We start from the raw sequence: 55,257 nt of genomic DNA, 5'->3' as shown, positions 1-55,257 counted from the left end.
TAAATTTAAAAATATTATTATTGTAGAACTTGAAGATCATGATGTACGCGTAGTTGATCGCGAGACTTTAACTCTTGCGCCTGCTAAATACCATGATAATTTCGGCTCTCACAGCAAAATATGGTAATATAAAGCTTTATTTTAAAGTTCTTATTGGACTTGATAAATATAGGTTTTAAAAAATTCAAGCTATAAACTAACCAAAAAACTAACCAACCAACTAAATTGTGTGTAAATAAAAGTCATTCGGATATATTGGAATGACTTTTATTTTATATCTTTTATAAAGACCTAGGATTAGGATATTTTAACCTCTCTATATTTGGGAGGTAAAAAATTCTTATATCTTCTGCTTTGTAACCGATGAGTAGCTTGTTCTGATCAACTATAAGGGGGCTTCTTAAGATATTGGTATTTTCAAGAATATAATTTACACTTGTGTTAAATGTTGAAGTTTCAATGTATTTTATTTGATCTAGTTTTTTGAGGCTTAGCCTAGTTGTATATTTTAAAATATCAAGAAAGCCATTATTAGTTAAAGAAAGGATATAGACTACTGCATTTTTTGTTATTAATTCTATTCTCTTTTTCTTAATGTTAATATTATGCTTTCTAAACCATTTTATTGCCTGAACACATGAAGCATTTCCTATATCATAATAAAGTTATAATTTTATTTTCTATATAAACGCATTCTAAAAATCAATACTTAAATTTTTGATTTAATTTCTTTAGAAGTTTAGTATATCAGCTCATTCATGATTTGTAAAATGAACTATGAGGTGTTATAAAACTAGATTTTTTTCGAAAAAATATTGGTTTTGACATTTAGGACAAATGTATTTAATTTGTTATACTAATTATGGTAAATACTTTATGAATACAAGATTGGATAGAAATGAAAAACTTTTTTATTAAAAGGATGATTAAAAATTTAACAGATTTACAAATTATTTTTTTGAGTTTTCTTTTTGTAGTGCTGTTAGGAGGAGGGATACTAAGCCTTCCAATATCTTCAAAAGCTGGAGAATATACCAGCTTTGTAGATTCTCTTTTTACCGCAATATCGGCCACATGTGTCACTGGATTAGCTGTCCTAGATACAAGTACATACTGGTCTTTTTTTGGTCAAATTATTATTTTGATTTTAATACAGGTTGGAGGGCTCGGCTTTATGACCTTAGTTGCTAGTATTTTCCTATTATTGAACCAAAAAGTATCCATGAAATCAAGAACTGCCCTACAAAAAACATATTCTGTTTCTCATTTAGGTTTTAAAAAATCATTAGTATTAGGTATACTATTTATTTCATTAATTGCTGAATTTATAGGAGCGGTTTTGCTTTCATTTATTTTTATTCCAGAATATGGATGGGTAAAGGGGGGATGGTTTAGTATATTTCATTCAGTATCTGCCTATTGTAATGCAGGCTTTGATCTTTTTGGAAATTCTCTTATATCTTACGATCATTCTCCTTACATTATGCTTGTTATTTCATTACTTATAGTATGTGGAAGCTTGGGGTTTATTGTTATTATGGATTTGATAGGATATAAAAAAAGACATAAACTCTCTTTACATTCTAAATTGGCACTTATTGTAACAGGAATTTTAATATTAGTTGGGATATTACTCTTTTTTATCACTCGTTTTTCTTTTTATAAAAGTGATTTTTTAGTTTATTTTGTTCAGAGTCTATTTTTTGCGATTACACCAAGAACTGCTGGATTTGCTATACAAGATTATTCCTCTTTAAGTCAAGCAAGTCTATTTCTAACAATTATTTTGATGACAATTGGAGGAACTTCAGGCTCAACTGCAGGAGGAATAAAAACAACAACAATTGGAGTTTTTATTCTTAATATAAGAGCTGTCATACGAAGAGAGAAACATACAAGATTTGGGAATAGAACTATTCCTCAAAATTTGGTTAAACAATCTTATGAATCTATTTTTTTATACTTTTCTCTTGTAATTATCTCTACTTTTATTTTATTGGTACTGGAGCCTAATTTAAAACTCGATCAAGTTCTCTTTGAAGTAGTTTCTGCTTTGTCTACAGTAGGACTGAGTATGAATGTAACACCTGAATTAAGTTCTGCAAGCAAGGGATTAATTGGCTTACTTATGTTTATTGGTCGTGTTGGAATATTTACAATCATTTACTCTCTTAATACTAAAAATAGAGAAGAAGCTCTCTATAAATATCCTGAAGAAAATGTAATGGTCGGATAATCTGGAGTGATGACAGTTAAAATTTTTAAAAGAAGTATAAGGATGAATTATGAAAAATAATTATGAATTTACCCCGATAGAGTTTAGGGAAAAAATATTACAAGATTTAGAAATTAGAATTAGCGATTCAATAATATTAGTGTGTGCTATTTTAATTGCTTCAATTGGATTAAATATGAATTCTAATGCTGTAGTCATAGGAGCTATGTTAATTTCTCCTGTTATGACACCAATATTAGCTTTAGGATATGGTCTCTCTGTTTTAGACTCTTTTGTAGTAAGAAAGTCTGCTAAATTATTGCTCTTAGAAGTAGCGGTCAGCATAATCGTAGCCTCACTTTATTTTATGATATCACCCATCAGTTATCCGAGTAGCGAAATTATTTCAAGAACAAGTCCAACCATCTGGGATGTTATCATCGCTTTTGCAGGTGGAGTGGCAGGAATCATTGGTGCGAGAAAAAAACAAGCTAATAATATTGTTCCAGGAGTGGCAATAGCTACAGCTTTAATGCCACCTTTATGTACTATTGGATATTCAATTTCAGTATTAAAATGGGAATATTTTTTAGGGTCGTCTTATTTATTTGTTATCAATAGTGCTTTCATTATCATTGCGACAGTTATTGGTATCAGAGTGATGAAATTTCCAGTACATTATAAAGTGAGTATAAACAAAAATAGAATTAACCTTTTCTTGTTAATAATTTCTATATTAATCATGATCCCAAGTATTATTTCTGCTTCATCTTTAGTTCAGGATAGTGTTCGAAAATATACCATTAACAATTTTTTGAAAAATGAATTTAATGATTACGTTATTTTGGATCAGAATTATAAAAACTCGCAGAATAAGCTTGTTTTAACAGTATCTGGTAAAGAAATTAATGCCTCTAAAATGAATAATTTAAAAGAAAGGTTATCTAGTTACGGGCTAAAAAAAGTGACATTAGAGGTAATTCAAATACCAGAATTAGGAAATTTAAAGGGTGAGGAACTTTCTAAGTATCTAGATCAATATATACAAAACAAGTTAGATGAAAGCACCGACAAGAATATTGAAATTAAAAAAGAAAAAAGTGATAGTTCAAAATAGATTAACGAATAAGGCTCCAGTATTTTTTGTTTTATTTAAGTAATATCGCTTATACTTTAAGAAGTGTTGAACTTCTCGCATTACGCCGCGAGAAGTTTTTTATTTTAGAATGATATAAAAAAGCTTACTTAATATTTAAGTAAGTTTTTTTGAGGAAGATTATAGGCAGTTGATGTTTAGTGGTTTCATTTGAAGAAGAGATAAAGTGAAGTAGATATGGCAATCAAGCCTGCATAAAGTAATGCTGGAATAATTGTTTTTCTTAGAATTTCACCTTCTTTTCCAAAGAGACCAACGACCCCACTGACTGCTACAATATTAAACACACAAATCATATTTCCAGCCGCAGCACCAATAACTTGTCCAGCTAACACTGCATTGATGGGAAGCCCAGAATCATAGGCAATATCGGCTTGAATTGAGGCAAAAGTAAGATTAGATACAGTGGTACTTCCAGTAATAAAGGAACCTAATTCACCAATAAATGGAGCAATAAATATCCACACCCCTGATAAGTATCTTGAAAGTATTTCAGCAATATAGGAAGGCATTGATAGGTGATTCCCATTGTTCATACCTGAATTTGAAAAAATTTGGACCATAATTAAAGTTACTACTAGGGTGAGTCCAGTTCTCATAATAGTTGAAAAAACATCTTTAGCAATTGGCGTAAAAAGTTTTAGTGATTTAACTTGAACAGCCAAAGCAATTAAGGAAGCAATGGTTAATATTAATCCAGGAGAATAAAGGATAGCCCATTCCGAATTTATTTCTTTAAACCCTAGGATAGTATTCCAACTCAAATTAATTGTGTTATTTAAAAAAGTTTTTACTATGGGAATTGTCCGACTAATCAGAAGAAGTAGTACTACAATACCATAAGGTAACCAGGCCTTTATTAGAGACATATTTTCTACTTTTAAATTTTGTGGTTGAACAACTTGTTTTTTTTCTTCAAGTTTTCTCCAAGGATTTTGATTAGTACTTTTAGGTAATAAAAAATTGAATCTCAATAAAACTATTGTTAGAGCGAGCACTGTGAGTGGAGTGATAATAGATACAAATTCATAACCAATTATGCGAGAATATAACCACGCAAAACTGCTATAACATACTCCAATAAATAATGTCCAGGGGATAATTTCTAACCAATCACGGTGATTTTTCTTATTTTTATTTAACATTATTGTCATTAGTAAGACTAAAATAGTTGGCATAAATGCACCACCTAGGAGGTCCAGGGAAGTTATTGTCGAAGAGACTTGAGAGAAAATATGATTTCCTTGTTCTTGAGCAGCATTACTTAAGCCAACTGTAATTGGGGTACCTACTGCACCAAATGCGGCTGGTGTAGAATTAGCGACTAATGCCAATACAACAGCAGATAAAGGTGTAAAACCTAGTGCAATAAGGAGAGGAGCAGTTACCATTGCAGGAGTACCAAATCCTGAGACACCTTCAATGAGCGCCCCAAAAAGATAAGCAACCAAAATTCCTTGAACACGCATATCAAGTGAGAGTGACTTAAACCCGGCATTAATTGAAGTAATCGCTCCGGTTTTACGTAAAACATTCAGGAGCATTAAAGCTCCGAAAAGTATCCACAAAATAGGTAAAGTTTTATGCATACCTTGTAAGATAGAAGCAAAGAGTACATCGATTGGGATTTTCCAAAATAAATACCCTGTTAAAGCAACAATTATGGCACTAATTGTCATTCCTAATCGTGCAGACATATTTAGAATCCCCAATAAAAAAAGAGGAATTAGAACAGCTAATAGAGCAATTAAAATCATAGTTATTTCATTTCTATTTTAAAATATTTTTAATATAAGTAATATACTTACTTTACTAAATTATAACATGTTTGATATGTAGAACAAATTGTTTTCATTCGCTATGAAACTTTCAAAAATGTTAAAATATGTTTGGAGGAAGTGTAAAATGAAGGAATTTAATGCACTGGTTGTACGTGAAGAAAACGAAAACATAACATATAAGATAGAAGATAATATTACGAGTAAGCAATTGAATGAGGGCGATGTATTGGTAAAAGTACATTATTCCTCACTTAATTATAAGGACATGCTTGCGGTTCAGAAAAATGGGGGTGTAATAAGAAAATATCCAATGATACCCGGAATTGATTTGAGTGGCACAATAGTAGAGTCAAATGATCCTGCTTTTTACATTGGTCAAGAAGTGTTGGTAACGGGATACGAGATGGGGATGTCACATACAGGAGGTCTATCTGAATATGCACGTATACCATCTTCTTGGATAATTCCTCTACCTACAAATTTAAGCTTAAAAGAAGCTGGACTAATGTCAAATATTTAGACACAAAATGAGCTATATTTTCTTAAAATAGTTTTCTTCTTTCTGATTTGGAGTTAAACCATTGTTTGCGGAATGAGGATTATAGTTGTTATAAAACTGTTCGATGTATTCAAAGCAAGAGAGTTGAACTTCTTGAATGGAGTGATAAGTTCTTCTGTTTATTTCCCGTTGTTTGAGGTACTTGAAAAAGGCCTCAGTGACAGCATTATCATAAGGATATCCAGGTTTGGAGTAAGAAGCAAGCAATTGATGCTCATCTAATATTTTTCTAAAGGAAGCTGATTTAAATTGGCTACCTTGATCCGAATGAAAAATGATTGGTTCCTTAGGCTTCCTCTTATTTATAGCCATCCCTAATGTGTCACAGGCAAGTTTAGCATCAATCCTGTCACTTACTTTCCAAGCAATACATTTTCTAGAGTAGAGGTCAAGGATGGCGCAGAGATAAACATGCCGTCTATGTCCTATAGAAATATAAGTGAAATCAGTTGTCCATACTTGATTCGGGGACTTAGGATTAAATTCTTGTTTAAGGAGATTATCAGAAGAAAATGCAGGAGAGTGTTTTGATTTAACTCTAGGTTTAATCGTTGACATTTTAGGGAGTGTCATAGACTTTAGAAGTCTTAAGATACGCCCCTCAGAAATATTAACGCCATAATCACGCAGGAGAATAATTTTAAAAGCTCTCGTTCCAATTCTTTTCTTGGCTTTCATATAAATCTCAAGGAGTAATTTTCTCAAGCGTTGATTTTCTATTTCACGTTTTGAGGGCTTCTTGTTTATGAAGTTATAGTAGGTGGAACGATTGACATGTAAAACACGACAGAGCATAACTGTCGTGTGTTCAAATCGGAGTCTATAGACTGCTTTTAATCTCACTTGGAGTTTTGCATGAATATGGCACTTGCTTTTTTTAAGATAAGATTTTCTTCTTCGAGTTGGGCATTCCTTTTTTGTAATTCTTGAATCTGTTTAGCAGTCAAGACCGTATTATCTTCAAGACGAACTTGAGAGTACTGGTTGATCCATTTTGCAAGTGCAGAAGGGGAGACACCATAGTCTTTACAGAGTTCGGATTGAGTTTTACCTGTTTGGTAGAGATTAACGAGAGATTGCTTAAATTCCTCGTCGTAACGTTTAAAACCTGACATAAAAGTCCTTTCATTTTTGTGTCTTAATAGACAGATTATAACACACAATTTTCTGTCCACTTTTATAGTATAGCTCCAAGCTATAATAATGGCAATACAAGGGGCAAGTGGTACGAACTGCCAGTTGATATGGGTAGAGTTGAACGAGAATTGCAGCTTGATCCAGAGCATGGGGAAGAATATGCAATTCATGATTTCGAAAATTTTTATGGATTTTCAGTAGGCGAATATTCTTCCATTAGTGAACTTAATGATTATGCGGAAAAACTAGAAGAAATCTCAGATTTAGACCATATCAAAGAATTTCTGGAAATATATTCAATAGATGATATTATTTCTTGTAAAGATGACTTGGAATTTGTAGAAGCTGAAGATGATGAAGATTTAGCAGCAGAATTGGTTGCACAAATGGGAGGAGTAGAAACTCTAAACCAAGCAACTTTAGAACAGTATTTCAACTATGCAGCTTATGGTCGTGACTTAGCAATAAGTGATTATTCTCAAACATCACATGGCTATGTACGTAACATTTAAGAAATTAGTTTAGGCAGTGATAATTGCTGCCATGTAAAAATAAAATCGGTGAATATTAAGGACGAGAGAAATCTTGTCCTTCTTTTTTTGTATATAGGGGGAAGAATGAGCAGAACAGGGATAACCGTGGATAAGAAGATGATTGATGCTGAAGGTATTTCAAACTTTTATTCTATAAAGGTTTCTACCGCTAGAAATAAAATTTGCGAAATGAAAAAAGATAAACGATTCATGCAAGGGGATTATTTTAGAATGAGCGGACGTGTATGGTTTCCAGCATTTGATGAATTTTTAAAAATAAAAGACGAGGAAAAATACAGATAAAAATGATATAATAAGTATGATTTTTATTCTGCACTTTTCCCAAAAGAAAAGGTAGGAAATATGAAAGTTGAAGATATAAAAGTAGGAAGTTTATGGTCAGAAACTAGGAAAAACAAGTTCCTCTGGCGTATGAGATACTTTAATATAGTTACAAAATCTGAGGATAAAGTTTCTGTAACTTTGACATCTAATTCAAATCAAGCTAAAACAAAAGCTAGAAAAATATTGTTAACAAAGGCTAAGCGAAAAATTGAACAAAGTGAGTTAAATATATTAAATTCGAGATTAAATATTAATTCATTAACTTTTTCTTCTGTGGCTAATTTATGGTTAAATGACTGTAGCAGAAGGCTAAAGCCGTCAACCTTAAATAATAGGCGAAAACAAATAAAACGTTTTGCTGATGAATTTGGAGATCAGGAAATGTCACAATTTACAACTTTCCAAATTCAGGTGTTTTTTAATAGTTTGAATTTAAAATCAGGTACAGTAAAAGGTTATTTTTTAACTTGTAAATCTATTTTTGATTTTGCAAAGAGAATGGAGATTATTTCTAAAGATCCTACATTGAATGTGAAATTAAGTCTTTCCAAAAAAACTTTGGAAGATATAAAAAAGCAGAATCGAAAACTGTTTACAGTGGAAGATTTAGCTAAGGTATTAAATAGGATGAGAAGTTCTGAGAATTCTCGCACGTACTTTATAGCTCTAACTATTGAATTTCTGTTTTTAACTGGTTTAAGATACTGTGAATTAGCTGCGTTAAAAGAAGAAAATTATGACCGCACAAGACGTATAATTAAAGTGGAAACTAACTTAGATTATACTAAGGGTGTGACGAAACATACTCATACCACGACTAAAACATTATCTTCTTATAGGGAAGTTGATCTCAATGATAGAGCGATCGAAATTATCGAAGAGTATCTCAAAGCTAATCATGACAATACTTATGTAGGTTATAAAAATCATGGATACATTTTTTGTACTCGTTCAGGTCAACCACATAATATTGGCCATCTAAATCGATCTTTTAAGTATTATGGAAAAGCAACGGGGCTAGATAAGCAATTCTCTTGCCATTGTATGCGCCACTCTCATATTTCATTATTAGCAGAAATGGGAATAAACCAAAAAGTGGTGATGCAAAGAGTTGGTCACGCAACATCCACTATTACCAATAATATATATACCCATGTAACACCTAATATGTCTAAAGAATTAAACAAAAAAATGAATAGAATTAACAAAATTTCTTAAGCAAATTTGGTGGGCAAAAAAGTGGGCAGAAATGAATGAAAAATAGTGATAATTAATGATATTATTATCGAAAATAAAATAATAGTATCACTGAAAAATGCTATTAAATAGGGCTTTTAAGCCATTTTTATAAAGGGGAAAGAAAATTGGCACAATTGTACTTCAAATACGGCAGTATGAATTCAGGCAAAAGTATCGAAATCTTGAAAGTTGCTCATAATTATGAAGAACAGGGAAAACCTGTTTTGATTATGACTTCTAGTTTAGATACACGTGCCGGTGTTGGTATAGTCGCAAGTCGTATTGGTATGAGTAGCGAAGCTGTAGCGATTGACGATACCATGAATGTGTATGAATATATTGAAAGCTTGCCGATAAGACCTTTTTGTGTGTTGATTGATGAAGCTCAATTTCTTAATAAACAAAATATTTATGATTTGGCACTCGTGGTTGATGATTTAAATGTCCCTGTTATGGCTTTTGGCTTAAAAAATGATTTCAGAAATGAACTTTTTGAAGGCTCAAAATACTTATTGCTTCTGGCTGATAAAATCGAAGAAATTAAAACGATTTGCTGGTATTGCAGTAAAAAAGCAACGATGGTTTTACGCATGGTTGAAGGTGAACCTGTTTATGAAGGCGAGCAACTGCAGATTGGTGGCAATGAGAGCTATATTCCAGTGTGCCGTAAGCACTATTTTCATCCATTGAAAAAGATGGAGACTAATCGTATAAACGAAGAGATATAAAAAAAGAAGTAAGGAAAAATAAAAAATGTTTGATCAACTTGAAACGATGGTAGGACGATATGAGGAGCTGGGCGAATTACTCAGTGACCCACAGGTTGTCAATGATACAAAGCGCTTTATGGAACTTTCACGTGAAGAAGCGAGTCTGCGAGATACTGTAGCCACTTATAATGAACATAAAAAGGTGCTCGAAACCATTTCTGACAGTGAAGAAATGCTTGGTGAGGGTGGCCTTGATGAGGATATGAAAGAAATGCTCAAAGAAGAGCTTTCAGAAGCAAAATCAGCCAAAGAAGAACTGGAAGAAAAGATTAAAATTCTCTTGCTCCCTAAAGATCCAAATGATGATAAAAATATTATCTTGGAAATTCGTGGCGCAGCAGGTGGTGATGAAGCAGCCCTTTTTGCTGGTGATTTGTTAAATATGTACCAGCATTATGCAGAGTCACAAGGTTGGAAATTTGAAATCATGGAAGCCAGTGTGACGAGCATTGGGGGGTATAAAGAAGTTTCAGCCCTTGTTTCGGGAACTTCTGTTTACAGTAAACTAAAATACGAATCTGGTGCTCATCGCGTGCAACGTGTGCCATCAACAGAAACACAAGGACGTGTACACACTTCAACAGCAACGGTCCTTGTCATGCCTGAAGTTGAAGAATTCGAGATGAAAATTGAACAAAAAGATCTTCGTGTGGATATCTACCATGCCTCAGGTGCTGGTGGACAAAATGTCAACAAAGTTGCGACAGCTGTACGTATGGTTCACTTGCCTACAGGCATCAAAGTTGAAATGCAAGAAGAACGTACGCAACAAAAAAACCGTGACAAAGCCATAAAATTGCTTAATACGAAGGTATTTGACTACTATCAACAAATCGAGTTGGACAAGCAAAATGCTGAACGTAAGTCCACTGTCGGAACAGGTGACCGCTCAGAACGTATCCGTACTTATAATTTCCCCCAAAACCGCGTGACCGATCACCGTATCGGACTAACTTTACAAAAGTTAGATACCATCCTTTCTGGAAAAATGGATGAAGTCATTGATGCACTTGTGGTTTATGATCAAACGGAGAAGTTGGCGGAGCTTAACAAGTAATGATCGAATTTCAATTTGAAGGTTTTAACATTCGGCTGCGTTCAGAAGAGCAAAGACGTATGGAAACGGCAAAGAGAGTGAAGGACGTTGAGACAAAAGTTCTTGTCTTTGAGGTCAGTACCCAAGAGACGCACTTTGATTTGCTCTATTGCCAAGCAATCAATCAAGATTATTGGATTACCATTGAAAATGTTGAGAGTCCTTCAAAGCATCTTCAGAGATTGGATAGACGCGTACGGATGAGCATTGACTTTTATAAGGACAATGCTTATTGTCGTCTTTGGCAAGAGCTCAAAGAAGGGGATAATTGGAGCAAACGTAAAAAAGTTCTTTCACTTCCGGAGTTTAGCAAATACAGCAGTCAATCGGTGACGGAAATTATGAAAACCTTTGATGCTTTGGCTCTAGGAAGATTGGAAAATATTGTCAATGAGAAAAATAGGACACGAAATGAAAATGGTGTCCTTTTTGCAAAAGATAATCTGAAAATCCCCATCATCGTTTATTTATTGGGGCGTGTTTTTCCTCTCCTTTAAAAGGTGAGGAGAGTGAGGAAAGAAAAAATGTTATGGATTAAGGCTGTGCGCCAATTATCTCAAGATTTGGAAGAGCCTTTCGCTCTAGAATTTGTCTGGAGAAATTTACACGAGCTCACAAAATTACAGTGGTTAAATTTACAAAGAGAAGCGATTTCAGATACGGATTTAGCTGCACTTACATCTGTCGCGCAGCGTTTGAAAAATAATGAACCGCCACAATATATTGTAGGCTGGGCTGAATTCTGTGATTTAAAACTTGCCGTGGATGAGCGTGTCCTGATTCCACGGCCAGAAACAGAAGAGCTGGTGCAGATGATTCTCGATGAAAATGAGCAAGATAGACGTACGGTTTTAGATATTGGAACAGGATCCGGAGCTATTGCTCTAGCACTGGCGGAGAAAAGAAAAGAGTGGGAGATTACTGCATCGGATGTTTCAGAAAAAGCACTTGAACTTGCTCAATTGAATGCAAAAAGACATCAAATTTCTCTTAATTTCATTCTCTCTGATGTCTTTGAAAATATTCAAGGACAGTACGATATCATTGTGTCCAACCCACCCTATATTGCCTTTGATGAAACGTATGAAATGGATCAATCCGTCATTCGCTTTGAACCAGATAGCGCACTCTTTGCTGAAAAGCAAGGTCTAGCAATTTATCAGAACATTGCTGAAGCAGCTCATCAATTTTTAAACCCACAAGGGAAAATATATTTAGAAATTGGTTATAAGCAAGGTCCAGCAGTGAAAGATTTGTTTGAGAAGGCTTTTCCTACTAAAAAAGTCCGTGTGCACCGTGATATTTTTGAAAAAGATCGTATGATAAGTGTGACATAGATGAAAATAAAACATATAGAAGTAAAGAAAGATAGATATCTCCCTTTACTTCTTTTAGCTGATGATCATGAGCATATTATGACCTATCTTGCAAAAGGTGAACTTTTTGTACTGATGGATCAGTCTGAAATTAGGGCAGTGTGTGTAGTCAGTCCGACTCTCGAAATTGAAAACCTAGCTGTAGCGTCTGATGCACAAGGTCAAGGCTATGGCAGAGCCCTGATAAACTACCTTTTTAAAAAGTACAAGTGCCAAGGTGTCATGACCGTCGGCACCGACGATATATCGGGAAATGTCCTTTTCTATGAAGCTTGTGGTTTTGAATATACCCATAAGATAAAAAATTATTTTATTGACCATTATAGTTTTCCAATTTACGAAGATGGAAAACAACTTAAAGATAAATGCTACTTAAGAAAGGAGCTATAAAATGACAGTTGAAAAAGCAATAGCAGCTTTAAAAGCAGGAGAATTGGCAGTGTTGCCAACAGAAACAGTTTACGGCATTTTCGCGGATGCAACCAACGAGGCAGCGGTGCAAAAACTTTATGCTGTAAAAGGGCGTCCTGTTGAAAAAGCCTTGAATATGAACGTGGCGGATTATGACACAATTTTAAAATATTCAGTGCATCAACCTGCTTATCTTGAAAAACTCGTGCAAACTTTTCTGCCTGGACCGTTGACGATTATTTTAGAAGCAAGTCCTGAAGTTCCTGAGTGGATTCATGTGGGGAAAACTACTGTCGGATTCCGAATGCCTTCAATTCCAGCCACACAAGAAGTGATTAAAGCTTTAGGGGTTTTAGTTGGTCCCTCTGCTAATCTTACCGGCTCACCAAGCCCACGTTTCTATGATGATTTAACATCCGCTATCCTTGATAAAGCAGCTGTTGCACTTCAAGATGATAGTGTTTATGGTCTAGATACAACGATTTTGGATCTTTCTGGTGAAATGCCTAAGATTTTACGTCAAGGGGCTATTACAGCGCAAGAACTTCTTGATGCTGTTCCAGAATTATCTGAAATTGTCTGAACAAATAATTTGGTTCGGCACTTTGCTTTAGATATAATGGTAGATGTACAAAAGCTACCCACGCAAAAGGAAAAATGCTTGAGGTAAGCATCGTATAAGGCAAAGGAGACACACATGGAAATTTATAATTTTGAAGCGTTTGATCCAGAACTTTGGGCTGCTATACATGCCGAAGAAGTTCGACAACAAGAAACAATTGAGTTAATTGCCTCAGAAAATATCGTATCCCCAGCGGTACGTGCAGCTCAGGGATCTGTCTTAACAAATAAATACGCAGAAGGTTACCCGGAAAAGCGTTATTATGGTGGGACAGAAGCTGTAGATGTAGTGGAAAACTTGGCCATCGAACGTGCCAAAGAACTCTTCCATGCAGACTTTGCTAATGTGCAGCCACACTCTGGCTCACAAGCCAATGCAGCAGCTTACATGGCCTTGATTGAGCCTGGTGACACTGTATTAGGTATGGATTTGAACTCTGGTGGGCATTTGACTCATGGTTCTCAAGTCAACTTCTCAGGTAAGATGTATAACTTTGTGTCTTACGGTCTTAATTCAGAAACAGAGTTGCTTGATTTTGATGAGATTGCAGCACAAGCTGAAAAGCATCGCCCAGCACTTATCGTTGCTGGTGCATCGGCTTACTCTCGTATTATTGATTTTTCAAAATTCCGTGAGATTGCAGACAGTGTCGGTGCAAAATTGATGGTAGACATGGCTCATATCGCTGGTCTTGTGGCTACAGGTCATCATCCAAGTCCTTTTCCTTATGCAGATGTAGTAACCTCTACAACACATAAAACATTGCGTGGCCCACGTGGGGGGCTCATTTTGACCAATGATGCGGAGCTAGCTAAAAAAATCAATAGCGCTATTTTCCCTGGTTTACAAGGTGGTCCCTTGGAGCATGTTATTGCTGCTAAAGCAGTTGCCTTTAAAGAAGCTTTGTCACCAGACTTTTCAACTTATATTGATCAAGTAGTGAAAAATACAGCAGCCATGGCCGATGAATTTAGCAGAGCTGGTTTACATGTTATCTCAGATGGTACAGACAATCATCTCTTCCTCGTCAAAGTAACTGAGCTTGGAATTAATGGTAAAGAAGCACAAAATCTCCTTGATACAGTTAACATTACCCTCAATAAAAACTCTGTTCCTGGTGAGGAACTTAGTCCTTTTAAAACAAGCGGTGTGCGTATTGGTGCCGCAGCAATCACTAGCCGCGGCATGAAGGAAGAGGAAAGCCGTAAGATTGCACAAGCAATTATTAAAGCATTATCCAATAAAGATGACGAATTTGCTCTTCAAGAAGTTCGACAATTTGCATTAGATTTGACAAAAGGGTTTCCTTTAGTCTAGAATATAAGTACGACTTTTTTAACAAAATTTCCACCAACCGAATAAAAATGAACAGTGATAAGTAAATAAAGGTGGAAATGCTAGAGAAGTTTTTAACATGAGATGGCATATAATAACAACTGGAATTGAGACATGAGCCGTCGAAAAAATGATTAGGAATAGATAAATGTTGAAAATTTTGAAGCTATTCATCAAGCTTGCGCTACTGGCAGCAGTGGTCGGAGCAGGTTTTTACGTGCACCGAACTTATAGGAACGTAAAAAACGTGATGCAATATGAAAAATCGGTTGATGCAACCCTAAAAGCTCAAGGCTTAGAGGGGGATACAAAGCTTGCATTAGCTATTATTTATACAGAGACAAAAGGGAATGCTGTTGATGTTATGCAGTCGAGCGAAAGCTTGAACGGCAATCAAAATAGTATTTCAGATGAAGATAAGAGTATCGCACAAGGTGTTTCAAACCTTTGTAAAGTTTTAGAGTACGCTGAAGACAAAAAAGTTGATATTTGGACAGGCGTTCAAGCATATAACTTTGGTCAATCCTATATAGATTATGTTGCGAAAAATGGTGGAAAAAATAATTTAGAACTGGCTGAAAAATATTCACGTACAGTTGTAGCACCTAGCTTGGGAAACACCACAAATGCAACCTATTATCATGTGACGGTTGACTCTTTGATGAACAGTGGGGGAAAACTCTACGTTAATGGTGGAAATATGTATTATGCCAATGAAGTCAAGTGGCATTTGATGCTTCTTAATCTTTTTAACTGGTAAAACAAAAAAAGACTGTTTAAGGCAGTCTTTTTTTGTTTGTTCATTAATATTTAATATCGAAATTTTTAAAGTCCGGGAATTCGTCTGGATAGATTTCGAGATTTGTGACTGAGGCAAAAGGAGTGGGCCCTTTACGAAGTTTATCTTCGAAATCTGACAAAGCTTTCTGGCTATCTGACTGGACATAAAGTCCCACCGTACCGTCGGAATTATTCCACACGCGTCCTCTAAGTTTGAGTTGACGCGCGATTTGGACCGTACCATAACGGAAACCGACACCTTGTACCTGTCCGTGAGCAATCATTTTAACCTTAGACATCCTTACACCTCCTTATAGGAAAATAAAAAATCTTCATGTATTCTATGTTATAATTATAGCAAATGGAAATTATTACAGCAAAAGACAATAAAAAAATAAAAGAAGCACGTAAACTGCTGACAAAGAAAAAATATCGCAAAAATTCTTATCTTATTGAAGGCTTTCATTTGCTAGAAGAAGCTGTCAATTCGGGAGCGAAAATTTTACAAATCTTTGTGGAAGAAAACAAATATCAACACGTTTCACACCTAGAAAATGTTCTCGCAGTGAGTTCAGAAGTTCTTAAAAGCCTATCGGATGCTGGAACACCGCAAGGTGTTGTCGCTGAGGTAGCTTTCGAAGAAGTGAAAGTTGAGTTTGGGCACGGTAAGTATTTAGTCCTTGAAAATGTCCAAGATCCTGGCAATGTCGGAACGATGATTCGGACAGCAGATGCTGCAGGTTTTTCAGCAGTACTTTGTATGGGGGATACGGCAGATATTTATGCTCCAAAAGTGATGCGAAGTATGCAAGGAAGTAACTTTCATATTCCTGTTTTGTCTGTGGCAGATTTTACGGAATTACAAGAAGCGCACATTCCTCTTTATGTTACCACTTTGTCCAACCGGTCCATCAGTCACAAAGAACTTGTAGCAGAAGAGGACTTTGCCTTAGTGATGGGGAATGAAGGTGCGGGTGTTTCTGATCAGGCAGTAGCTGTAGCGGATCAACTTGTCCATATTGAGATGCCTGGACGCGCAGAGTCTCTGAATGTCGCAGTGGCCGCAGGAATTTTGATGTTTAGCCTATAAAAAAACTGCTCATAGGCAGTTTTTTCTTTTATTGAACTTTGGCTGCTAAAGTTTCTGCAAACGTTTCAAGATTTGTAATATCTTCATCTTCAGCATTCAAGTCCACTTTGACAGATTCTGCACCTTTCTCAGCTCCAGTAAGTGCAAATTGTTCCTCAAACATGTCAACACAAATACAGAAATCATCATAGAAAGTATCTCCTGAACCACAGACACCGAATGTTTTTCCAGAAAGATCAACGTCTTGTAAATCTTCATAGAAATCAACGATTTCATCTGGCAATTCACCATCGCCATAAGTATAAGTGGCAACAATGCAAAGATCCGCATCTTCAAATTCGTCAGCGTCAACTGAAGTACATTCGTCCAAATCTACATCAAGACCTAAATCTTCCAATTTATCAGCAACGATTTCCGCGATTTCTTGCGTATTGCCGGTCATACTTGCATAAACTACTTTTGCTAAAGCCATTTTTTGCTCCCTTGTGAAATTTATATAACAAAATTATATCAAGAAATTCCAGAAAAATCAGCTCCTATGCATTTTTCGGTACTTTCTACCACAGTATTTTTATGATAAAATAGGAGTATCATTACGATTAAAGAAATATTTAGAAGAAGGTAAAAATAGTGATTACATTAAAATCTCAACGTGAAATAGATCAAATGGATCGTGCCGGCTCTTTATTGGCAAGCATCCATATCGGTTTGCGTGATTTGATAAAACCAGGTATCGACATGTGGGAAATCGAAGAATATGTACGAAAAGTCTGTAAAGAAAATAATACGCTTCCTCTCCAAATCGGTGTAGATGGTTCAATTATGGATTATCCTTATGCCACATGTTGTTCACTGAACGATGAGGTGGCGCACAGTTTTCCACGCCACATGAAGTTAAAAGATGGCGACCTTATCAAAGTAGACATGGTTTTGGGTATGGTTGAAGATGGTTCTGTTGATGTTTCAAAACTTGATTTTGATAATGTTCCTGAGATGAAGAAATATACGGAAGGTTTCAGTGGAGCCATTGCAGATAGCTGCTGGGCTTATGCCGTAGGCACACCATCAGAAGAAGTGAAGAACCTTATGGATGTGACACGTGAGTGTCTCTATCTCGGAATCGAACAAGCTGTTGTTGGTAACCGTATCGGTGACATTGGAGCAGCTATTCAAGAATATGCAGAAAGTCGTGGTTATGGTGTAGTTCGTGACCTTGTCGGTCATGGTATGGGGCCAACTTTCCACGAAGATCCACTGGTGCCACATTACGGAAAAGCTGGACGTGGCTTACGTTTGCGTGAGGGTATGGTTTTGACCATTGAACCCATGATTACGACAGGGACTTGGGAAATTGATACCGATATGGAAACAGGTTGGATGCATAAGACATTGGACGGCGGTTTATCTTGTCAATATGAACATCAGTTTGTCATTACCAAAGATGGTCCAGTAATTTTGACAAGCCAAGGAGAAGAAGGCACTTACTAAGAAGTCTCTCCTATCTTATGAAGACAGAAAAATGAAAGGAGGAGAAGACCAGATGAAAGCTCTTTTTCAACGTGTATCGTCTTGGCAAACTTTGAAAGACTTCATGAACTTTTATAAAAGTTCAGAGATGTCCTTATCAAGTATTGCTGTGGCTTATTACTTGCTTTTATCCATTTTCCCGCTACTTTTGATTTTTGCCAACATTCTCCCCTTCTTAAATCTTGATATTGATATGATCTTGGATGTGCTTCATGATCAGATCCCGGATCAGATTTATGATATGAGTGTCGGATTTATCCGAAATGTCTTAGAAAATCCCAATACAGGATTACTTTCGATTTCCGTTTTGGCTGGTTTTTGGACATTTTCTCGCGCACTTGCGACCTTACAGATGGCTATGAACAAAGCTTATGAGGTTTCAGAACATCGTGATTTCATTCTCAGCCGAATCATTGGTCTAGTTGTTGGCTTAGGGCTCATGGTTATGCTCTCTTTAACTATCTTGATTTCAACATTTGGTCAGGTGATTTTGACCTATGTGCATGAGAACCTCTTTGCCTTTGATGATCGACTGTATCGGACATTGCAAACAGCTACCTTACCAGTTGTCATCATTGTTGTGCTTATTTCTTTGATTTTACTGTACTTTGTCTTACCCAACGTCAAAATACATAAGTTACGTTATATTATGCCCGGGACCATTTTCTCTACTTTGGTTCTTGTGGCCCTGCCTCATTTTTTTGGGGCCTATTTAAGTCGAGCTTTAGGGCAAATGCGTGACTTTAAACTGGTTGGTTCCTTGCTTATTTTTGGTTTAATGATTTGGTTTATTTTCATTGCTAAAGTTATTATCATCGGAGCGGTATTCAACGCCACTTATCAGAAAAAGTCCTTTGGTCAAATCGAAACACGACGTGGTGAGATTGTTGCTTTTATTAAAGAAATTAGAAAATAAAAAAACGTTCTGTTTTGGCAGACGTTTTTTTTATTATACATTTATACTTTCGCTTTTTTACGGAAAACAATAAATTTTGAATAGAAATAGTTCAAGACAATATTCAATACTTGGATGGCCAGTGAAAGAGCAAGAACGACTACTGGTTTTTTCAAGTGCAAGAGATCCATCAAAATCTCCGGATGACTATCGATAAACCACCATTTCAGAACAATAGCCAAAAGCATGAAGAATAAACGTCCAGCAGCAAAGTTAAGGAAATCACGGAAAATATGCGTAGATTTATGTTTGAAAACCCAAATTTTATTGGTAAAGAAAGCAAAGATAATACTGACAATTTGTCCGATTGCCTCTGAAATCGCCCCCGCATTTATCCCGGGGTGATTAAGCAGATAAAAGCTTGACTGCATAAAGACGTAATAGACAAGGGTCGTCAAGACACCGAAGACGAGATAAGTGAAAGCCTCAGTCTTAGCAAAGTTTTTAATTTTTTCCATAGCACCTCATTTTACCAAAATTGTAGTTTTTTTGCCAGATGATACATGTTTAAAATATAGTCGGATGTAAGGGGGCTTAATTAATAATGGTTGTTTTACTGTTTGTCGCACGTGTGGCAATTTTTTCCCGTAAAATGTCAATCTTATCTTGTGGTTGTCGCGCCCAATCGGTCACCTCAGCAATTACTTTTAATGGTGTAGTAGAGCGATAGGAACGTGTGGGATTACCCGAGAATTTTTTGTCGGTGACATTGGGATCATTTTCATAAGGACCTGTTGGCTCCACCAGATAGACATGTGGCAACTCAGCTTTTCCAGCAGCGATTTGGGCAGCAAAGCCAGCGCCATCTTTTAAAGCTGTAAAATAGATATGATTCATAGTCACACGTGAATCATAATTAGAGACAAAACCCGCCCTTAAATAATCCCCTATTTTGAGTTCGGCTTTCGTCCCGTGGTAGAAAGGACCTTCATCATGTACTTTTTCCATTAGGTAATCTTCTTTCTTAAGTTGATTTCAAAGCTGGCGATACGCGATGATCATAATGTATTATACAGTATCCCGCAACTTTTTTCTATCAGGAAGCGAATGAAAAAACAAGTGTAAAAAAAGTGACGCTCTGGTAAAAATTTCGTTTAGCATATTTGACCTCCGTTCTTGGGTATGATAAACTTAATCTATGTTAAAATCACGATTTTACTCTTTTATACTTGGAACAATCATTGAAGCATGGATTTTCTCCATCGCCTTTTTCCAGGCACAATGGTTTTGGTTCTTTATCGCAAGCTTCCTTTTAGGTCGCAGAATTTATGTGGCTTATAAAGTAGACAAGTTTGTAAAACTTAGCAAGATCAAATAATGGAGAATATCCATTATTTTTTTTTTTTTTACTATTTTTAGGTCTGAGATGAACCAGTATACTAAGTTATATTTTGGCTATTGAAAGGGAATAAAATATTAAACTCTATATTATATTAGCCAAAGCAAAAAGGATTATTGTTTATATTTTGATATAATAAGGAGAGAAAAAGACGATAGGAGACGGTTATGACAGTCACAGTACAAGATCTCATCAAAAAAATAAAATTTAATGTTATCTACTCCACGGAAACAGCACTTCAAAAAGAAGTGACCACCTCAGATATTTTACGCCCAGGTTTAGAGATGTCTGGTTATTTTGAATACTTTACCCCTGAACGGATACAACTTTTCGGGATGAAGGAATGGTCCTACATGATGAACGAGGTAGGTGATGCGCGTTATGATATTCTCAAAAAGGTAATGACTGAGATAACTCCTGTTGTTATCGTTGCACGTAATCTTGAAATTCCGGAAGAGATGGTGAATGCAGCGCGTAAGCATGATATTGTCTTGCTGCAGTCACGTGAGACAACTAGCCGTCTGAACAGCATCCTGACCTCTTACTTGGATGAAGAGCTGGCAGAGCGTGTCAGTGTACATGGTGTCTTGATGGACATTTATGGTGTGGGTGTTTTGATTCAGGGAGCAAGTGGTATTGGGAAATCAGAAACGGCTTTGGACTTGGTGGCGCGTAACCACCGTCTCGTGGCTGATGATCGTGTCGATGTTTTCCAAAGAGATGCCTTTACTTTAGCGGGGGAACCAGCGCCAGTTTTGCAAAATTTCTTGGAGCTTCGTGGTGTTGGTATTATTGATGTTATGAGCTTGTACGGTGCGCGTGCGGTCAAGGATCAAACGGATATTGATTTAACAATTTATCTTGAACCTTATGAAGTAGGGGGCGAATTTGACCGTTTGGGTAATGGTGTGAAAAACATTATTCTTGCAGATGTTGAGGTGCCACAGATCAAGATTCCTGTAAAAACAGGACGTAATGTCTCCACAATTATTGAGGCTGCCGTGATGAACTATCGTGCCAAAGATATGGGCTATGATGCAACGGCACTTTTTGAAGATCGTTTGACACATTTGATCGAAAACAATAGCTAAGGAGTGAAAGTGAATTATTTTCCATATTTAGCAATGAATAAGATTGCTTTAGAGTTAGGGCCCTTTTCCATTCATTGGTATGCGATTTTCATTGTGACGGGGGCTGCCCTAGGTGTCTGGCTGGCATGTAAGGAAGCACCACGGCGAGGCTTGACCTCAGATGATGTGATTGACTTTATCTTATGGGCTTTCCCAATCGGTCTGATCGGTGTCCGGGCTTATTACGTTGCTTTCCAATGGGATTATTATAGCCAACATCCGAGTGAAATTATCGCTCTTTGGGATGGCGGAGGTGCAATTTATGGCGGTCTGATTGCGGGTGCAATTGTCTTGTTTGTCTTTTCTTACTATAGGATGATTAATCCTCTGGATTTACTGGATATAAGTATTCCTGGTGTATTAATCGGACAAGCTTTTGGACGTTGGGGAAATTTTGTCAATCAGGAAGCCTATGGTGATGCAGTAAGCAACTTAAATTATCTGCCAACCTTTATTCGGGAGCAGATGTTTATTGATGGCGCTTATCGAATACCCACTTTCCTCTACGAAAGTATTGGAACCTTTTCGGGCTTTCTTCTCATTATGATTTTCCGCCATCGTATTCCAGGACTCAAGCGTGGTGAAATCTTTGCTTTCTACCTTATCTGGTATGGAGCAGTTCGCTTTATTGTGGAAGGCATGCGGACAGACAGTCTGATGTGGGGAGCATTCCGTGTATCACAGGTCTTCTCAGCCCTAATGATTGTTGCGGGTATAGCGTTTGTGCTTATCAGACGTTTGAAAAAAATTGATTAAGAAAAAAATGTACAAGTGTATCTTTTGCAGTAAGGCAAAAGGTGCATTTTTTATTACATTACAAAAAAGTAAGTTCAGCTTCATGCCAGTACGCGTAAAATAGAGATATTAAGAGGAGAAGAGGAGCGAAAAATGAAACATACACTTGCACTTGTGACAACTGTTGGGCTTATCACATTTTGTGTTTTTAATATACTCCATCAACAAAGGGAAACCGTCCGTAGCCTTCCCTCGGATACTCTCGGCACTCACAAAACATCTGCCCCATCGAAAAAGAAAAATGTAAATGTTCTTGACATTTATGCCAAGAACATGAAAAAACGAATCGTTTTTCCGGATAATGAAAAATCGCTTGACGAAAGCGGACAGAAAGATCCAACTGTACAAAAAGTCAAGGATTCAGCAGAATTTTACAGCAAAATCCCCACTTTCATCTCGGATCTTGTCAAAGAAGCTGCCAATCTCTCACATAAGCTTTTCCGGTAAGGCCTCGTTTTTTCTGAGGAAAGAATAAAAAAGGGATAAATATAAAAATCCTCTGAAAACACTGCTACGAGTGCCCTAAATATCTCGGAGAAAATTATGTGCCAAATTAGTTTATAAAAAATATTAATTTTGCTATAATAAAGTAAAATTACCGTTTGAATTTAAGCGGTTTCGGAGGTGAAGTATGGGAGAAATTAGTGTACAAAATATAGCCTGGCTGATCATTGCAATTGCTTTTGCAGCTTTGGTTATCTTCTTAATTGTACTTTTAGTTAAAGTTTCAAAGGTTGTTGAGGAAGCCAATCGTACGGTGAAACTCGTCTCTAGTGATGTCGATGTTTTGCTTCACCAAGCGGATGGCTTGATGGCGAAAGCCAATGTTCTTTTAGATGATGTTAATGGAAAAGTTGCAACAATTGACCCTCTCTTCGTTGCAGTAGCAGAGCTTTCAGAGAGTGTTACTGCGGTGAATAAAAGCAGTCGCGACATGGTTGAACGTTTCTCAAGAAAATCGGGAACGGTTGGTCGTTCAGCTTCGACTTTAGTATTGGCTAAAACAGCAAACAAATTTATGAAGAAGAACAAGAAAAAGAAAGTGGAGGATAAATAATATGTCTAAAAAATCAGGATTTTTAGCAGGAGCTTTGATTGGTGCCGCTGCAGCTTTGTTTTTCGCCCCTAAAAAAGGAAGCGAAATGCGTGAAGATGCGAGTAAGATGTATGACGACTTTAAAGACGATCCAGAAGCCGCATTGAACAACTTACGCGATTTTTCGACAGAAAAATTCAATGATATCAAAGAGCGTTTTGATTCAGGAGAAATTTCTGCAGACTCAGCAAAAGATTATTTGACAAGTAAACGTGATTTGATTAAAGAAAAAGTTGATTCAGGTGAACTTTCAAAAGACTCTGTTATTGAATTTTTCAACAGCACACGCGATGCAATAGTTGATAAAATCAATCAAGCGAAAGAAGATACTGAAGAACTTTTTGATGAGAACGAATCAGAAATTACTGACGAAGTAGTGGAAAAAACTGCTGAGTTCAAAGAAAAGTTGGATGACAGTGCAGATAAAGTCGCAGAAAAGGTCGAAGATGTTAAAGAAGATGCTGCAGAAGCAGTAGAAAATAACGTCGATTTTGGTAAAATTTCTGAAGAAGCCGGAGAGCTTGAAAAAAAAGCTAAAGACCTCTCAGGTACAGAGTGGTAAAAGAGATGCTGTCTGCGGACAGTTTTTCTTTTTGTAAAAATGTTACAGTGTTTATTTGAGCTTTTGTAAAGAAATTGCGTTATAATAGTTTTATCAAAAATAAAAAATCGGAGGATTTACAATGACTCAAGCTAACTTTGGCGTAGTCGGTATGGCCGTAATGGGTAAAAACTTAGCCCTCAATGTTGAATCACGTGGATATACGGTTGCCTTATTTAATCGTACGACTGCAAAAACAGAAGAAGTTGTAGCTGAACATCCAGATAAAAATTTTGTTTTGACAAAAACAATCGAAGAATTTGTAGCTGCGATTGAAAAACCACGCCGTATTATGCTTATGGTACAAGCAGGTCCAGCAACAGATGCGACAATTCAAGCACTTTTACCACATTTGGATAAAGGGGATATCTTGATTGATGGCGGAAATACACATTTCCCAGATACAATGCGTCGTAATGCAGAGCTTGCAGACTCAGGTATTAACTTTATTGGTACAGGTGTTTCAGGTGGTGAAAAGGGTGCTCTTGAAGGTCCTTCAATCATGCCTGGCGGACAAAAAGAAGCTTATGATTTGATTGCACCAATCTTTGAACAAATCGCAGGTAAAGCACCTCAAGATGGCAAACCATGTGTGGCTTATATGGGCCCTAATGGTGCAGGTCACTATGTAAAAATGGTCCACAATGGTATCGAGTATGGCGACATGCAACTCATTGCTGAATCTTATGATCTTTTGAAACGTGTACTTGGTCTTGATAATGCTGAAATCCAATCTATCTTTGAAGAATGGAATGAAGGCGAATTAGACAGCTACCTTATCGAAATCACAAAAGAAGTCCTTAAACGTAAAGATGATCAAGGTACAGACGGTTATATCGTGGACAAAATCCTTGATAAGGCCGGAAATAAAGGAACAGGTAAATGGACATCACAAAGTTCGCTCGATTTAGGTGTTCCATTACCATTGATTACTGAATCAGTGTTTGCACGTTTCATCTCAACCTATAAAGATGAACGTGTGAAAGCAAGCTCAATCTTATCAGGTCCAGAAGTGAAATTCTCAGGTGACAAAGCTGAAATTGTGGAAAAAATCCGTCAAGCGCTCTATTTCTCAAAAATTATGAGCTATGCCCAAGGTTTTGCTCAACTCCGCCAAGCTTCTAAAGAATACGATTGGGATCTTCCTTACGGTACAATCGCGCAAATCTGGCGTGCAGGATGTATCATCCGTGCTGGATTCTTGCAAAACATTACAGATGCTTTTGACAAAGATGCTAACCTTGAAAACCTTCTCTTGGATGAATACTTCATCGATATTACAAAACGCTACCAAGCAGCAGTACGTGATGTAGTAAGTCTTGCTGTTCAAGCCGGTATCCCAGTACCAACGTTCACAAGTGCAATCAGCTACTATGATAGCTACCGCTCAGCAAACTTGCCAGCGAACCTTATCCAAGCACAACGTGACTACTTCGGTGCCCACACATACGAACGTAATGACATGGAAGGAATCTTCCATTACGATTGGTATACAGAAGAATAAAAGAAATACCTTGCTGAGCTCAAGCTCATGTATAAGAGGATTAATCAAAAAAACTACCAAGAAGTTGGTAGTTTTTTTGATATCCTTAAGAAAATGGTGATTACTTACTACTTAACCCATCAGTGATATGATCAATATTCCATTTGAGCATATCGTAATAGGTGTCACCTTTCTGACCTTCGTCAGCAAGTGAATCAGTAAAGATTTTTGAGTAGATTTTTACACCGGTTTGTCTAGAGACAGATTCCATCGTTTTTGGTGAAACGCTGGTTTCCACAAAGAGTGCTTTTACATTTTTATCTTTAACAATCGTGTTGATACGGTTGAGTTGGGCTGGTGTACCTTGGTTGTCTGTATTGATTTCCCAGATATATTCAGCTGTAAGACCGTATTGTTTTGAGAAGTACTTAAAAGCACCTTCACTGGTAACCAAGATTCGGTCTTCCTCCGGAATGGTTGCAATCTTAGCTTTTGCTTCTGTGTCCAGCTGTTGCAACTTATCCGTATATGCTTTGAGATTTTTTTGATAATCTTCTTTATGCTGAGGATCTTTCTTTGAAAGTTCTTTTTCGATATTTTGGGCATAAATAATGCCGTTTTGAATATTAAGCCAAGCATGCGGGTCTTCTTCACTTTCTTTGCCTTTTTCACTTAAGTGAATGGGAGTAACACCTTGGCTAACCATAAAGGTTGAATCTTCTTTACGACTATTTTTAATCAGCTTATCAAACCAACCTTTTCCAGTTTCCAAATTGAGGCCATTGTAAAAGACAAGGTCGGCTTTTTCGACTGCTTGAGTGTCATTGGGTTTCGGATCGTACTGATGGGGATCAGTGCCACGTGGGACCATGCTATAAACATCCACATGGTCCTTCCCGATATTTTCGGCAATATCGGCAATAATGGAGTAGGTGGTTACAACCTTAAGTTTATCAGATGCCATACTTTCTTCTTTTTTAGGCGAGCATGCTGTAAGAAGTAACAGAAGTGAAGCTAAAAGGGCAATTAAAGAGAGCTGTTTGCGGTTCATGATTGAGGTCCTTTCTTAGAATAGCGGATAAATCCGTTGCGAGGGCTGAGGAAGAAGGAGAGGGCAAAGGTAAGTGCCCCAACGATTACAATGGTTGCGCTTGTAGGCAGATCGTATTGGAAGCTGATAATAACGCCCAAAATACCAAATAATACACCTAAGGCAGAAGACATCGCGATCATATGTGGCAATTTATTTACCCAGAGGTAAGAAATAGAGGCAGGAATGATAAGCATGGCAACCACAAGAACAATTCCGACTTGTGACAAGGCAGAAATTGTAAAAAGTGTCAGCAAAATCATCAATAAATAGTGATAAAAAGTATTGTTTAAACCATAAGCTTTAGACATAGTTGGATCAAAGGAAGTAATAAGTAGCTCCTTGAAGAAGAGTTTGACTACCAGAACAACAGCAATCAATAAAACGAAAGACTGAACAAGTTCGTGTGGGGTAACGGCAAGGATATTTCCAAAAAGAATATGGTTAAGGTCTGCACCACTTTCAGCTTTTGTGATTAATATGATTCCTAGAGCAAAGAAGCTACTTAGGATAATACCAATCGAAGCATCTGTCTTCAAATTACTATGTTTGATGATAAATTGAATCAGAATGGCACCTAAAATCCCAGATACTGTTGCGCCAATCAAAACATTTATCCCTAGCATGTAGGAGACAGCAACCCCAGGCAAGACAGCGTGAGATAAAGCATCACCCATGAGAGAAAGACGTCTCAAGACGATAAAACTCCCTAAAATTCCGGAGATTATCCCTAATAAAATGGAAGCGATAAAAGCACTCAGCATGGTTACAGTAAGGCCTGTTACATCTGAAAGAAAAAATAAAATATCCACTGAGACTAGCCCTCGCTTTCCTTGATGATGATATCGCCTAAGACTTCACCGTACGCTCTTTGAAGATTTTCATTAGTGAAAGATTGGGCAGTATAATCAGCACAAATAAGTTTTTTATTAAGAATAACCAGATAATCAAAATATGCTTTAACATTATGAAGATTGTGGTGAACAATGATAATCGTTTTACCATTCTGGCGTAACTCTTCAAGTATATTAATGATGATTTTTTCGCTCATCATATCGATACCCACAAAAGGTTCATCTAAAAAGTAATAGTCAGCTTCTTGGGCCAGTGCACGAGCGATGAAAACACGTTGCAATTGCCCGCCAGACAAAGCGCTTAACTGGCGCTCTTTAAAATTGTCCAAGCCAAGTTTATGAAGTGCATGTTCCGCTTTTTGTCTTTCTTTTTTACGGGGCTTTTGAAAGAGTTTTAAGTTGGGATATGTACCTGTCAAAACGGTATCAAAGACCGTGATTGGAAAGCTAAGATCAATTTCACTACGTTGTGCAACATAGGCAATCTTTCTCTTGAAAGTCTTGAGTGGGGTTTCATCGATGGTAACTGAACCGGATTTGGTTGGGATCATCTCTAAGATGCTTTTCATCAAAGTTGACTTCCCCGCACCGTTAGGACCAATAACTCCTGTACAGGAGCCTTTAGGTATATGCAGTGATATATTTTCTAAGGCAAGGTTGCCTTTATATTCGACGGATAAATTTGAAATTTTTAACATTATTTCCCTTGTTTTTAAAGTTCACAGTGAGCTACTGTTGGCGCCCAAGATTTAGTTTGGTGTCGATAGCGTGATTTGAGTTTTGAAAATTTGGGTATATAAAAATAAGCTTCATACTGAAGGTAGTGTGAAAGGTATGTAGATTAACATTTCTTTCTATAAATTTTGTTTTCTTCCTGCTCTGTCTTAGCGTGAAATGGAAGGGCATGAATTCTAAAAAGTAAAAAATAATTTCTTGTATGAAGTCTTAAATATCATTTTACAGTACATGCTAAATAAAGTCAAGTTATTTATAGGGTATCCTATAAAAATTGAGAAAGAAAAACTAAGGTTTTGCCTTAGTTTAATTTTTATATTTAGAGACTTTTGAGTTTACCACGGAATTCGTCAATAGATTGGTACCCTTTTTTGTCCATGATTTCTTGAAGTTCTCTACGGATTCTTGTGAAAATTTCTGGACCTTCTTTGTGGAGGGCTGTCCCAATTTGGAGCATGCTTGCACCGCAGAGAAGATGTTTAAAAGCATCTTGACCTGTTTCGATACCGCCTGTTCCTATGATTTGTATTTCTGGTTTAAGACGTGTGTAGAAGGCACGCACATTGGCTAAAGCAGTTGGTTTGATGTATTGACCACCAAGACCGCCGAAACCATTTTTAGGTTTAATCACAACAGCCTCCTCTTCAGTATCGATATAGAGGGCATTTCCGACACTGTTGACAGAGTTGACGTAAGTGAGGGGAAACTTGTTAAGAATATCAGCCATTTGATCGAAATGTGCCAAGTCAAAATATGGCGGAAGCTTAACACCCAAAGGTTTTTTGAAGAAAGCAAATACTTTTTCTAACAGTTGCTCTGTTGCTTGGAAATCATAGGCTAATTGAGGTTTACCTGGTACGTTTGGACATGAGAGGTTAAGCTCAGTAATGCCTGAAAATGCGCTTTTTTGAATACTATCCAGCATTTCAAGATTTTCTTCAGGACTCATACCAGCAATGGAGAAAAAGATTGGTGTATCTTGATTTTGTTGTACTTCCAAAACATAATCTAGGTAATAGTTGAAGCCTAGATTAGGAAGACCCATAGAGTTAATGCTTCCTAAAGCTAAGTCGACATAACGCGGAGAAGGATTGCCTTCTCTCTTTTCCAAGGTACAGCTTTTAGTGATATAAGCGCCTGCATCAGATTTTTCTAATTCTTGCAGATCCTCGATAGTCATACAATGTACACCAGATGCATTCATAAAAGGATTGGCAAATTTAGTGTGAGCAAAAGTTGTTTCTTGTTTCAAGTCTCTAAAACCTCTTTCATAATTTTTACTATTCTACCACGATTAGATGAGAAATCAAATGATTAAGCTTAAATTGCATAAGAAAAAGTATTTTACTTTGTTACGTCACTAATCTGTGTTACTATATAGATGTACTTAGTAATACATATTAGGAGTGGTAATGGAAAATAATACGGAAATGCTCAAGGGTGTTTTAGAAGGTTGTGTCTTACAAATCATCAGCCAAGGGGAAACCTATGGTTATGCCATCACACAGCAATTAAAAGAATTAGGATTTACTAATGTAGCAGAAGGCACAGTTTATACGATAACTTCTCGGCTTGAACGGCAAAACTTACTGGAGACAGAAAAAAAAGCCTCAGAAAAAGGTCCATCACGTAAATTTTTTAAGTTGAATACTGCAGGAGAAGAGGAACTGGCAGCATTTTGGGTGCGTTGGGATTTTATCTCAGAAAAACTTTCTGAGATAAGAAATAAGGAGAAATGATGAATTTTTGGGAGAGAATAACAGGAAAAGATATGACTGTGGCGAGGGCAGATTTTGCAGAAAGAGTGAAAGGTCTGCCAGAGAGTTACCAACGCATATGGGCGGAGCTTGATGAAGAAATCCAAAGATATAGTGATTTGACAGGGAGAAATCTTATCCCCATCATGAGTAGCTTACTTGAATTTTTTGAAGAAACAGCATTTGATCATGAAGATGTTTCAGCTGTCATTGGTGAGGATAAGGAAGCTTTTGTTGCGGAGCTGTTCGATCAACGGCGTCCCATCCCCAATAAATCCTACCGAGACAAATGCCGCGAGCAACTTAATCGAAATGTAGCAAAAAAATTAGGGAGACAATAGAATGAAGTTCAAGGAAATCATTGAAGAAAAAAAAGAGTGGTACGCTCTTCAAAATGCTGTGAAAAAACTACCAAAGGATTATGGTATCGTTTATAAGGAGATTCAGCGATATTTTTTTAAGATTGGTGTTTCTGATCTTCAGGTTCTTGGAGAATTGCTTGCCATTTTTGAAGATGGTGTGAAACGCAATCAAGCTGTGCTTGACGTTACAGGGAAAGATGTTGCGGCTTTTAGTGACAGCTTGCTTGATCAAGAAGAGAATTTTGATAAATAAAAAATGCGTTCTACATGTAAGTAGCACGCATTTTTTTAATTAATGAGCAATACGTTTACGGTTTGCTTTTTTACGACTTTCTTGGGCAAACTCCCATTTGTGTTCAATCGGGTCAACAACACGTTTTTTGTAGATTGCGCCTGCAGTGAACAAAGCAGCAAGAGTGACAATGTTACCGGCAACAAAACCAGTGATGAGATTTTTATTCATAGGTAGACCTCCAAAAGTAATTTTAGTATGTTTTAGCGCGCAAGTCGTTTGCGTTTTGCACGTTTTTGACTTTCAGCAAAAGCGTCTTCTTTAAAGGTAGGACGCATTTCCGCATCAATTAATCCCTTATGTTTAGCAACCATTACCGCAGTACCGGCAACTGTAATTTCAATGGCTTTACCTATTAGGTAGCCCTTAAGATATTTATTCATGCTCTCCTCCTTATTGTCCATAATCATCCTATGTTACTTTGATAAACTTATAAAGTTATTATAACATTTGTCGGGCTCTATACCCAATATTTTAAGCTTCTTTTCCTAGAAAGTATACTAAATATTTGAAAGTGTCAAAAATTATTGTTATCTTAACAGTAGAGACATATAGAGGAGAAAAAGAGGCAATCATGAAGAAGAACGTGCTGAAAGCAGGAAGTGCGATACTAGCACTTGCGATCGTTTTCGGAGCAGCCAGCATACTGGTGAAAACAACAGAAACAGAAAAAGAAAATAAGAAGACTTCCGTGAATACTTATATTCGAAGCATAGCATCTAAAGAAGTAGGAATTGAAACGAAGCAGGAAGACCAAGGTTATCATATCTTGATGAATTATCCCAAGACAAAAAATAAAGTGATTAATCAAAAGTTGGAAGAATTTTCCAATCATGAACTTTCTTCTTTTAAAGACTGTACACCAGAGAAGGATACGGATGAGAAGGGTTCATTGTTTCAATCCTTTGAAACTTATGAGTTTTCCCCAGATATCGTGAGTTTCAAATTTAATGTGATGCGCAAAAGCAATGCGCGTGTCCAAGCTGAAAACCAAGTCATCACTAAAACTTACAATTTGAAAGAAAATAAAGAGTTACAGCTTTCTGATTTGTTCAAGGACAAGGATGATCTCAGCAGTATCGCACAAAATATTTATGAGAAAATGGTGAAGCTCCAAGAGAATTCAAATCAGAGGGCCAAGCAGGTATTAAGTGCGGGATTGCAGCCGATGGAGAAAAATTTTAATGCTTTTATCTTGGATAATAAATGTCTGGATTTCTTTTTGAGACCGGGTCAAGTCAACAGTAGTACAAACTTATATACTAAAGTTTCAGTTCCACTGAGTGAGTTAGGCGAGATTGTCAAACCACAGATTTTAGTGGGGGATTTAAAAGAAGAAGCGAAACATTCGAAAATAAAAATTCCTTCTGCCCAACAGGTGCAAAGTAAAGCGCTGGCACATAAGAAATTAGTGGCTTTAACTTTTGATGACGGACCAGATCCACAAACCACACCACGCTTGCTTTCCATTTTAAAGAAGGCAAATGTTCCTGCGACATTTTTCGTACTCGGAAACCGTCTGGAACTCTATCCAGAATTAGTTAAAAAAGAACATGCTTTAGGAAATCAAGTGGGCTCACATACGTATAATCACGAGAATCTGCCACAACTCCCTGCAAAACAAGCACAAGATGAAATCAAAAAAACTTCAGATTTGATGCAAAAGACAGTGGGCATTCGTCCTCAAGGCTTACGGCCTCCTTACGGTGCTACAACGCCTCAAATCAATAAAATGGCACAAACCCCGATTATTCAGTGGAGTGTAGACTCTTTAGATTGGGAAAGTAAAAATGTGGATCAAATTGAACAAGTTGTCATGAATGAAGTTTATGATGGCTCTATTATCCTCATGCATGATATTTATGATACCTCTGTCGATGGGGCAGCAAGAGTGATTCAAAAACTAAAAAATCAAGGCTATACATTTGTAACAGTCAATCAACTCATACAAGCACGTGGCAAACTTGAAAATTCACACGTTTATTACAATGCAACACAATAAATGAAATCCTCATGTGTAAGATGAGGATTTTTATATGGTAAAAGAGTTCCTAAGTAGAAAAATGCTATAATAAAAGAAGATATCTTCGTACACAGGACAAGAAAGATAAGAAAATTAATAGAAAATATTATATGAAAAATAAGGTAATAGTCGTGGTCGGACCAACAGCTGTAGGTAAAACAGCTTTGGGCATTCAGCTGGCTCAAGTTTTTGATGGTGAGATTATTTCAGGCGATTCGCAACAAGTCTATCGTGGGCTGGATATCGGGACAGCCAAGGCAAGCCCAGAAGAACAATCCGCAGCAGTGCATCATTTGATTGATGTACGGGATGTAAATGAAAATTATTCTGCTTTTGACTTTGTTCAAGAAGCTACCGCTTGCATAGATCAAATTATTTCTCGAGGTAAGCTTCCGATTATTGTCGGTGGCACGGGGCTTTATATCCAGAGTCTTGTTGAGGGTTATCACCTAGGAGGGCAAGAAAATCATGAGGCAATGATGGAACTGCGTCGAAGCTTAGAGAAACTCTCTGATGAAGAGTTATTTGCGCGTGTCTCCCAATATATTCCTGAGCTGAATCGGCGAAGGGCAATGCGTTTTCTTGAGCTGGAAGCTTTTGGTACAGGCGAAAATCAAGCGTCTGATTATGAGTTTTGTCTTCTCGGTCTGAATGCAGAAAGAACAATACTCTATGATCGAATAAATCACCGGGTAGACGATATGTTAGAACAGGGCTTACTTGAAGAAGCACAAGCTTTATTTGAAAATCACCCCGAGGTTCAAGCTGCAAAAGGTATTGGCTATAAGGAGTTTTTCCCTTATTTCTCAGGGGAACTCTCACTTGAAGAGGCAGTGGAACTTGTAAAAAGAAATTCACGAAGATATGCGAAACGTCAATTGACTTGGTTCCGCAACCGGATGAATGTCAATTTTTACGATGTTTTTGATGAAGATTATCCAGAAAATGCTATAATATGTGCAAGAGAATTTTTAAATATGGAGGAAAAAAGTGAAAAATAAGGAATATATTGATTTAGGTTTGAAATACGGAGGCTACATGGCTCAAGACCGTGTCTTTTTGGAAAATCGTTTAGCAAATTTAGACGATGAAAAGGAAAAAATGCTGTTGGTGACTCCGCCTTCAAGTGTAATCAATGCTTATTTTGCAGAACTTTATCAAAAACGTTCTCCCCAAGATGCCACAGACTATTTCTTTGAGTTGTCACGTGATCTGAAGATGTTTCAAGCCCAGCCTAATTTTCATCTTGAAGGAAAAGAAGGAACAGAAAATTTCCGCTTTATGCGCTTAAATCTATCCGGCAAATCTTTTGGTTTTTGCTACCGCAATGCGCAGGAAGAAGCGGTTGTCTTTAGTGAGTTTCCACTGAAGATGACGGCTCAAATCATTTATGAAGTCGCACAGATTTTTCCACATTATGTTTTGGAACAAGAAGGCGATTATATCATTATGAGAAAGGCGAATTTTGAAGGTCAATTCACAGATGCACAAGAACTATCCGATTTGACAACTGCTGATGAAAATGATGACTATATTCGTTTGACAGGCTATAATTTTGAGGATTTGGTGCTTCAAGCTGAAAAAATTCGTTACATCCATCCTCTCCTCTATCAAGCAGAGCAAAATAAGTGTTATATGTACATTTCTAAAGGATTTTGATTGGAATATTCTAAAGAATAAAGTATAATTAAAGGAAAGGAGAGTTTTATGTTAACAGTTTCACTTATTATTACCGTGCTCGTCATTATTATTATTTTGGCGAGTGCAGGAACATTGTTTTATGTGATTAAACAACAAACGGTTGCGATTATCGAACGTTTTGGGAAGTATCAAACGACCTCTTCGGCCGGATTCCATGTAAAATTACCTTGGGGAATTGATCGTGTTGCGGCACGGATTCAACTGCGTCTTTTGCAAAATGAAATGACCGTTGAAACAAAAACAAAAGATAATGTTTTTGTGACCATGAATATCGCAACGCAATACCGTGTCAATGAAGAAAATATTAAAGATGCCTACTATAAACTGATGAACCCTTCTGAGCAAATTCAAGCCTACATTGAGGATGCGCTTCGATCTGCTGTGCCTAAGTTGACTTTGGACGAAGTTTTCGAGAAAAAAGACGAGATCGCTTTGGAAGTACAGCATCAAGTTGCAGAGGAAATGACAACCTACGGTTATATTATTGTGAAAACATTGATTACACGTGTAGAACCTGATGCCGAGGTTAAGCAATCAATGAATGAAATTAATGCTGCTCAACGTAAGCAAGATGCATCGCAAATGCTTGCGAATGCTGAGAAAATAAAAATTGTAACTTCTGCTGAAGCCGAAGCCGAAAAAGATCGCTTGCGTGGTGTAGGTATTGCTGAACAACGTAAAGCTATTGTTGACGGACTCGCTCAACAAATTATTGAAATTAAAAATACTGGAGCAAGTTTAACAGAAGATCAGATTATGTCCATTCTTTTAACCAACCAGTATCTTGATACGCTTAATCAATTTGCTGAAGCAGGGAATTCTACAATTTTCCTTCCAGCCAGTGCAGATGGTATAGAAGATATGCGTACACAAATTTTGAGCGCATTGAAAGCAAAATAATAAAAATCGTCTTTGGACGGTTTTTTTATTGTATTTTTTGTTATTTTATTCTCATTTTGTTATAATCTTTGTATAATGAAAAAGGAGAGCGGTGAATGAATCAAAGAAAAGTCTTCAAAATATGGGGATTAATGGTACTCGTTATGCTTTTAATGATGATGTTAAAACAGACAGGGGTTCAAGCAGATAAAAAGCCACCAGCAGTGATGGCAGAAAAAGGAATAACTTTGGATATTTCACGTAAATTTTATAAGAGTCAGGTTATCAAAAAGTTTATTGATGATTTGAGTAAATATCCGAATAGTTTTCTACAGCTGCATATGACCGACAACCAAAATTTGGCTGTGGAGATGTCTGCGGTGGGACAAACGACTGAAAAAAACGCTATTTATCAAGACGGACAATGGATAAACACGCAAATCAATCGCCCTTTTCTTTCGAAAAAGGAGCTGGTAGATTTGGTTGCTTACGCGCGCTCAAAAAATGTTGTTTTAATCCCAGAGGTAGAGGCTCCTGCCCACATGCAAGCTATTCTGGACCTTTTGAAAGTCAATGATCCTGAGCGATATGATGCCATTAAGCTACCTGATGGAGCGCCAGAGCAGTTTAATCTGATTGATTACTCTAAGGTTGAGTCACTCAAATTTGTTCAAGAAATCTTGGCAGAATACACACCACTTTTTGCTGGACAAGCAAAGCGCTATTTTCATATCGGTGTCGATGAGATTGACTGGTTGCCTGTTGAATCAAACATGAATTTAGTGAACTACGTGAATGCTTTAGACAATTTTTTAAAGAGTCAAGGTTATACTACGAGAATGTGGAATGATCGTGTGGCTAAAGCAGATCTTCCTGCCTACAATAAAGACATTCAAATCACTTATTGGACACAGATTGGTGGTTGGGATATTAATAGTACGGACGAGAGAGCAACTTTGGGTCGAAAATATACAGCAAGTGCTCAAGAACTTTTAGATGCAGGATTTAAAGTCTTAAATTACAACGCTTATTATACTTGGACTAATGTCAAATATTTAGACACAAAATGAGCTATATTTTCTTAAAATAGTTTTCTTCTTTCTGATTTGGAGTTAAACCATTGTTTGCGGAATGAGGATTATAGTTGTTATAAAACTGTTCGATGTATTCAAAGCAAGAGAGTTGAACTTCTTGAATGGAGTGATAAGTTCTTCTGTTTATTTCCCGTTGTTTGAGGTACTTGAAAAAGGCCTCAGTGACAGCATTATCATAAGGATATCCAGGTTTGGAGTAAGAAGCAAGCAATTGATGCTCATCTAATATTTTTCTAAAGGAAGCTGATTTAAATTGGCTACCTTGATCCGAATGAAAAATGATTGGTTCCTTAGGCTTCCTCTTATTTATAGCCATCCCTAATGTGTCACAGGCAAGTTTAGCATCAATCCTGTCACTTACTTTCCAAGCAATACATTTTCTAGAGTAGAGGTCAAGGATGGCGCAGAGATAAACATGCCGTCTATGTCCTATAGAAATATAAGTGAAATCAGTTGTCCATACTTGATTCGGGGACTTAGGATTAAATTCTTGTTTAAGGAGATTATCAGAAGAAAATGCAGGAGAGTGTTTTGATTTAACTCTAGGTTTAATCGTTGACATTTTAGGGAGTGTCATAGACTTTAGAAGTCTTAAGATACGCCCCTCAGAAATATTAACGCCATAATCACGCAGGAGAATAATTTTAAAAGCTCTCGTTCCAATTCTTTTCTTGGCTTTCATATAAATCTCAAGGAGTAATTTTCTCAAGCGTTGATTTTCTATTTCACGTTTTGAGGGCTTCTTGTTTATGAAGTTATAGTAGGTGGAACGATTGACATGTAAAACACGACAGAGCATAACTGTCGTGTGTTCAAATCGGAGTCTATAGACTGCTTTTAATCTCACTTGGAGTTTTGCATGAATATGGCACTTGCTTTTTTTAAGATAAGATTTTCTTCTTCGAGTTGGGCATTCCTTTTTTGTAATTCTTGAATCTGTTTAGCAGTCAAGACCGTATTATCTTCAAGACGAACTTGAGAGTACTGGTTGATCCATTTTGCAAGTGCAGAAGGGGAGACACCATAGTCTTTACAGAGTTCGGATTGAGTTTTACCTGTTTGGTAGAGATTAACGAGAGATTGCTTAAATTCCTCGTCGTAACGTTTAAAACCTGACATAAAAGTCCTTTCATTTTTGTGTCTTAATAGACAGATTATAACACACAATTTTCTGTCCACTTTTATAGTATAGCTCCAATTACGACTTCCCCTTATTTTTGATACGCATAGATTAATGATAGGATTTAATGACGACGAGATACGCCAATTTATTCCCCAAAGCTATCGCAGAATGAAATTGAAAAGTGTACTATTGGAATAATTTGTATTTGATGATAAAAAAGCAAAGTGTGGGTCAAAAATCTGCACTTTGCTTTTTTGTTGTCCGAAGAACGGAAATCCGTTTTTCGGTACCCGAAGGACTGAAATTCCGCTCTTCGGGTTTTCCAGCGGTCGGAAATCTGTCCTTTACTAAAATAAAAACACTAACAAAAATAAAAACTTATAAGAAGAGATGAAAAATTAAAAGCGAAACAAAAATTTTTTTGATGAAAAAAATCTCCTGCCTATAATAATAGGGATATTATTTTTAGAAATGAGAATTACAATGTCATTTAGCGAAGAAACTTTTCAAATAGAAATAAGAGAACTGTATATTCAAAAGTTTATCAAAAAGATGAAACAAGTTGATCGTGAACAGGGGGCTCTATTAGAAAAAGAAGGTTGGTTTTATAAGGAAACGGCAGAGCGGCGTGTCATGTTCACTTTTGGAGAAGTTGTCCTTGTGAGAAGGTGCTATGTTAAAAAAGGAAAACGCCGTTATCCTGTGGATGAATATCTTGGTTTAGAGCCTTATAGCCGATACTCTAAAGAACTCCTTTACAAAATAGCTGTTACAGCTGTTGATTTAACGTGTAGAAAAGCCGCTGCGCATTTCAAAGAACTTCTTCAGCTGGATATCAGTAAAGATACGGTGTGTAAGGCTCGTAAACTAGCGACTCAACTTTATAAAGAACGTGAAGATTATCGCTTTTTTGACGAAGAAGAATTTATCAAGAAGGAGGTTAAAGTACTTTATATAGAAGGTGACGGTCTTCTTTTAAGTACCCCAGAAGCCAATGATAAGAAAAAGAAAACAGATTTTTCACACTTTCTTATCCATGAGGGACTTGAAAAAGAATATGGGAAGCGTCAGAAAACGGTTCATCACCATGAAATATGGTCAACCAGCAATAAAGCGGCCAGAGAAAAAGTGATGGATTATCTGTACAATCATTATGAAATCACAAAGGATACACTCCTCATTACCAATTCAGATATGGGACATGGCTATACTCCTTATGTGTTTGATGAAATCGCTAAAACCTTTTCTTGCCAACATGTTCATTTTTGGGACAAATACCATCTTCGAAAAGAAATTTCAAAAATGATGAAACCTTTTCCTTTAACTTTTGAGGAAGGGCTTTTTCAGGCTATCGCACAACATGATAAGAAAGCCGTAAAAGAGATATTGAATAGAGCCTCTGCACTTATTCCTGAAAAAGAGGAATCCTTTGGGGAAAGTTTTGTGACATTTTCTCGAAAGTTATTAAGAAATTTTGCCTATACGAAATCTCCAGAAAGCCGTGGTTTGTCTTCTGCCGGTATTGGTATCATGGAAAGTAACCATACGAAACTGTCATATCGTATGAAAAAACAAGCACGACATTGGTCCGTGGAGGGTGCACTTATCATGGGACAAATGATTCTTGATAAAGCGGAAGGTAAACTTCATGATCTTTTCTTTGGAGACTGGCGAGAAAAGTATGCAAAATATAAAGATTTAGATTGTTTAAGTGTCCAACAATTTTTAAAAAGAGGAGAGCGCTCATCTGGAATTAGACAGGTGAAGCAAGCCAATAAATCGGGACGAGCAAGGTATTTTTAAGCGATCCATAAAGAGAAAAAAGTAATAAAAAACAGCCTTTTTGCTTAAAAAGGTTGCATTTTTGTGTGCACTTTAGTATAATTAGGGTATAGAATAAATCAAGAAAAAAGCCCCGAGCGGGCAACTCGAGGCATGTGATTAAAGCAAATCGGACTTGCGATAATCAACTTTGATTATTTTACACCAAAAGAAGTAAAAAATCAAGGCTGAAATTTGCGAGGGGGAAAGCAGATTTCAGTCTTTTTCTGTTCTAGTTAGAGAAACTTTGATATTTTTTTGAGCACGAAAAATATAGACACGTACAAAAATTAAATAGGTGTTGACAGAAAATAATTTTGTGGTATAATAGAGATGTTGAAAAGCAGAAGCACCCGCTTCTCGCCTGAGTGGTAATAGCCCTGGGCAACAAAATGGAATTATTCACAAAACGAATGTTTTCATTAGCGGGGCGCACTATGCGTTCCGCTTTTGTTTTTCTAAAAAAATATTTTAGAAGGAGAATAGACATAGCAAAGCAAGACAACAGAAAACCTTTGATGAACGGTCAAATCCGTTCACGCGAAGTACGTCTTATCGGTGCTGAAGGCGAACAGCTTGGTGTTACACCTACAGCTGTTGCACTTACTCAGGCCGAAGACCTTAACATGGATTTGGTTTTGATTTCAAATCAAGAACCACCAGTTGCAAAAATCATGGATTACACTAAATTCATGTTTGAGCAAAAGAAAAAGCAAAAAGAAGCTAAGAAGAAACAGGCAACTGTTACTTTGAAAGAAGTTCGTTTGAGTCCAGTCATTGATAAAAATGACTTCAATACAAAACTTCGTCAAGCAACTAAGTTCCTTGAAAAAGGAGACAAAGTTAAAGTTTCGATTCGCTTTAAAGGTCGTATGATTACTCACCAAGATGTGGGTCGTCAAGTAATGGATGAATTTGCTGAAGCAGTGAAAGATATCGCTGTGGTAGAGCAAAAAGCCAAAATGGATGGTCGTCAAATGTTCTTACAATTGGCACCAATCAAAAAGAACTAAGTTCTTATTATTAACCAAGGAGAATTAAAATGCCAAAACAAAAAACTCACCGCGCATCAGCTAAACGTTTCAAACGTACTGGTAATGGCGGTCTTAAACGCTTCCGCGCTTACACTTCACACCGTATGCACGGTAAAACTGTAAAACAACGTCGTCAACTCCGTAAAGGCCGTATGGTTTCAGCAGGTGACTTCAAACGTATCCGTCGTATGGTTGCGAACATGCGTTAATAACAGTCCTGTGGACTGTTATGCATGGATACATTGCTGTCCCAATAACATTTCACGACTGATTAACTCATAAGCATTACATAAGACTTATAGGATTTCACTCGAAATCAATCAACCATTTAAATTAACTGTCAATGACAGGATAAAAATTTTCTAAGAAACAAGGAGAACACACATGGCACGTGTTAAAAATAGCGTTGCAACTCGCAAACGCCGTAAACGTATTTTAAAACTCGCTAAAGGTTACTACGGTTCTAAACACCGTCTTTTCAAGACAGCTAAAGAACAAGTAATGAACTCATACTACTACGCATTCCGCGACCGTCGTCAAAAGAAACGCGACTTCCGTAAATTGTGGATTGCACGTATCAATGCAGCTGCTCGTATGAACGGACTTTCATACAGCAAAATGATGCACGGTTTGAAATTGGCTGAAATCGAAATCAACCGTAAAATGCTTGCTGATATCGCTATTGCTGACGCAGCTGCTTTCACAGCTCTTGCTGAAGAAGCTAAAAAAGCATTGGCTAAATAATTTTAAAAACTTCCTTTTGGAAGTTTTTTATTTATAAAATTTAAAGTAATCTGTTATACTATGGCTATGAAGTTAATCGCTTACAATGATACCTATAAACAAGCAGTTATTGATTTGATACTTTCTATTCAGAAGGAAGAATTTGGAGTTGCTATTGATTTAGCAGATCAACCCGATTTGCAAGATATTCATGCACATTACAGTCAATTTTGGCTTGCTGTTGATGAAGAGAAGGGAGTTGTTGGAACACTTGGTATCGTCAAGTTTAATGAACAGCAAGCTGTTCTGAAAAAGATGTTTGTCAATGTTGAATACAGAGGAAAGTCTGTTGCACAACTTCTTTTGGATAATTTGTTTGAGTACTGTCGCATAGAGAATATCAAAGAAATTTATCTTGGAACTGTCGAACAATTCAAAGCGGCACATCGTTTTTATGAAAAAAATGACTTTCTACCTATCAATGAAAAAATACTGCCCAAACATATGCCAAGAATGGAGGTGGACACGATATTTTATAAAAAAAATATCACAGAATAAAAAAGTTGAAATGTAACCGCATACCTTGTATAAAAAGCCTTTTAGCTTCTTTTTCACTTGAAATAAGGCCGGAAAAATAGTAAAATCATAGTGTATTAAAAAGTGCAGAAAGCACTTAAAACAATAAGGAGATAAAAATGTCAATTATTACTGATGTTTATGCTCGCGAAGTCCTTGACTCACGCGGTAACCCAACAATCGAAGTTGAAGTTTACACTGAAGACGGTGCATTCGGACGCGGTATGGTACCTTCAGGTGCTTCAACTGGTGAACACGAAGCTGTTGAACTCCGTGACGGTGACAAATCTCGTTACCTCGGTCTTGGTACTCAAAAAGCTGTTGACAACGTAAACAACGTAATCGCTGAAGCTATCATCGGCTACGAAGTTACTGAACAACAAGCTATTGACCGTGCAATGATCGCTCTTGACGGTACAGAAAACAAAGGTAAATTGGGCGCTAACGCTATCCTTGGTGTTTCTATCGCTGTTGCTCGTGCAGCTGCTGATGAACTCGGTGTTCCACTTTACAACTACCTTGGCGGATTCAACGCTAAAGTATTGCCAACTCCAATGATGAACATCATCAATGGTGGTTCTCACTCAGACGCTCCAATCGCTTTCCAAGAATTCATGATCGTACCAGTTGGTGCACCTACATTCAAAGAAGCGCTTCGTTGGGGTGCTGAAATCTTCCACGCATTGAAGAAAATCCTTAAAGCTCGTGGCCTTGAAACTTCAGTTGGTGACGAAGGTGGATTTGCTCCACGTTTCGAAGGTACTGAAGATGGTGTAGAAACTATCCTTAAAGCTATCGAAGCTGCTGGCTACGAAGCTGGTGAAAACGGCGTTATGATCGGTTTCGACTGTGCTTCTTCAGAATTCTACGAAGACGGCGTTTACAACTACGCTAAATTCGAAGGTGAAGGTGGTGCTAAACGTACTGCTGCAGAACAAATCGATTACCTTGAAGAATTGGTTAACAAATACCCAATCATCACTATCGAAGATGGTATGGACGAAAACGACTGGGATGGTTGGAAAGCCCTCACAGAACGTTTGGGTAACAAAGTTCAACTCGTTGGTGACGACTTCTTCGTTACAAACACTTCTTACTTGGCACGTGGTATCAAAGAAGAAGCTGCGAACGCTATCTTGATCAAAGTTAACCAAATCGGTACTTTGACTGAAACATTTGAAGCAATCGAAATGGCTAAAGAAGCTGGTTACACAGCTATCGTTTCTCACCGTTCAGGTGAAACTGAAGATTCAACAATCTCAGATATCGCCGTTGCTACAAATGCTGGCCAAATCAAAACTGGTTCACTTTCACGTACAGACCGTATGGCTAAATACAACCAATTGCTTCGTATCGAAGACCAATTGGGTGAAGTTGCCGTTTACAAAGGTCTTAACGCATTCTACAACCTTAAAAAATAAGGTTTAGAGAGCAACTAATGCTTAATGAAACACTCTTTCGATGTTTAATTTTTAAACATCGAAAGAGTGTTTTTTAGTTTGGAAATTGAGAGACAAGAAGCAAGGGTGTAAAGGTTAGCTTATGCTATAATGAGTACATGAATAAGGTAAACGAAGAACGTGTACACGAAATATTTAATAATATATCCACTGATTATGACAAAATGAATGCAATCATTAGTTTCAAGCAGCATGACTTATGGCGGGATAAAACCATGAAAAAAATGGGGAATTTATCTGACATGACCATTTTGGATTTGTGTTGTGGTACTGGGGATTGGACTTTTGACCTTTCAAAAGCTGTGGGGCAAAAGGGTAAGGTCGTGGGCTTAGACTTTTCTGAAAATATGCTGAAAGTGGCCCAAGATAAACTTGACAAAAAAGGCAATGAAAACATTGAATTTATTCAAGGAAATGCCATGGCCATTCCTTTTGAAAATGACATGTTTGATGCTGTTACGATTGGTTACGGCTTGAGAAACACGCCTGATTATCTCACAGTGCTACGAGAAATTTTCCGTGTCTTAAAAACTGGCGGAAAAGTGGTGTGTATTGAAACTTCTCATCCGACTTTGCCTATTTACAAGCAAGCATTTGAACTTTATTTTAAAAAAGTGATGCCTTTTCTGGGAAAAGTCTTTGCCAAGTCTTTGAAGGAATACCAATGGCTTCAAAAATCTGCGGAGAATTTTCCTGATGCGAAAGCTTTGGCTTTATTGTTTAGCGAGGCGGGTTTTTCTACTGTAAGCTATCAAAAACATGGCGGTGGAGCCATTGCTACACACTTTGGGACCAAAGGCTTTCCTGTAACAAAAGAAGACTCACAATAATTTTATAGTCACAAAAGACTTTGTTTACGTTTGTAAACAAAGTCTTTTGCTTTCTGAATTTTAAGTGATATACTAACAACATATAAAGAATGAAGTAAAATTCAAAAGAAACGAGAATAAGTATGGACACTCAACCCTTTAATATTAAAAAAATTACTTTGAAAGCTTCCAATCGACAAGTCATGCGTCATTTTTATGAGGAGTTACTAGGTTTTTATCTTTCTGAGGAAACAGAGCATACACTTGCCTATGCGTTTAGAGAAAAAGAAATTCCTTTTTTAAAACTCGAGTTTGGTGGAAATGCAAGTACAGAAAAAACGACCGGCCTTTTTCATTACGCTCTTCTTTTTCCCGATCGTGCCTCAAAAGCTGGACTTATTTCACGACTCATGAAGGCAAACTATCCATTAGGAGCGGGAGACCATCTCGTCAGTGAATCTTTTTATCTTAGTGATCCTGAAGGAAATGGAATTGAGCTCTATCATGACCGCGACCCGAAAACTTGGAAATGGAATGAAGGACAAGTTGAAATGGGGACCTTTGCTGTTGATCTTGAAGCTGTTTTAGCAACAAAAAAGGTAGGAGCATTTCGTTATCCGCCAAAAATGAGTATTGGTCATCTCCATTTCACGGGAAGTTCTCTTGCACAGGCTGATACACTCTTTATGGATATACTTCGGACGGATCTAGTCGCACGAGTGGGTAATACTGCTCATTTTTACTCGCAAAATCATTACCATCATCACTTTGCGACAAATCTCTGGGAAGGGACAAGCTTGAAAAAACGAAACCTTCAAAAAAACGGCATTTTAGCTTGGGAGATTGAAGTTGGAAGAGCGTATTATGAAGCAGTTTTGGAACGACTGTTGGCAACGGAGTGGACTTACGAAGCGAGAGGGACGAGCATGATCTTAGAGGATCATGTCGGCGCGCAACTTGTGATAACACAGATATAAAAAACCTTGTTGCTCTTATGAGCCAGCAAGGTTTTTATCATGTCTTTTTTATGAAGCATTGTTGGTCTGACTTAATGCAAAAGTATTTTTTTCTTGAATCAATAGTTCAAGCAACTGAAGCACTTGGAAGAGACCTGCGCGATTCTCAAACTCTTCACGTGTTTGTGGCAAGTCCATCTGACGGTAATGAGAATAGGCATTTTCTATTTTCTTTAAGAGCTCGCTGCCGTCATTATGGGCAGCATAGGTAAGTGACAAAGTTTCAAAAATATTGGAAATTTCGGCGATATGCGTACTTTCCACATCTATTTCTTCTAATTTCATAATAATATCTTTGAGAAGTGTAATTTGGATATGGCGCATGTCAAAATAGCGTTGATAAAATGTATTATTTCTTAAAAGGTTATTCTCTGATTTTTCAGTGGCGACTTTACTGCTGGCATCAATGAGTTCCAGCAGGTTCTCACACTGCGCCACGAGATCCTGGAGATCTTGCTTTTGATTCAAACAAATGACGAGATGTGCTGAAATATTTTTGAATTCTTTTTCTAAAATATTAAGATTATTTTCTAATAATCTTTCATTGCTTGGCATATATATGTTTGCCAAAAGTGCTAAACCTACTCCAATGAACATTAATGAAAACTCATTGCCTACGAGAGGAAAAGTTATTTCGGCTCTATAATTTAAAGGACTGATGAATCAAATTTTGATTCATCAGTCCTTTTTTAGTTTATTTAAATATAAAACATGTCGTCTATCTAGTAAAATTTAAGTACGACCAAAAATCTAAGATAGAAAGGACGACATGTCTTGAATAATCATATCAAAAAAATGCTACGAATTACAGATGAACATTTAGATTTAACAAATACGGAGGAATATAAAATTAAAGGGAAGAACACTTTAGTTATCTTTGGAGTCTATTCTCCCATGCCTTCGGCTTGTAGGAACTGTGGTTCAACTATTGTTGATAATGAAGGGAAAAGTGTAGTTGTTAGAAATGGAAAAAAGGAAGTAACTATTCAGTTAGATTCTTATCAAAATATGCCCACTATTTTAAAACTGAAGAAACAACGATTCCATTGTAAAAGCTGTTCGCACAATTGGACGGCACAGTGTTCTATTGTTGAAAAAAACTGTCATATCAGTAAATTTATTACTTTGAAAATTTTAGAATTATTAACTGAGAAAATCTCTATGACATTTATAGCTAAACAATGCCACGTTTCATTAACTACAGTTTTAAGAGTTCTTAAGTCAGTTGAATCACAACTCCCGCAACAACTTAAACCACGGAGTTTTCCAGAAGTTTTAATGGTAGATGAGTTTAGATCTCACGCTAGTTATGAAGATAAAATGAGCTTCATATGTGCTGATGGAGAAACAGGTGAATTAGTAGATATTTTACCTAGTAGGAAATTAGATAAAATAATCCCTTACTTCAATCGCTCTCCGTTGGAGGAAAGGGAAAAAGTTAAATTTTTAGTAACAGATATGAATGCTGCTTACTTTCAATTAACTAAAAATGTCTTTCCTACTGCTAAATTAATCATTGATAGGTTCCATATTGTGAAGCATTTGAACACCGCTTTTAATGATTTTAGAGTCCGAGAAATGAAGAGATTAATTACCAATAAGAAAAAGTCAAAAGCAAATAAATTAAAATCAAACTGGAAATTACTTCTAAAAAATCAAACAAATATTTCCATTTCAGAGTTCAAAACTTGGAGAAGTTTTCCTTCTCCAAAGTACCATCTTTTAACGGAATCTATGGTGATTGATCGACTACTCTCATTTTCTTCTGAACTAAAAGAAGCTTATGACATTTTCCATTTATTAATGTATCACTTTAGAAACAAAGATGACCGTTCCTTTTTCGAACTATTGAAAAATCTACCTGATAGCTTGGATACACAATTTAGAGATAAAATAGAAAATCTGATTTCCTATGAAGAAGGTATTAGAAACGCTCTTAAATATAATTTTTCCAATGGAAAAATTGAAGCTAAGAACACTCATATAAAAACACTTAAAAGAGTTTCCTATGGATTCAACTCATTTACAAATATGCGTATAAGAATTTTCTTGATAAACGGCCTTATTAAAATTAAATAACTAAAAAAGATGATAAATCTGAGAGTAATCTCAAGTTTATCATCTTATATATCCGACTCATCAGTCCGATTTGACAAAGAGCCGTTATTTCTTGAGCCAAAAGGTAATGGGAAAAAAGCACAGAGTTTACGACAATGCCTTCGCTCGTATTTGTGGCAACAGAGATAGGAATAAATAATAATAAAAAGATACCAAAAGATAAAGGTGTAAAATTAAATAAATTTAAAACGATAAAGGCGAGTAAGGTGGCGATGATAAGCCCTAGAACACGCAGAAATCCTAATCGTAAGGTGCTTTTCTGTGTGTTCGTAATGGAAAGAATGGCAATGATGCCTGCGCTGGTCGCAGATTCTAAGTGGAAAAACTGTGCAATAATAATGGCTAATGTTGCACAAATTGCAGTTTTGATTGTTCTTTGCCCTATTTTGATATGGCTGTAATTCACATTTTGTCTCCTTGTGATAAGTATATAAGCAGTGAAAGAGTGCTTCTCAAAGGTTTTAGTGTATGTTGAGAGCTTTCTTAACTAGAGTAATTATACCAAAAAATAGGAGAGAAACAGATGCAACACTTTCAAAATTTTAGCTAAGAACAGATTATCTTAGATTTTAGAGCAGATGAAGCGAGAGGAACGAAAAAACTGTGTATAATAGAAAGTAAGAGAATAAAGGAGAAAAAATCAGATGAAAAAGTATATTATTGTAGGGATGTTTTCGTTCTTACTTGGAGCAATAGTAGCCTTAGGGATATCTAATATTACTCAATCACCTGCTACACCGATGGCAAAGGAAAGTTCTAGTTCCTCAACATCCACCAAAGAGAGTACTACCTCCAGTAGTTCCTCTGAAGTGAAAACAACACCCTCTTCAACTTCAACAAGCAGTAGTGAACAGTCTATCTCTTCTCTCTATCATCTCGTTCCACCTCAAAGCACCTATAAGAACTTAATTGTAGCTAAGACAGCGGAAGCAGAAGCTTATATTCAAACCAATGGTTACAATCTTATCAGTAAAACGAATCATGACTTGAACGAAAAGTCACTCATCAGCGAAGCATCTACAGAACTGCCTAATCCAGTAGATGCCTCAGGCAAGGAAAGTTATCTTTACTTTTGGGCAAATGATGCGCAAGCAAACGAGTTAGGCAGCGTTCGCATGGATAATAAAGTTGTTTTCTTTAAAGCAACGGATGATTATTTAAGTCGTTTGAATTAAAAAAGACAGGATTTGCGTCCTGTCTTTTTTGTAGGAAAGGGATTGACTCACATGGCCATCCATACAGGCTCTAAGCAGTTACCATCTGGATCTTGAACTTCAAGGCCATACATAACGTCCTCAGGAATGCCATTTTCTAAATGAAGGGATTGTCCGCCATATTGACTGGCAAGTTTGCCGAATGCTTTGACAGCATCTGCACTTGGAAGAGTAAAGGCAGCAAGAGCGCCACTTACTTTGTGTGTATCAGCGATTGTTTTATCACCAATAAATGTTTGGTAACGCTCATGCGAAACTAACATGATATAGAAATTTTCATCCCAAACCATACAGCTTACCAAATCGTCTGAAAAATCAGGGTTCTTTTTGAAACCAAGCTTTTCATAAAAAGCTGTGGAAACCTGAATATCTGAGACAGGAAAGTTGACGAAAACCATTGTCGACATATGAAATCCTCCTTAAAATTAAATTTTATATCAAAATATTCTTAACTTTAAGCTCATTGTAACATAAATCATATTTTTTACCGCTTGATTGGCTTGGAAAATGCTTTCAAAAAAGTAAGGTGAAAATCATGGGAGAAAACAGCGTTTGAGACGTTTATTTAAGAGATTTTCTGTTAAAATATAACTATGATTAAAAACTATGAATTGTCAGCTGAACATCGGCTAGTCTCTACGGCAGAGATGAGGAATTTTACATACGTACTTAATCCGACACGTGAAGAAATTGGTAGTGTCTCGGAGTACTTTCAACTGCCTTTTGACTACCTTAGCGGCATTCTCGATGATTATGAAAACGCCCGTTTTGAAACGGATGATATCGATAATAATCTTATACTTTTACAATATCCAGCCTCATCAAGTTATGGCGAGGTAGGCACATTTCCTTACTCTTTGATTTGGACAAAAAATGAAGCTGTCATTTTAGCTTTAAATCATGACATTAAGGGAGAACATATATTCGGTAGAGAATACAGCTCTACACGCTATAAGCATGAAATTATTTATCAGGTTATGTATCAAATGACACATGACTTCCATGATTATCTACGAGAATTTCGTCTCCGTCGTCGTCGTCTTGAGGTAGGAATCAAAAACTCAACCAAAAATGATCAAATTGTTGATATGATTGGTATTCAAGCTAGCCTTATTTATTTTGAAGATGCTTTGAATAATAATCTCGAAGTGTTGAAGAAATTTATTGATTATCTGCGTGAAGAAGATGAAGATGGTTTTGCTGATAAGATTTACGATATTTATATTGAAACGGATCAGGCCTACACGGAAACACGTATTCAACTGAAATTGCTCCAAAACCTGCGCGACTTGTTCTCAAATATTGTGTCTAACAATTTGAATATTGTCATGAAAATCATGACATCCGCAACCTTTGTCTTGGGTATTCCAGGTGTTGTTGTCGGTTTTTATGGGATGAATGTCCCCATACCTGGTCAGGAAATCAGTTGGGTCATGTGGGCCATATTAGGGTTAACGCTTATATTTTGTGGCATTGTCGTTTGGGCGTTACGCAAAAAAGACATGCTGTGATCGTTTAACCATCGCAAGTTATCATAAAGGAACAGTTATTCATGTATAGATTACGTATTTTTGCACAAAATTTAGCAATCTTCTTGTCCGTAGTGATTGATATTGGAGCAATTTTGGCTTTCTATTTGCATCGATCACCTGTTTTGAGAGAGTATTTTCCTTCCTATAGCTTCATGCCGCATTATATTTTAGGTTTTGCTTTAGGACTTTTGGGGCTTTTGGTCTCTCTCAATCTCTACCGACGGGTAAGGTCAGCTTGGATTATTACTATTGTCGTTCAATTTGTCATTTTACGGTTGAACTTTATTTCTACTCAGAGGTTTTTCAGTATTGGCTCACTTCTTTCACTTATCATTCTGGTTATTCTCGGGTTGACTTATCGTGATTTTAGTCGAACAATGGACCGTAATTATGCAAAAAAGGCAGTGTTTCTCGGTTTCATCCCACTGGTATTGGCTTTCTTTAATACCTTATTGAGTTTAAGCTTTTTGAAGCGCGATTATTTAGGAAATCCAGATGTATATTCTATCTTTAAGCAATCCTTGCATTTTCTTTTTACAATGGATATCCGGCAAGCGCATTTCAATTCTCATGTACATGGCTTTTATATGGTTGGGCTAATCATCATTACTTGGATTTGTGTGATGTTAGCACTCTATTATATATTGAAACCATTGGTTTATTACCCAATCTTAAGTGGTCGTGAAAAAGAGAAAGCCATCGCACTTGTTGAAAAATATGGTCAAAATCCGATGGCTTATATGACCATTGATGGTCAAAAATCTTATTTTTTCAGTGTTACTGTTGAAGGGATGCTTGCCTATACCGTTGTAAACAACGTTCTCGTAGGTTGTGGGGATATCGTTTGTGACCCTAAAGATGCCGCTCGTTTTATGGGAGAACTGGTTCATTTTTCACGTCGTAATGGATGGAAAATCTTGTTTATGGACATTACAGAAACGATGCGCCCTGCCTATGAATCTTATGGATTTTCGATGATTAAGATTGGTGAAGATGCTTGTTTGCGCTTAGAGGACTTTAGCCTTAAGGGCAAGAAAACAGCAAAGGTTCGTGCCAATATCAATCATGCGCGCCGCTTAGGTATTACTGTTGAAGAATACAAGCCAAATGAAAAACGAGATATAAAAATTGAAAATGAACTTCAAGAAATATCAGACGAATGGTTTGGCTCTAAAGGCCCTGAGCTTGGCTTTATGCTGGGAGGCTTGGCTTTAGAAAATCCTCTTGGGCGCCGTTATTTTTACAGTCGTGATGCATCCGGAAAAATGTTGGCTTTTGTAATTTTTGTTCCGTATGCTGAAGGCGAGGAAAGTGGTTATATGGCTGATGTGACGCGCCGCCGCGTGCAAGTGCCTAATGGCTCTATGGAAGTGTGTCTTCTCCAAGCCTTTGAAACAATGCGCGAGGAGGGAGTGACTTGGGGTAATCTCGGTCTCTGCCCTTTGGCAAATATCAAAGATGACGAGGATAGCAGCAAAGTGACAACACAGCTCTTCCAGTTTATTTATGAAAATATGAATGGTGTATATGGCTTCAAGGGGCTTTATCAAGCCAAGAAAAAATGGAACCCAAGCGATTGGCAAGCGCGTTATATCGCTTATGCGCTCAAACCTTTTAGTTTCAGCTATGCCTACGCTATGCTGAAGGCTCAAAATCCTAAAGGGATAAACAAGTTGATCCTTGAAAAACTTCGTACAAAGATTGAAAAATAAAAGCACCGCAGTTTTTGCGGTGCTTTTTCTTAATAAAAAACCTCTCAACGAGAGGGCGAAATATAACAATTATTTACGGACGACAAGAGTATCACATGGCGCATTTTTAATGATATAGTCTGCAACAGAACCAATAAAGATACGTTCAATGTAACTCAAACCAGTTGCACCAAGCACGATAAGGTCAATGTTTTCTTCTTTTGGAAGTGTTTGTCCCAACATAACTTTTGGTGAGCCGAATTCGACACGAGTAGTTACTGTTTTTACACCAGCGTTTTTCGCTTCAGTTGCAAAGTCATTAATGAGGTTTTCGGCACCTTTATGTGTATCATCCGCTACAACAGAATCATAAGCAGAGATAGACTGAAATGCACGCAAGTCAATGACGTTAGCGATGACCAATTCGGCATCGTTACGAAGAGCAGTGGCAACAGCTTTATCAAAGGCCTTAGTTGATTCTACAGAACCGTCAAGACCAACGAGGATTTTTTTGTAATTATCGAGCATAGTGGGACTCCTTTTCTTTTTTTTACTATACTCTAATTTTACTCTAATTTGTAGCATTTGTAAAAGAAAAACTATTTTTGGGGGTCTGGCTTTAGCGCAGGAGGGGCTTAACCGAACAGAAGAGGACAAGGCAAAGGCATATGCAAGTGTATTTTTTGAGATTTTTACGGCCTTCTTACTGTAAAATCACCTTTTTGGTGAATCAAAGTGGCAGGTAAAGGTTGCTGTATGTTGAGAAGAACACCTGTGTGCTGTGTCATTGCGTCTAATTTGATATAATTATAAAGATCTATTTTTAAATGGCCGAGCAAAGCAAAGCCTTATAAAAATAAATAGAAGTTGAAAGGTAAAAAAATGACTCGATATGCTGTGGTGGATTTAGAAGCCACCGATGCGCACAGCTCGCAGAATAAAATTATCCAAATTGGTATTGCGCTAGTCGAGGGTGGAGAAGTGGTAGACACTTATACGACAGATGTCAATCCACATGAGTCACTTTTGCCGAGAATTGCGAGCCTTACAGGTTTGTCTGATCGTCGCTTGTCAAAAGCGCCAGACTTTTCGGAAGTTGCAGAAGAAGTGCGCCAAAAATTGGAAGGCACCATTTTTGTGGCACACAATGCGCGCTTTGATTACTCCTTATTAATGAAAAGTCTTTTTCCTTTAGGCTTGGATTTGGAATTACCGCGTGTAGATACAGTTGAGCTGGCGCGAGTTGTTTTTCCTACCTTTGAAAAATATGGGATGGAAGCTCTGAGTGAGCGACTGGACTTACGACACGATCAGCCTCATGCGGCCTTATCCGATGCTTTGGCTACAGCGGAGTTGTTGCTTAAAATGCAAGACAAGATTCGGGAACTTCCACGTGCTGTGTTAGAGGAGATTATTCACCATTCGGACAGCTTACTCTATGAGACGAAAGAATTCTTGAAGGAGCAGCTGCCTTATACATCACTCAACGTTGAACATCTTTATGTAGTTCATAATATTGCTACCCGTAGAGAAAAAGTTAAAGAAAACAGACAGCCCCTTGCCAATTCTTTTGCTAAAAATATCTCTCGTTTGGGTCTTAAAGTCCGGAAAAATCAAGAAAAGATTGCCGAAAAAATAAAAGAAGAACTTACACAAAGTCGCCCTTCTTTCATTGAAGCCCCCACTGGCATCGGGAAGACATATGCTTATCTTTTACCTTTGCTTGCAGAAGGACGGGAAATTGTTGTATCAACGCCGACTAAAGTTCTACAAAATCAGATGATTCATGGTGTAGCACCTATTCTTAAAGAAAAATTTGGTGTGAATTTCTCTAAGCTTTTAGGAACGAAGAATTATATTTCTTTAGAAAAATTTTCACGGCTTTTGCTGGCAAATACTGAAGGAAAAAACTTCGAAATTTTTAAGATGAAAATCTTGGTTTGGTTGACGGAGACGCTTACAGGGGAGCTAGACGAGCTCTCCAAAGTGATGACCAATGAGGAGTACTTTGCTCAGATTGCGCATGATGGCTATGTTAACAATAAACAACTGCATTATGAACAGGACTTCTGGCTGAAAGCACAACGCCGAGCTGAAATTTCGCAAGTCAAAGTCGTCAATCATGCTTACCTAATTGAACGTCTTGCAGATTATCCTGAGACTTTCTTACAGGAACGTATTTTGGTTGTGGATGAAGCACAGCAACTCTTCACAACACTGGAAAGAGCCAATCAGAAAACAGTTAAAATCTCGGAGCAATTGGAAACCGTCGATATAGAAAATTCGCATTTAAATAAACGCCTTGTGGAAAGTTTGACATTTCAGCTCAAAAATAAAAAGTTGGACAGTGAGAAAATCGCTCTTGATGCGAGAGAGCTTGGTTTAAAAGAACTGGCTGAAATTTTTGAACATCCAGAGCAGAACTTTATTTGGCGCGAGGGAGATATGGTTCACGCTTCAAGTACGGATTTTTATAATTTTGAAAAACTGGTACCTTCAGGAACTAAAATATATATGCTGGGGGCAACCTTATCTCTGACAGAAGACAAACCTATTTTCCCAGAACTTTTGGGCTTTAAGGACTATCGTTTCTTCAAATTTGACAGCCATCCCGCCGATAACCAAGAAATATTTATCGTGTCTGATGGGCCGCATATCAAAAATACAGGTGTTATGGCTTATGCACATTATGTTGCGGATAAAGTTTCCGAGGTTGCTGAGCTAGGCTGCCAAGTTGTTGTTCTCTTTACGGCAAAAGTGTCCTTAACTTTTGTAGCAGAACAACTGTCCGCTGAAGGTTGGGATGTATTGGCTCAAGATATTAATGGGACTGCTGCACAAATCAAGAAAAAATTTGATAAAGGAGAAGGGCAGATTCTTCTGGGCTTATCTTCCTTCTGGGAGGGTGTGGATTTTGAGAAGCAAGATCATCTTGTTTTGATGATTCCCCGGCTACCCTTTGCTACGCCAGATGATATTTTAACGAAAAAGTATGCAAAACGTTTTAATAATCCTTTTTACGATTTTAATGTCCCTATGGCAACTTTGAAGTTGCAGCAAGCTCTTGGACGTGTCAATCGTCGCCATAATCAGTATTCCAAAGTTGTGATTCTTGACAATCGATTAGCAGGAAAATCTTATGCGAAAAGAATGCGTAAAAATCTTGCGCAAACTGCGCCGCTTAAAACACTTGAAAATAGTGAATTAGTAGAAAAAATTATTGAATTCTTGATGTGAAGTGATACCCGATACAGATAAGTCCAAGAAGAAGTTAAGAAAAGACACCGAATTTCTTCAATGACAAGATTACGGAAAATTATGGATTTAACTTTTTCTGGTAGAAGACCTTTGTAGAGAAGCAATTTCGTTGCTTTTTTGCTATAATTAAATAGATTATCTAAAGGACAGAAAGGTAGGCTATGAGAAGAAGACGAATGACTCTGCACACACAGATTATTATCGGTGTTTTAACGGTAATTCTGGCAGGTTTTATTGCGATAAGCCTCTTTATCTGGAGAGCAGTCAGCCCTTACAATACAGCAAGAAGCGCTGCAATTGCTATAGCAAAGGATAAAACTGAGCTGAAAACTCCAACAGCTTTTGACATTGCAACTACAGATAGCACAGATTATTCTTTACTTGGCAAAACTGAAAAAGGCAAGGAGATAGGTGTTTTAATTCCGGAAAAAGGGGGAAATTTAACAGTTATTGACATGGCAACAGGTGTTAAGCCCGAAACGCTTCAAGCAGATAATACGACATCTATCGTCTTGGCCCTGTATAAAAATCAGCCCGTATGGCAGGTAAATAGTCGTGAAGGTTTTAAACTTTATGATTTCAAGACGGGTAAGGAGCTGATGTAATTTATGAAAAAATTATCTGATTTTGTTTCAAACATCGAAGAGTCTGTGACTCTCGCTGCTGCAAAGCGTGCCAAAGATCTCGCAAGCCAAGGAAAAAACATTATTGATTTAACTTTGGG

63 protein-coding genes, 3 pseudogenes and 1 other annotated feature (2 of these 67 only partly in view) are annotated in these 55,257 nt (G+C 37.1%); of the genes and pseudogenes, 48 read left to right on the top strand and 18 right to left on the bottom strand.

The window, feature by feature from the left end; translation table 11 throughout:
* Positions 1–127: the 3' portion of a hypothetical protein gene (locus tag P3G65_RS08655; protein ID WP_003134280.1), read on the top strand. The gene continues 68 nt to the left of window position 1, outside the view; 127 of the gene's 195 nt are visible here — the last part of the coding sequence; its start codon lies beyond the left edge, outside the window; it ends in the stop codon at positions 125–127.
* A 154-nt stretch (positions 128–281) separates the two neighbouring features.
* On the opposite strand, the gene P3G65_RS11885 is transcribed toward P3G65_RS08655, so the two are convergent.
* Complete coding sequence (locus P3G65_RS11885) at positions 282–572, bottom strand: ArsC/Spx/MgsR family protein (RefSeq protein WP_324249117.1); 291 nt, start codon at positions 570–572, stop codon at positions 282–284.
* Positions 573–898: 326 nt separating this feature from the next.
* Between P3G65_RS11885 and P3G65_RS08645 the strand changes: the two genes are divergently transcribed.
* Positions 899–2,236: a TrkH family potassium uptake protein gene (locus tag P3G65_RS08645; RefSeq protein WP_003134281.1), complete on the top strand. Its 1,338-nt coding sequence runs from the start codon at positions 899–901 to the stop codon at positions 2,234–2,236.
* Between the two features lie 49 nt (positions 2,237–2,285).
* Entirely contained in the window at positions 2,286–3,332 is a 1,047-nt protein-coding gene (locus P3G65_RS08640; protein ID WP_003134282.1) for a DUF389 domain-containing protein, read from the top strand.
* 185 nt (positions 3,333–3,517) lie between these two features.
* Here P3G65_RS08640 and P3G65_RS08635 read toward each other — a convergent pair whose 3' ends face one another.
* Positions 3,518–5,128 (bottom strand): L-lactate permease, encoded by a 1,611-nt coding sequence (locus tag P3G65_RS08635; RefSeq protein WP_014025153.1) that lies wholly within the window; start codon positions 5,126–5,128, stop codon positions 3,518–3,520.
* 148 nt (positions 5,129–5,276) lie between these two features.
* Here P3G65_RS08635 and P3G65_RS08630 point away from each other — a divergent pair.
* Positions 5,277–5,651: pseudogene (locus tag P3G65_RS08630) on the top strand (alcohol dehydrogenase catalytic domain-containing protein); the annotation flags it as partial.
* Between the two features lie 17 nt (positions 5,652–5,668).
* Here P3G65_RS08630 and P3G65_RS08625 read toward each other — a convergent pair.
* Positions 5,669–6,826: pseudogene (locus P3G65_RS08625) on the bottom strand (IS3 family transposase).
* Positions 6,827–6,895: 69 nt separating this feature from the next.
* Here P3G65_RS08625 and P3G65_RS08620 point away from each other — a divergent pair.
* The 11 genes from P3G65_RS08620 (at position 6,896) to P3G65_RS08570 (ending at position 15,335) form a co-directional block, all read left to right on the top strand.
* On the top strand, positions 6,896–7,360 hold the full coding sequence (locus tag P3G65_RS08620; protein ID WP_026063955.1) for an antirestriction protein ArdA: 465 nt from the start codon (positions 6,896–6,898) through the stop codon (positions 7,358–7,360).
* A gap of 105 nt (positions 7,361–7,465) precedes the next feature.
* Positions 7,466–7,684, top strand: a complete 219-nt coding sequence (locus P3G65_RS08615; protein WP_003134296.1) for a hypothetical protein — start codon at positions 7,466–7,468, stop codon at positions 7,682–7,684.
* 60 nt (positions 7,685–7,744) lie between these two features.
* Positions 7,745–8,944, top strand: a complete 1,200-nt coding sequence (locus P3G65_RS08610) for a site-specific integrase (RefSeq protein WP_019292109.1) — start codon at positions 7,745–7,747, stop codon at positions 8,942–8,944.
* A 146-nt stretch (positions 8,945–9,090) separates the two neighbouring features.
* A complete protein-coding gene (locus P3G65_RS08605; protein ID WP_195917776.1) occupies positions 9,091–9,693 on the top strand; it encodes a thymidine kinase in 603 nt (200 codons plus the stop codon).
* A gap of 25 nt (positions 9,694–9,718) precedes the next feature.
* Positions 9,719–10,792 (top strand): peptide chain release factor 1, encoded by a 1,074-nt coding sequence (prfA, locus tag P3G65_RS08600; protein WP_003134299.1) that lies wholly within the window; start codon positions 9,719–9,721, stop codon positions 10,790–10,792.
* A complete protein-coding gene (locus P3G65_RS08595) occupies positions 10,792–11,328 on the top strand; it encodes a hypothetical protein (RefSeq protein WP_003134300.1) in 537 nt (178 codons plus the stop codon). The genes prfA and P3G65_RS08595 overlap by 1 nt, the downstream gene beginning before the upstream one ends.
* Before the next feature lie 27 nt (positions 11,329–11,355).
* Complete coding sequence (gene prmC / locus P3G65_RS08590) at positions 11,356–12,168, top strand: peptide chain release factor N(5)-glutamine methyltransferase (protein ID WP_003134301.1); 813 nt, start codon at positions 11,356–11,358, stop codon at positions 12,166–12,168.
* Positions 12,169–12,597 (top strand): N-acetyltransferase, encoded by a 429-nt coding sequence (locus tag P3G65_RS08585; protein WP_003134302.1) that lies wholly within the window; start codon positions 12,169–12,171, stop codon positions 12,595–12,597.
* A gap of 1 nt (position 12,598) precedes the next feature.
* Positions 12,599–13,201 (top strand): L-threonylcarbamoyladenylate synthase, encoded by a 603-nt coding sequence (locus tag P3G65_RS08580; protein WP_003134304.1) that lies wholly within the window; start codon positions 12,599–12,601, stop codon positions 13,199–13,201.
* Positions 13,202–13,315: 114 nt separating this feature from the next.
* Positions 13,316–14,557 (top strand): serine hydroxymethyltransferase, encoded by a 1,242-nt coding sequence (gene glyA, locus P3G65_RS08575; protein WP_003134306.1) that lies wholly within the window; start codon positions 13,316–13,318, stop codon positions 14,555–14,557.
* A 166-nt stretch (positions 14,558–14,723) separates the two neighbouring features.
* Positions 14,724–15,335 carry a lysozyme family protein gene (locus P3G65_RS08570; RefSeq protein ID WP_016170867.1) on the top strand — a complete coding sequence of 204 codons (612 nt, stop codon included), beginning with the start codon at positions 14,724–14,726 and terminating at the stop codon, positions 15,333–15,335.
* Positions 15,336–15,378: 43 nt separating this feature from the next.
* Here P3G65_RS08570 and P3G65_RS08565 read toward each other — a convergent pair whose 3' ends face one another.
* On the bottom strand, positions 15,379–15,654 hold the full coding sequence (locus tag P3G65_RS08565; protein WP_003134309.1) for an acylphosphatase: 276 nt from the start codon (positions 15,652–15,654) through the stop codon (positions 15,379–15,381).
* 62 nt (positions 15,655–15,716) lie between these two features.
* Here P3G65_RS08565 and P3G65_RS08560 point away from each other — a divergent pair, with 62 nt between their 5' ends.
* On the top strand, positions 15,717–16,445 hold the full coding sequence (locus P3G65_RS08560) for an RNA methyltransferase (protein WP_003134310.1): 729 nt from the start codon (positions 15,717–15,719) through the stop codon (positions 16,443–16,445).
* Positions 16,446–16,473: 28 nt separating this feature from the next.
* Here the strand turns inward: P3G65_RS08560 and P3G65_RS08555 are convergent, their stop codons facing one another.
* Positions 16,474–16,917, bottom strand: coding sequence for a flavodoxin (locus tag P3G65_RS08555; RefSeq protein ID WP_003134312.1), 444 nt, complete (start codon positions 16,915–16,917; stop codon positions 16,474–16,476).
* Between the two features lie 158 nt (positions 16,918–17,075).
* On the opposite strand from P3G65_RS08555, the gene P3G65_RS08550 reads away from it, so the two are divergent.
* Positions 17,076–17,933 (top strand): methionyl aminopeptidase, encoded by an 858-nt coding sequence (locus P3G65_RS08550; RefSeq protein ID WP_003134314.1) that lies wholly within the window; start codon positions 17,076–17,078, stop codon positions 17,931–17,933.
* Positions 17,934–17,985: 52 nt separating this feature from the next.
* Entirely contained in the window at positions 17,986–18,888 is a 903-nt protein-coding gene (locus P3G65_RS08545; protein WP_003134316.1) for a YihY/virulence factor BrkB family protein, read from the top strand.
* Between the two features lie 41 nt (positions 18,889–18,929).
* On the opposite strand, the gene P3G65_RS08540 is transcribed toward P3G65_RS08545, so the two are convergent.
* Together P3G65_RS08540 and arr are read right to left on the bottom strand one after the other, a co-directional pair.
* A complete protein-coding gene (locus tag P3G65_RS08540; RefSeq protein WP_003134318.1) occupies positions 18,930–19,385 on the bottom strand; it encodes a GtrA family protein in 456 nt (151 codons plus the stop codon).
* A 76-nt stretch (positions 19,386–19,461) separates the two neighbouring features.
* The gene (gene arr / locus P3G65_RS08535; protein ID WP_019291825.1) at positions 19,462–19,875 is read right to left on the bottom strand and encodes an NAD(+)--rifampin ADP-ribosyltransferase; all 414 of its coding nucleotides are present in this window, start codon (positions 19,873–19,875) and stop codon (positions 19,462–19,464) included.
* Positions 19,876–20,065: 190 nt separating this feature from the next.
* Here arr and P3G65_RS08530 point away from each other — a divergent pair, with 190 nt between their 5' ends.
* The 7 genes from P3G65_RS08530 to gndA all read left to right on the top strand — a co-directional run bounded on the left by P3G65_RS08530 (position 20,066) and on the right by gndA (position 25,392).
* Positions 20,066–20,245, top strand: a complete 180-nt coding sequence (locus P3G65_RS08530) for a hypothetical protein (protein ID WP_014025241.1) — start codon at positions 20,066–20,068, stop codon at positions 20,243–20,245.
* 188 nt (positions 20,246–20,433) lie between these two features.
* Positions 20,434–21,357 (top strand): HPr(Ser) kinase/phosphatase, encoded by a 924-nt coding sequence (gene hprK, locus P3G65_RS08525; protein WP_003134322.1) that lies wholly within the window; start codon positions 20,434–20,436, stop codon positions 21,355–21,357.
* A 33-nt stretch (positions 21,358–21,390) separates the two neighbouring features.
* A complete protein-coding gene (lgt, locus tag P3G65_RS08520) occupies positions 21,391–22,152 on the top strand; it encodes a prolipoprotein diacylglyceryl transferase (protein WP_003134323.1) in 762 nt (253 codons plus the stop codon).
* 132 nt (positions 22,153–22,284) lie between these two features.
* Positions 22,285–22,638 (top strand): hypothetical protein, encoded by a 354-nt coding sequence (locus P3G65_RS08515; protein ID WP_003134324.1) that lies wholly within the window; start codon positions 22,285–22,287, stop codon positions 22,636–22,638.
* 184 nt (positions 22,639–22,822) lie between these two features.
* Positions 22,823–23,248 carry a DUF948 domain-containing protein gene (locus tag P3G65_RS08510; RefSeq protein WP_003134326.1) on the top strand — a complete coding sequence of 142 codons (426 nt, stop codon included), beginning with the start codon at positions 22,823–22,825 and terminating at the stop codon, positions 23,246–23,248.
* Position 23,249: 1 nt separating this feature from the next.
* Positions 23,250–23,849, top strand: coding sequence for a YtxH domain-containing protein (locus tag P3G65_RS08505; RefSeq protein WP_003134327.1), 600 nt, complete (start codon positions 23,250–23,252; stop codon positions 23,847–23,849).
* Between the two features lie 121 nt (positions 23,850–23,970).
* Positions 23,971–25,392, top strand: a complete 1,422-nt coding sequence (gndA, locus tag P3G65_RS08500) for an NADP-dependent phosphogluconate dehydrogenase (RefSeq protein ID WP_003134329.1) — start codon at positions 23,971–23,973, stop codon at positions 25,390–25,392.
* A gap of 100 nt (positions 25,393–25,492) precedes the next feature.
* On the opposite strand, the gene P3G65_RS08495 is transcribed toward gndA, so the two are convergent.
* The 4 genes from P3G65_RS08495 to P3G65_RS08480 all read right to left on the bottom strand — a co-directional run bounded on the left by P3G65_RS08495 (position 25,493) and on the right by P3G65_RS08480 (position 29,302).
* A complete protein-coding gene (locus P3G65_RS08495) occupies positions 25,493–26,422 on the bottom strand; it encodes a metal ABC transporter substrate-binding protein (protein WP_003134330.1) in 930 nt (309 codons plus the stop codon).
* Positions 26,419–27,273 carry a metal ABC transporter permease gene (locus P3G65_RS08490; protein ID WP_003134332.1) on the bottom strand — a complete coding sequence of 285 codons (855 nt, stop codon included), beginning with the start codon at positions 27,271–27,273 and terminating at the stop codon, positions 26,419–26,421. The genes P3G65_RS08495 and P3G65_RS08490 overlap by 4 nt, the downstream gene beginning before the upstream one ends.
* A gap of 5 nt (positions 27,274–27,278) precedes the next feature.
* Positions 27,279–28,013: a metal ABC transporter ATP-binding protein gene (locus tag P3G65_RS08485; protein ID WP_003134333.1), complete on the bottom strand. Its 735-nt coding sequence runs from the start codon at positions 28,011–28,013 to the stop codon at positions 27,279–27,281.
* Between the two features lie 356 nt (positions 28,014–28,369).
* Positions 28,370–29,302: a dihydroorotate oxidase gene (locus P3G65_RS08480; protein WP_003134335.1), complete on the bottom strand. Its 933-nt coding sequence runs from the start codon at positions 29,300–29,302 to the stop codon at positions 28,370–28,372.
* A gap of 160 nt (positions 29,303–29,462) precedes the next feature.
* Here P3G65_RS08480 and P3G65_RS08475 point away from each other — a divergent pair, with 160 nt between their 5' ends.
* The 3 genes from P3G65_RS08475 to P3G65_RS08465 are packed head-to-tail and all read left to right on the top strand — an operon-like array spanning position 29,463 to position 30,422.
* Positions 29,463–29,789 (top strand): PadR family transcriptional regulator, encoded by a 327-nt coding sequence (locus P3G65_RS08475; protein ID WP_003134338.1) that lies wholly within the window; start codon positions 29,463–29,465, stop codon positions 29,787–29,789.
* Positions 29,789–30,148 (top strand): DUF1048 domain-containing protein, encoded by a 360-nt coding sequence (locus P3G65_RS08470; RefSeq protein WP_019292815.1) that lies wholly within the window; start codon positions 29,789–29,791, stop codon positions 30,146–30,148. The genes P3G65_RS08475 and P3G65_RS08470 overlap by 1 nt, the downstream gene beginning before the upstream one ends.
* 1 nt (position 30,149) lies before the next feature.
* Complete coding sequence (locus P3G65_RS08465) at positions 30,150–30,422, top strand: DUF1048 domain-containing protein (RefSeq protein WP_003134341.1); 273 nt, start codon at positions 30,150–30,152, stop codon at positions 30,420–30,422.
* Positions 30,423–30,461: 39 nt separating this feature from the next.
* Here P3G65_RS08465 and P3G65_RS08460 read toward each other — a convergent pair whose 3' ends face one another.
* The gene (locus P3G65_RS08460) at positions 30,462–30,632 is read right to left on the bottom strand and encodes a DUF3042 family protein (RefSeq protein ID WP_014025228.1); all 171 of its coding nucleotides are present in this window, start codon (positions 30,630–30,632) and stop codon (positions 30,462–30,464) included.
* Between the two features lie 32 nt (positions 30,633–30,664).
* On the bottom strand, positions 30,665–30,865 hold the full coding sequence (locus P3G65_RS08455) for a DUF3042 family protein (protein WP_003134343.1): 201 nt from the start codon (positions 30,863–30,865) through the stop codon (positions 30,665–30,667).
* Positions 30,866–31,035: 170 nt separating this feature from the next.
* Here P3G65_RS08455 and P3G65_RS08450 point away from each other — a divergent pair, with 170 nt between their 5' ends.
* The 5 genes from P3G65_RS08450 (at position 31,036) to P3G65_RS08430 (ending at position 36,134) form a co-directional block, all read left to right on the top strand.
* Positions 31,036–32,463, top strand: a complete 1,428-nt coding sequence (locus P3G65_RS08450) for a polysaccharide deacetylase family protein (protein ID WP_003134345.1) — start codon at positions 31,036–31,038, stop codon at positions 32,461–32,463.
* Positions 32,464–32,594: 131 nt separating this feature from the next.
* The gene (gene miaA / locus P3G65_RS08445) at positions 32,595–33,485 is read left to right on the top strand and encodes a tRNA (adenosine(37)-N6)-dimethylallyltransferase MiaA (protein WP_019292817.1); all 891 of its coding nucleotides are present in this window, start codon (positions 32,595–32,597) and stop codon (positions 33,483–33,485) included.
* Positions 33,475–34,143: a hypothetical protein gene (locus P3G65_RS08440; RefSeq protein WP_003134348.1), complete on the top strand. Its 669-nt coding sequence runs from the start codon at positions 33,475–33,477 to the stop codon at positions 34,141–34,143. The genes miaA and P3G65_RS08440 overlap by 11 nt, the downstream gene beginning before the upstream one ends.
* Positions 34,144–34,191: 48 nt before the next feature.
* Positions 34,192–35,085 (top strand): SPFH domain-containing protein, encoded by an 894-nt coding sequence (locus P3G65_RS08435; RefSeq protein WP_003134350.1) that lies wholly within the window; start codon positions 34,192–34,194, stop codon positions 35,083–35,085.
* A 95-nt stretch (positions 35,086–35,180) separates the two neighbouring features.
* On the top strand, positions 35,181–36,134 hold the full coding sequence (locus tag P3G65_RS08430) for a family 20 glycosylhydrolase (RefSeq protein ID WP_003134352.1): 954 nt from the start codon (positions 35,181–35,183) through the stop codon (positions 36,132–36,134).
* Here P3G65_RS08430 and P3G65_RS08425 read toward each other — a convergent pair.
* Positions 36,120–37,277, bottom strand: a pseudogene (locus P3G65_RS08425) (IS3 family transposase). The gene P3G65_RS08430 and the pseudogene P3G65_RS08425 sit on opposite strands and share 15 nt — an antisense overlap.
* 487 nt (positions 37,278–37,764) lie before the next feature.
* Here P3G65_RS08425 and P3G65_RS08415 point away from each other — a divergent pair.
* The 8 genes from P3G65_RS08415 (at position 37,765) to P3G65_RS08380 (ending at position 44,681) form a co-directional block, all read left to right on the top strand.
* Positions 37,765–39,084 carry an ISLre2 family transposase gene (locus tag P3G65_RS08415; protein ID WP_019292475.1) on the top strand — a complete coding sequence of 440 codons (1,320 nt, stop codon included), beginning with the start codon at positions 37,765–37,767 and terminating at the stop codon, positions 39,082–39,084.
* 353 nt (positions 39,085–39,437) lie between these two features.
* Positions 39,438–39,564 (top strand) — a sequence feature (ribosomal protein L20 leader region).
* On the top strand, positions 39,540–40,115 hold the full coding sequence (gene infC / locus P3G65_RS08410) for a translation initiation factor IF-3 (protein WP_080567137.1): 576 nt from the start codon (positions 39,540–39,542) through the stop codon (positions 40,113–40,115). It overlaps the preceding feature by 25 nt.
* Positions 40,116–40,144: 29 nt before the next feature.
* Positions 40,145–40,345 carry a 50S ribosomal protein L35 gene (rpmI, locus tag P3G65_RS08405; RefSeq protein ID WP_003133063.1) on the top strand — a complete coding sequence of 67 codons (201 nt, stop codon included), beginning with the start codon at positions 40,145–40,147 and terminating at the stop codon, positions 40,343–40,345.
* A 175-nt stretch (positions 40,346–40,520) separates the two neighbouring features.
* Positions 40,521–40,880, top strand: coding sequence for a 50S ribosomal protein L20 (gene rplT, locus P3G65_RS08400; RefSeq protein WP_003133061.1), 360 nt, complete (start codon positions 40,521–40,523; stop codon positions 40,878–40,880).
* Between the two features lie 60 nt (positions 40,881–40,940).
* Complete coding sequence (locus P3G65_RS08395) at positions 40,941–41,417, top strand: GNAT family N-acetyltransferase (protein WP_017370512.1); 477 nt, start codon at positions 40,941–40,943, stop codon at positions 41,415–41,417.
* Positions 41,418–41,554: 137 nt separating this feature from the next.
* On the top strand, positions 41,555–42,856 hold the full coding sequence (gene eno, locus P3G65_RS08390) for a surface-displayed alpha-enolase (RefSeq protein ID WP_003133057.1): 1,302 nt from the start codon (positions 41,555–41,557) through the stop codon (positions 42,854–42,856).
* Positions 42,857–42,993: 137 nt separating this feature from the next.
* Positions 42,994–43,725, top strand: coding sequence for a demethylmenaquinone methyltransferase (locus tag P3G65_RS08385; RefSeq protein ID WP_019291607.1), 732 nt, complete (start codon positions 42,994–42,996; stop codon positions 43,723–43,725).
* Positions 43,726–43,847: 122 nt separating this feature from the next.
* Entirely contained in the window at positions 43,848–44,681 is an 834-nt protein-coding gene (locus P3G65_RS08380) for a VOC family protein (protein ID WP_003133031.1), read from the top strand.
* Between the two features lie 48 nt (positions 44,682–44,729).
* Here P3G65_RS08380 and P3G65_RS08375 read toward each other — a convergent pair whose 3' ends face one another.
* Complete coding sequence (locus P3G65_RS08375) at positions 44,730–45,317, bottom strand: hypothetical protein (RefSeq protein WP_284071156.1); 588 nt, start codon at positions 45,315–45,317, stop codon at positions 44,730–44,732.
* Positions 45,318–45,494: 177 nt separating this feature from the next.
* Between P3G65_RS08375 and P3G65_RS08370 the strand changes: the two genes are divergently transcribed.
* Complete coding sequence (locus tag P3G65_RS08370) at positions 45,495–46,799, top strand: ISL3 family transposase (RefSeq protein WP_089202021.1); 1,305 nt, start codon at positions 45,495–45,497, stop codon at positions 46,797–46,799.
* On the opposite strand, the gene P3G65_RS08365 is transcribed toward P3G65_RS08370, so the two are convergent.
* Positions 46,792–47,244 (bottom strand): aromatic acid exporter family protein, encoded by a 453-nt coding sequence (locus P3G65_RS08365; protein WP_284071155.1) that lies wholly within the window; start codon positions 47,242–47,244, stop codon positions 46,792–46,794. The genes P3G65_RS08370 and P3G65_RS08365 overlap by 8 nt on opposite strands.
* A gap of 238 nt (positions 47,245–47,482) precedes the next feature.
* Here P3G65_RS08365 and P3G65_RS08360 point away from each other — a divergent pair, with 238 nt between their 5' ends.
* Positions 47,483–48,013 carry a hypothetical protein gene (locus P3G65_RS08360; RefSeq protein WP_003133028.1) on the top strand — a complete coding sequence of 177 codons (531 nt, stop codon included), beginning with the start codon at positions 47,483–47,485 and terminating at the stop codon, positions 48,011–48,013.
* A gap of 47 nt (positions 48,014–48,060) precedes the next feature.
* Here P3G65_RS08360 and P3G65_RS08355 read toward each other — a convergent pair whose 3' ends face one another.
* The gene (locus P3G65_RS08355) at positions 48,061–48,459 is read right to left on the bottom strand and encodes a glyoxalase (protein WP_019291606.1); all 399 of its coding nucleotides are present in this window, start codon (positions 48,457–48,459) and stop codon (positions 48,061–48,063) included.
* 186 nt (positions 48,460–48,645) lie between these two features.
* Between P3G65_RS08355 and P3G65_RS08350 the strand changes: the two genes are divergently transcribed.
* Together P3G65_RS08350 and P3G65_RS08345 are read left to right on the top strand one after the other, a co-directional pair.
* On the top strand, positions 48,646–49,563 hold the full coding sequence (locus P3G65_RS08350) for a magnesium transporter CorA family protein (RefSeq protein WP_003133025.1): 918 nt from the start codon (positions 48,646–48,648) through the stop codon (positions 49,561–49,563).
* A gap of 41 nt (positions 49,564–49,604) precedes the next feature.
* Positions 49,605–51,296: a bifunctional lysylphosphatidylglycerol flippase/synthetase MprF gene (locus tag P3G65_RS08345; RefSeq protein ID WP_003133022.1), complete on the top strand. Its 1,692-nt coding sequence runs from the start codon at positions 49,605–49,607 to the stop codon at positions 51,294–51,296.
* A gap of 69 nt (positions 51,297–51,365) precedes the next feature.
* Here P3G65_RS08345 and P3G65_RS08340 read toward each other — a convergent pair whose 3' ends face one another.
* Positions 51,366–51,803, bottom strand: a complete 438-nt coding sequence (locus tag P3G65_RS08340; RefSeq protein ID WP_003133021.1) for a universal stress protein — start codon at positions 51,801–51,803, stop codon at positions 51,366–51,368.
* A 354-nt stretch (positions 51,804–52,157) separates the two neighbouring features.
* Here P3G65_RS08340 and P3G65_RS08335 point away from each other — a divergent pair, with 354 nt between their 5' ends.
* From P3G65_RS08335 to P3G65_RS08325, 3 genes are all read left to right on the top strand, one after another.
* The gene (locus P3G65_RS08335) at positions 52,158–54,512 is read left to right on the top strand and encodes a helicase C-terminal domain-containing protein (protein ID WP_019291603.1); all 2,355 of its coding nucleotides are present in this window, start codon (positions 52,158–52,160) and stop codon (positions 54,510–54,512) included.
* 182 nt (positions 54,513–54,694) lie between these two features.
* A complete protein-coding gene (locus P3G65_RS08330) occupies positions 54,695–55,138 on the top strand; it encodes a DUF5590 domain-containing protein (RefSeq protein ID WP_003133017.1) in 444 nt (147 codons plus the stop codon).
* 3 nt (positions 55,139–55,141) lie between these two features.
* Positions 55,142–55,257: the beginning of a pyridoxal phosphate-dependent aminotransferase gene (locus tag P3G65_RS08325; protein WP_003133015.1), read on the top strand. It continues 1,078 nt past the right edge of the window; 116 of the gene's 1,194 nt are visible here — the first part of the coding sequence; it begins with the start codon at positions 55,142–55,144; its stop codon lies off the right edge, out of view.

The organism is Lactococcus sp. bn62 (assembly GCF_029492705.2).
Taxonomy (GTDB): domain Bacteria; phylum Bacillota; class Bacilli; order Lactobacillales; family Streptococcaceae; genus Lactococcus; species Lactococcus petauri.
This window is presented reverse-complemented; position numbering and strand designations above follow the sequence as displayed.

Excerpts from the sequence above, each read along its gene's own strand:
- P3G65_RS08375 (WP_284071156.1), bottom strand. The coding sequence starts at position 45,317 with ATGTTCATTGGAGTAGGTTTAGCACTTTTGGCAAACATATATATGCCA.
- arr (WP_019291825.1), bottom strand. The coding sequence starts at position 19,875 with ATGGAAAAAGTACATGATGAAGGTCCTTTCTACCACGGGACGAAAGCC.
- P3G65_RS08495 (WP_003134330.1), bottom strand. The coding sequence starts at position 26,422 with ATGAACCGCAAACAGCTCTCTTTAATTGCCCTTTTAGCTTCACTTCTG.
- P3G65_RS08435 (WP_003134350.1), top strand. The coding sequence starts at position 34,192 with ATGTTAACAGTTTCACTTATTATTACCGTGCTCGTCATTATTATTATT.
- P3G65_RS08430 (WP_003134352.1), top strand. The coding sequence starts at position 35,181 with ATGAATCAAAGAAAAGTCTTCAAAATATGGGGATTAATGGTACTCGTT.
- P3G65_RS08415 (WP_019292475.1), top strand. The coding sequence starts at position 37,765 with ATGTCATTTAGCGAAGAAACTTTTCAAATAGAAATAAGAGAACTGTAT.
- P3G65_RS08340 (WP_003133021.1), bottom strand. The coding sequence starts at position 51,803 with ATGCTCGATAATTACAAAAAAATCCTCGTTGGTCTTGACGGTTCTGTA.
- P3G65_RS08635 (WP_014025153.1), bottom strand. The coding sequence starts at position 5,128 with ATGATTTTAATTGCTCTATTAGCTGTTCTAATTCCTCTTTTTTTATTG.
- P3G65_RS08465 (WP_003134341.1), top strand. The coding sequence starts at position 30,150 with ATGAAGTTCAAGGAAATCATTGAAGAAAAAAAAGAGTGGTACGCTCTT.
- P3G65_RS08330 (WP_003133017.1), top strand. The coding sequence starts at position 54,695 with ATGAGAAGAAGACGAATGACTCTGCACACACAGATTATTATCGGTGTT.
- P3G65_RS08515 (WP_003134324.1), top strand. The coding sequence starts at position 22,285 with ATGAAACATACACTTGCACTTGTGACAACTGTTGGGCTTATCACATTT.
- P3G65_RS08585 (WP_003134302.1), top strand. The coding sequence starts at position 12,169 with ATGAAAATAAAACATATAGAAGTAAAGAAAGATAGATATCTCCCTTTA.
- P3G65_RS08460 (WP_014025228.1), bottom strand. The coding sequence starts at position 30,632 with ATGAATAAAAATCTCATCACTGGTTTTGTTGCCGGTAACATTGTCACT.
- P3G65_RS08610 (WP_019292109.1), top strand. The coding sequence starts at position 7,745 with ATGAAAGTTGAAGATATAAAAGTAGGAAGTTTATGGTCAGAAACTAGG.
- P3G65_RS08355 (WP_019291606.1), bottom strand. The coding sequence starts at position 48,459 with ATGTCGACAATGGTTTTCGTCAACTTTCCTGTCTCAGATATTCAGGTT.
- P3G65_RS08395 (WP_017370512.1), top strand. The coding sequence starts at position 40,941 with ATGGCTATGAAGTTAATCGCTTACAATGATACCTATAAACAAGCAGTT.
- P3G65_RS08360 (WP_003133028.1), top strand. The coding sequence starts at position 47,483 with ATGAAAAAGTATATTATTGTAGGGATGTTTTCGTTCTTACTTGGAGCA.
- P3G65_RS08450 (WP_003134345.1), top strand. The coding sequence starts at position 31,036 with ATGAAGAAGAACGTGCTGAAAGCAGGAAGTGCGATACTAGCACTTGCG.
- P3G65_RS08545 (WP_003134316.1), top strand. The coding sequence starts at position 17,986 with ATGAAAGCTCTTTTTCAACGTGTATCGTCTTGGCAAACTTTGAAAGAC.
- P3G65_RS08345 (WP_003133022.1), top strand. The coding sequence starts at position 49,605 with ATGTATAGATTACGTATTTTTGCACAAAATTTAGCAATCTTCTTGTCC.
- prfA (WP_003134299.1), top strand. The coding sequence starts at position 9,719 with ATGTTTGATCAACTTGAAACGATGGTAGGACGATATGAGGAGCTGGGC.
- P3G65_RS08645 (WP_003134281.1), top strand. The coding sequence starts at position 899 with ATGAAAAACTTTTTTATTAAAAGGATGATTAAAAATTTAACAGATTTA.
- P3G65_RS08565 (WP_003134309.1), bottom strand. The coding sequence starts at position 15,654 with ATGTCTAAGGTTAAAATGATTGCTCACGGACAGGTACAAGGTGTCGGT.
- glyA (WP_003134306.1), top strand. The coding sequence starts at position 13,316 with ATGGAAATTTATAATTTTGAAGCGTTTGATCCAGAACTTTGGGCTGCT.
- P3G65_RS08385 (WP_019291607.1), top strand. The coding sequence starts at position 42,994 with ATGAATAAGGTAAACGAAGAACGTGTACACGAAATATTTAATAATATA.
- prmC (WP_003134301.1), top strand. The coding sequence starts at position 11,356 with ATGTTATGGATTAAGGCTGTGCGCCAATTATCTCAAGATTTGGAAGAG.
- hprK (WP_003134322.1), top strand. The coding sequence starts at position 20,434 with ATGACAGTCACAGTACAAGATCTCATCAAAAAAATAAAATTTAATGTT.
- P3G65_RS08580 (WP_003134304.1), top strand. The coding sequence starts at position 12,599 with ATGACAGTTGAAAAAGCAATAGCAGCTTTAAAAGCAGGAGAATTGGCA.
- P3G65_RS08335 (WP_019291603.1), top strand. The coding sequence starts at position 52,158 with ATGACTCGATATGCTGTGGTGGATTTAGAAGCCACCGATGCGCACAGC.
- P3G65_RS08380 (WP_003133031.1), top strand. The coding sequence starts at position 43,848 with ATGGACACTCAACCCTTTAATATTAAAAAAATTACTTTGAAAGCTTCC.
- P3G65_RS08475 (WP_003134338.1), top strand. The coding sequence starts at position 29,463 with ATGGAAAATAATACGGAAATGCTCAAGGGTGTTTTAGAAGGTTGTGTC.
- P3G65_RS08350 (WP_003133025.1), top strand. The coding sequence starts at position 48,646 with ATGATTAAAAACTATGAATTGTCAGCTGAACATCGGCTAGTCTCTACG.
- eno (WP_003133057.1), top strand. The coding sequence starts at position 41,555 with ATGTCAATTATTACTGATGTTTATGCTCGCGAAGTCCTTGACTCACGC.
- P3G65_RS08530 (WP_014025241.1), top strand. The coding sequence starts at position 20,066 with ATGTTAAAATCACGATTTTACTCTTTTATACTTGGAACAATCATTGAA.
- P3G65_RS08485 (WP_003134333.1), bottom strand. The coding sequence starts at position 28,013 with ATGTTAAAAATTTCAAATTTATCCGTCGAATATAAAGGCAACCTTGCC.
- P3G65_RS08640 (WP_003134282.1), top strand. The coding sequence starts at position 2,286 with ATGAAAAATAATTATGAATTTACCCCGATAGAGTTTAGGGAAAAAATA.
- rplT (WP_003133061.1), top strand. The coding sequence starts at position 40,521 with ATGGCACGTGTTAAAAATAGCGTTGCAACTCGCAAACGCCGTAAACGT.
- miaA (WP_019292817.1), top strand. The coding sequence starts at position 32,595 with ATGAAAAATAAGGTAATAGTCGTGGTCGGACCAACAGCTGTAGGTAAA.
- P3G65_RS08615 (WP_003134296.1), top strand. The coding sequence starts at position 7,466 with ATGAGCAGAACAGGGATAACCGTGGATAAGAAGATGATTGATGCTGAA.
- P3G65_RS08505 (WP_003134327.1), top strand. The coding sequence starts at position 23,250 with ATGTCTAAAAAATCAGGATTTTTAGCAGGAGCTTTGATTGGTGCCGCT.
- lgt (WP_003134323.1), top strand. The coding sequence starts at position 21,391 with ATGAATAAGATTGCTTTAGAGTTAGGGCCCTTTTCCATTCATTGGTAT.
- P3G65_RS08540 (WP_003134318.1), bottom strand. The coding sequence starts at position 19,385 with ATGGAAAAAATTAAAAACTTTGCTAAGACTGAGGCTTTCACTTATCTC.
- P3G65_RS08570 (WP_016170867.1), top strand. The coding sequence starts at position 14,724 with ATGTTGAAAATTTTGAAGCTATTCATCAAGCTTGCGCTACTGGCAGCA.
- gndA (WP_003134329.1), top strand. The coding sequence starts at position 23,971 with ATGACTCAAGCTAACTTTGGCGTAGTCGGTATGGCCGTAATGGGTAAA.
- rpmI (WP_003133063.1), top strand. The coding sequence starts at position 40,145 with ATGCCAAAACAAAAAACTCACCGCGCATCAGCTAAACGTTTCAAACGT.
- P3G65_RS08595 (WP_003134300.1), top strand. The coding sequence starts at position 10,792 with ATGATCGAATTTCAATTTGAAGGTTTTAACATTCGGCTGCGTTCAGAA.
- P3G65_RS08510 (WP_003134326.1), top strand. The coding sequence starts at position 22,823 with ATGGGAGAAATTAGTGTACAAAATATAGCCTGGCTGATCATTGCAATT.
- P3G65_RS08560 (WP_003134310.1), top strand. The coding sequence starts at position 15,717 with ATGGAAATTATTACAGCAAAAGACAATAAAAAAATAAAAGAAGCACGT.
- P3G65_RS08555 (WP_003134312.1), bottom strand. The coding sequence starts at position 16,917 with ATGGCTTTAGCAAAAGTAGTTTATGCAAGTATGACCGGCAATACGCAA.
- P3G65_RS08470 (WP_019292815.1), top strand. The coding sequence starts at position 29,789 with ATGAATTTTTGGGAGAGAATAACAGGAAAAGATATGACTGTGGCGAGG.
- infC (WP_080567137.1), top strand. The coding sequence starts at position 39,540 with ATGCGTTCCGCTTTTGTTTTTCTAAAAAAATATTTTAGAAGGAGAATA.
- P3G65_RS08455 (WP_003134343.1), bottom strand. The coding sequence starts at position 30,865 with ATGGACAATAAGGAGGAGAGCATGAATAAATATCTTAAGGGCTACCTA.